Source organism: Pseudoalteromonas sp. NGC95 (genome assembly GCF_015864705.1).
In the GTDB taxonomy this organism is placed as follows: Bacteria; Pseudomonadota; Gammaproteobacteria; order Enterobacterales; family Alteromonadaceae; genus Pseudoalteromonas; species Pseudoalteromonas arctica.
The window spans coordinates 57672-115342 of the sequence record NZ_JADYWR010000005.1 but is presented as its reverse complement, the minus strand read 5'-3'; the positions used below and the strand labels follow the sequence as shown (position 1 = coordinate 115342).

53 protein-coding genes and 5 tRNA genes (2 of these 58 cut by a window edge) are annotated in these 57671 nt (G+C 40.1%); 43 read left to right on the top strand and 15 right to left on the bottom strand.

The window, feature by feature from the left end:
- From I6E70_RS06430 to purF, 7 genes are all read left to right on the top strand, one after another.
- On the top strand, nt 1–2325 hold the 3' portion of the coding sequence (locus I6E70_RS06430; RefSeq protein ID WP_197188317.1) for a FimV/HubP family polar landmark protein. 1881 nt of this gene lie to the left of the window's left edge; the window shows 2325 of its 4206 coding nt (coding positions 1882–4206); the start codon falls outside the window, past its left edge; it ends in the stop codon at nt 2323–2325.
- 148 nt (nt 2326–2473) lie between these two features.
- Nucleotides 2474–3271 carry a tRNA pseudouridine(38-40) synthase TruA gene (gene truA, locus I6E70_RS06425; RefSeq protein ID WP_007584098.1) on the top strand — a complete coding sequence of 266 codons (798 nt, stop codon included), beginning with the start codon at nt 2474–2476 and terminating at the stop codon, nt 3269–3271.
- A 140-nt stretch (nt 3272–3411) separates the two neighbouring features.
- On the top strand, nt 3412–4287 hold the full coding sequence (accD, locus tag I6E70_RS06420; protein WP_007376856.1) for an acetyl-CoA carboxylase, carboxyltransferase subunit beta: 876 nt from the start codon (nt 3412–3414) through the stop codon (nt 4285–4287).
- Between the two features lie 25 nt (nt 4288–4312).
- Entirely contained in the window at nt 4313–5578 is a 1266-nt protein-coding gene (gene folC / locus I6E70_RS06415; protein WP_197188316.1) for a bifunctional tetrahydrofolate synthase/dihydrofolate synthase, read from the top strand.
- Between the two features lie 11 nt (nt 5579–5589).
- Entirely contained in the window at nt 5590–6231 is a 642-nt protein-coding gene (locus I6E70_RS06410; protein ID WP_024590975.1) for an SPOR domain-containing protein, read from the top strand.
- Between the two features lie 195 nt (nt 6232–6426).
- Nucleotides 6427–6921 (top strand): CvpA family protein, encoded by a 495-nt coding sequence (locus I6E70_RS06405; RefSeq protein ID WP_007376853.1) that lies wholly within the window; start codon nt 6427–6429, stop codon nt 6919–6921.
- An 18-nt stretch (nt 6922–6939) separates the two neighbouring features.
- Entirely contained in the window at nt 6940–8466 is a 1527-nt protein-coding gene (gene purF, locus I6E70_RS06400) for an amidophosphoribosyltransferase (RefSeq protein WP_007580920.1), read from the top strand.
- A gap of 116 nt (nt 8467–8582) precedes the next feature.
- Here the strand turns inward: purF and I6E70_RS06395 are convergent, their stop codons facing one another.
- The gene (locus I6E70_RS06395) at nt 8583–9182 is read right to left on the bottom strand and encodes a Yip1 family protein (RefSeq protein WP_007580923.1); all 600 of its coding nucleotides are present in this window, start codon (nt 9180–9182) and stop codon (nt 8583–8585) included.
- Between the two features lie 206 nt (nt 9183–9388).
- Between I6E70_RS06395 and miaE the strand changes: the two genes are divergently transcribed.
- Nucleotides 9389–10150 carry a tRNA isopentenyl-2-thiomethyl-A-37 hydroxylase MiaE gene (miaE, locus tag I6E70_RS06390; protein WP_101217603.1) on the top strand — a complete coding sequence of 254 codons (762 nt, stop codon included), beginning with the start codon at nt 9389–9391 and terminating at the stop codon, nt 10148–10150.
- Here miaE and I6E70_RS06385 read toward each other — a convergent pair.
- From I6E70_RS06385 to I6E70_RS06375, 3 genes are all read right to left on the bottom strand, one after another.
- Nucleotides 10147–10941, bottom strand: coding sequence for a transporter substrate-binding domain-containing protein (locus I6E70_RS06385; protein ID WP_197188315.1), 795 nt, complete (start codon nt 10939–10941; stop codon nt 10147–10149). The genes miaE and I6E70_RS06385 overlap by 4 nt on opposite strands.
- Before the next feature lie 54 nt (nt 10942–10995).
- Nucleotides 10996–11733 carry a UDP-2,3-diacylglucosamine diphosphatase gene (locus I6E70_RS06380; RefSeq protein ID WP_007580929.1) on the bottom strand — a complete coding sequence of 246 codons (738 nt, stop codon included), beginning with the start codon at nt 11731–11733 and terminating at the stop codon, nt 10996–10998.
- A gap of 87 nt (nt 11734–11820) precedes the next feature.
- Complete coding sequence (locus I6E70_RS06375) at nt 11821–12312, bottom strand: peptidylprolyl isomerase (RefSeq protein ID WP_197188314.1); 492 nt, start codon at nt 12310–12312, stop codon at nt 11821–11823.
- A 155-nt stretch (nt 12313–12467) separates the two neighbouring features.
- Here I6E70_RS06375 and cysS point away from each other — a divergent pair, with 155 nt between their 5' ends.
- Complete coding sequence (gene cysS / locus I6E70_RS06370; protein ID WP_024592761.1) at nt 12468–13847, top strand: cysteine--tRNA ligase; 1380 nt, start codon at nt 12468–12470, stop codon at nt 13845–13847.
- Between the two features lie 72 nt (nt 13848–13919).
- On the opposite strand, the gene folD is transcribed toward cysS, so the two are convergent.
- Nucleotides 13920–14774: a bifunctional methylenetetrahydrofolate dehydrogenase/methenyltetrahydrofolate cyclohydrolase FolD gene (gene folD / locus I6E70_RS06365; RefSeq protein WP_002958348.1), complete on the bottom strand. Its 855-nt coding sequence runs from the start codon at nt 14772–14774 to the stop codon at nt 13920–13922.
- 352 nt (nt 14775–15126) lie between these two features.
- On the opposite strand from folD, the gene I6E70_RS06360 reads away from it, so the two are divergent.
- The 11 genes from I6E70_RS06360 (at nt 15127) to I6E70_RS06310 (ending at nt 24684) form a co-directional block, all read left to right on the top strand.
- Nucleotides 15127–15203 (top strand) — tRNA-Pro (locus I6E70_RS06360).
- Nucleotides 15204–15258: 55 nt separating this feature from the next.
- Nucleotides 15259–15335 (top strand) — tRNA-Arg (locus I6E70_RS06355).
- A gap of 83 nt (nt 15336–15418) precedes the next feature.
- A tRNA-His gene (locus I6E70_RS06350) sits at nt 15419–15494 on the top strand.
- Between the two features lie 14 nt (nt 15495–15508).
- Nucleotides 15509–15585 (top strand) — tRNA-Pro (locus tag I6E70_RS06345).
- A 70-nt stretch (nt 15586–15655) separates the two neighbouring features.
- Nucleotides 15656–15732: transfer RNA gene (locus I6E70_RS06340), tRNA-Pro, on the top strand.
- Between the two features lie 378 nt (nt 15733–16110).
- Nucleotides 16111–17415: a trigger factor gene (tig, locus tag I6E70_RS06335; protein WP_007580935.1), complete on the top strand. Its 1305-nt coding sequence runs from the start codon at nt 16111–16113 to the stop codon at nt 17413–17415.
- 164 nt (nt 17416–17579) lie between these two features.
- On the top strand, nt 17580–18197 hold the full coding sequence (gene clpP, locus I6E70_RS06330; protein ID WP_007580937.1) for an ATP-dependent Clp endopeptidase proteolytic subunit ClpP: 618 nt from the start codon (nt 17580–17582) through the stop codon (nt 18195–18197).
- Between the two features lie 135 nt (nt 18198–18332).
- Nucleotides 18333–19616, top strand: coding sequence for an ATP-dependent protease ATP-binding subunit ClpX (gene clpX / locus I6E70_RS06325; RefSeq protein ID WP_002958344.1), 1284 nt, complete (start codon nt 18333–18335; stop codon nt 19614–19616).
- 151 nt (nt 19617–19767) lie between these two features.
- Complete coding sequence (lon, locus tag I6E70_RS06320; RefSeq protein ID WP_024592760.1) at nt 19768–22137, top strand: endopeptidase La; 2370 nt, start codon at nt 19768–19770, stop codon at nt 22135–22137.
- A gap of 183 nt (nt 22138–22320) precedes the next feature.
- On the top strand, nt 22321–22611 hold the full coding sequence (locus I6E70_RS06315; RefSeq protein WP_157823336.1) for an HU family DNA-binding protein: 291 nt from the start codon (nt 22321–22323) through the stop codon (nt 22609–22611).
- Nucleotides 22612–22782: 171 nt separating this feature from the next.
- Nucleotides 22783–24684 (top strand): SurA N-terminal domain-containing protein, encoded by a 1902-nt coding sequence (locus I6E70_RS06310; protein WP_197188313.1) that lies wholly within the window; start codon nt 22783–22785, stop codon nt 24682–24684.
- 108 nt (nt 24685–24792) lie between these two features.
- Here I6E70_RS06310 and I6E70_RS06305 read toward each other — a convergent pair whose 3' ends face one another.
- The 7 genes from I6E70_RS06305 to pspF all read right to left on the bottom strand — a co-directional run bounded on the left by I6E70_RS06305 (nt 24793) and on the right by pspF (nt 31725).
- Entirely contained in the window at nt 24793–25284 is a 492-nt protein-coding gene (locus I6E70_RS06305) for a VOC family protein (protein ID WP_197188312.1), read from the bottom strand.
- Nucleotides 25285–25369: 85 nt separating this feature from the next.
- The gene (locus I6E70_RS06300) at nt 25370–26131 is read right to left on the bottom strand and encodes an ATP-binding cassette domain-containing protein (RefSeq protein WP_010553756.1); all 762 of its coding nucleotides are present in this window, start codon (nt 26129–26131) and stop codon (nt 25370–25372) included.
- Nucleotides 26131–27123 (bottom strand): peptide ABC transporter ATP-binding protein, encoded by a 993-nt coding sequence (locus I6E70_RS06295; protein ID WP_007580952.1) that lies wholly within the window; start codon nt 27121–27123, stop codon nt 26131–26133. Before I6E70_RS06295 ends, I6E70_RS06300 begins: the two co-directional genes overlap by 1 nt.
- Nucleotides 27124–28017 carry an ABC transporter permease subunit gene (locus I6E70_RS06290; RefSeq protein ID WP_007580954.1) on the bottom strand — a complete coding sequence of 298 codons (894 nt, stop codon included), beginning with the start codon at nt 28015–28017 and terminating at the stop codon, nt 27124–27126. It lies immediately after the preceding gene.
- On the bottom strand, nt 28004–29038 hold the full coding sequence (locus I6E70_RS06285) for an ABC transporter permease (RefSeq protein WP_197188311.1): 1035 nt from the start codon (nt 29036–29038) through the stop codon (nt 28004–28006). The genes I6E70_RS06290 and I6E70_RS06285 overlap by 14 nt, the downstream gene beginning before the upstream one ends.
- The gene (locus tag I6E70_RS06280) at nt 29038–30645 is read right to left on the bottom strand and encodes an ABC transporter substrate-binding protein (RefSeq protein ID WP_010553755.1); all 1608 of its coding nucleotides are present in this window, start codon (nt 30643–30645) and stop codon (nt 29038–29040) included. The genes I6E70_RS06285 and I6E70_RS06280 overlap by 1 nt, the downstream gene beginning before the upstream one ends.
- 15 nt (nt 30646–30660) lie before the next feature.
- Nucleotides 30661–31725, bottom strand: a complete 1065-nt coding sequence (gene pspF / locus I6E70_RS06275; protein WP_002958334.1) for a phage shock protein operon transcriptional activator — start codon at nt 31723–31725, stop codon at nt 30661–30663.
- A gap of 186 nt (nt 31726–31911) precedes the next feature.
- Between pspF and pspA the strand changes: the two genes are divergently transcribed.
- The 9 genes from pspA to I6E70_RS06230 all read left to right on the top strand — a co-directional run bounded on the left by pspA (nt 31912) and on the right by I6E70_RS06230 (nt 39859).
- Nucleotides 31912–32571, top strand: a complete 660-nt coding sequence (gene pspA, locus I6E70_RS06270; RefSeq protein ID WP_002958333.1) for a phage shock protein PspA — start codon at nt 31912–31914, stop codon at nt 32569–32571.
- Between the two features lie 67 nt (nt 32572–32638).
- On the top strand, nt 32639–32872 hold the full coding sequence (gene pspB / locus I6E70_RS06265) for an envelope stress response membrane protein PspB (protein WP_002958332.1): 234 nt from the start codon (nt 32639–32641) through the stop codon (nt 32870–32872).
- The gene (pspC, locus tag I6E70_RS06260; RefSeq protein WP_007580963.1) at nt 32869–33270 is read left to right on the top strand and encodes an envelope stress response membrane protein PspC; all 402 of its coding nucleotides are present in this window, start codon (nt 32869–32871) and stop codon (nt 33268–33270) included. Before pspB ends, pspC begins: the two co-directional genes overlap by 4 nt.
- A 63-nt stretch (nt 33271–33333) precedes the next feature.
- Entirely contained in the window at nt 33334–34752 is a 1419-nt protein-coding gene (locus tag I6E70_RS06255; protein WP_197188310.1) for a YcjX family protein, read from the top strand.
- Complete coding sequence (locus I6E70_RS06250; protein ID WP_007580966.1) at nt 34749–35774, top strand: TIGR01620 family protein; 1026 nt, start codon at nt 34749–34751, stop codon at nt 35772–35774. Before I6E70_RS06255 ends, I6E70_RS06250 begins: the two co-directional genes overlap by 4 nt.
- A 149-nt stretch (nt 35775–35923) precedes the next feature.
- Entirely contained in the window at nt 35924–37111 is a 1188-nt protein-coding gene (gene megL, locus I6E70_RS06245) for a methionine gamma-lyase (RefSeq protein ID WP_197188309.1), read from the top strand.
- A gap of 231 nt (nt 37112–37342) precedes the next feature.
- Nucleotides 37343–38140 carry a phenylalanine 4-monooxygenase gene (phhA, locus tag I6E70_RS06240; RefSeq protein WP_024590721.1) on the top strand — a complete coding sequence of 266 codons (798 nt, stop codon included), beginning with the start codon at nt 37343–37345 and terminating at the stop codon, nt 38138–38140.
- 37 nt (nt 38141–38177) lie between these two features.
- A complete protein-coding gene (locus tag I6E70_RS06235; protein ID WP_002958326.1) occupies nt 38178–38522 on the top strand; it encodes a 4a-hydroxytetrahydrobiopterin dehydratase in 345 nt (114 codons plus the stop codon).
- 251 nt (nt 38523–38773) lie between these two features.
- Nucleotides 38774–39859, top strand: a complete 1086-nt coding sequence (locus I6E70_RS06230) for a hypothetical protein (protein ID WP_007580972.1) — start codon at nt 38774–38776, stop codon at nt 39857–39859.
- A gap of 131 nt (nt 39860–39990) precedes the next feature.
- On the opposite strand, the gene dapD is transcribed toward I6E70_RS06230, so the two are convergent.
- The 3 genes from dapD to map form a co-directional block, all read right to left on the bottom strand.
- Nucleotides 39991–40818 carry a 2,3,4,5-tetrahydropyridine-2,6-dicarboxylate N-succinyltransferase gene (gene dapD, locus I6E70_RS06225; protein WP_002958324.1) on the bottom strand — a complete coding sequence of 276 codons (828 nt, stop codon included), beginning with the start codon at nt 40816–40818 and terminating at the stop codon, nt 39991–39993.
- 9 nt (nt 40819–40827) lie between these two features.
- A complete protein-coding gene (glnD, locus tag I6E70_RS06220) occupies nt 40828–43446 on the bottom strand; it encodes a [protein-PII] uridylyltransferase (protein WP_197188308.1) in 2619 nt (872 codons plus the stop codon).
- 66 nt (nt 43447–43512) lie between these two features.
- Nucleotides 43513–44298 carry a type I methionyl aminopeptidase gene (gene map / locus I6E70_RS06215; protein WP_007580976.1) on the bottom strand — a complete coding sequence of 262 codons (786 nt, stop codon included), beginning with the start codon at nt 44296–44298 and terminating at the stop codon, nt 43513–43515.
- A gap of 271 nt (nt 44299–44569) precedes the next feature.
- On the opposite strand from map, the gene rpsB reads away from it, so the two are divergent.
- From rpsB to I6E70_RS06145, 14 genes are all read left to right on the top strand, one after another.
- The gene (rpsB, locus tag I6E70_RS06210) at nt 44570–45298 is read left to right on the top strand and encodes a 30S ribosomal protein S2 (RefSeq protein ID WP_007580978.1); all 729 of its coding nucleotides are present in this window, start codon (nt 44570–44572) and stop codon (nt 45296–45298) included.
- A gap of 103 nt (nt 45299–45401) precedes the next feature.
- Nucleotides 45402–46253, top strand: a complete 852-nt coding sequence (gene tsf, locus I6E70_RS06205; RefSeq protein WP_007580981.1) for a translation elongation factor Ts — start codon at nt 45402–45404, stop codon at nt 46251–46253.
- 157 nt (nt 46254–46410) lie between these two features.
- Nucleotides 46411–47160 (top strand): UMP kinase, encoded by a 750-nt coding sequence (pyrH, locus tag I6E70_RS06200; protein ID WP_007580982.1) that lies wholly within the window; start codon nt 46411–46413, stop codon nt 47158–47160.
- A gap of 49 nt (nt 47161–47209) precedes the next feature.
- Nucleotides 47210–47731 (top strand): ribosome recycling factor, encoded by a 522-nt coding sequence (frr, locus tag I6E70_RS06195; RefSeq protein WP_206008562.1) that lies wholly within the window; start codon nt 47210–47212, stop codon nt 47729–47731.
- 58 nt (nt 47732–47789) lie between these two features.
- The gene (locus I6E70_RS06190) at nt 47790–48569 is read left to right on the top strand and encodes an isoprenyl transferase (protein ID WP_007580985.1); all 780 of its coding nucleotides are present in this window, start codon (nt 47790–47792) and stop codon (nt 48567–48569) included.
- 19 nt (nt 48570–48588) lie between these two features.
- Nucleotides 48589–49455, top strand: a complete 867-nt coding sequence (locus I6E70_RS06185) for a phosphatidate cytidylyltransferase (RefSeq protein WP_007580986.1) — start codon at nt 48589–48591, stop codon at nt 49453–49455.
- Nucleotides 49452–50657 carry a 1-deoxy-D-xylulose-5-phosphate reductoisomerase gene (gene ispC, locus I6E70_RS06180; RefSeq protein ID WP_024590724.1) on the top strand — a complete coding sequence of 402 codons (1206 nt, stop codon included), beginning with the start codon at nt 49452–49454 and terminating at the stop codon, nt 50655–50657. Before I6E70_RS06185 ends, ispC begins: the two co-directional genes overlap by 4 nt.
- Nucleotide 50658: 1 nt before the next feature.
- Nucleotides 50659–52011, top strand: coding sequence for a sigma E protease regulator RseP (rseP, locus tag I6E70_RS06175; RefSeq protein WP_197188307.1), 1353 nt, complete (start codon nt 50659–50661; stop codon nt 52009–52011).
- Between the two features lie 96 nt (nt 52012–52107).
- Entirely contained in the window at nt 52108–54579 is a 2472-nt protein-coding gene (bamA, locus tag I6E70_RS06170; protein WP_121954042.1) for an outer membrane protein assembly factor BamA, read from the top strand.
- 11 nt (nt 54580–54590) lie between these two features.
- The gene (locus I6E70_RS06165) at nt 54591–55109 is read left to right on the top strand and encodes an OmpH family outer membrane protein (RefSeq protein ID WP_007580993.1); all 519 of its coding nucleotides are present in this window, start codon (nt 54591–54593) and stop codon (nt 55107–55109) included.
- A gap of 7 nt (nt 55110–55116) precedes the next feature.
- A complete protein-coding gene (gene lpxD / locus I6E70_RS06160; protein ID WP_007580995.1) occupies nt 55117–56139 on the top strand; it encodes a UDP-3-O-(3-hydroxymyristoyl)glucosamine N-acyltransferase in 1023 nt (340 codons plus the stop codon).
- 26 nt (nt 56140–56165) lie between these two features.
- Nucleotides 56166–56618, top strand: coding sequence for a 3-hydroxyacyl-ACP dehydratase FabZ (gene fabZ, locus I6E70_RS06155; RefSeq protein WP_007580997.1), 453 nt, complete (start codon nt 56166–56168; stop codon nt 56616–56618).
- 2 nt (nt 56619–56620) lie between these two features.
- A complete protein-coding gene (lpxA, locus tag I6E70_RS06150; RefSeq protein WP_007580998.1) occupies nt 56621–57391 on the top strand; it encodes an acyl-ACP--UDP-N-acetylglucosamine O-acyltransferase in 771 nt (256 codons plus the stop codon).
- 145 nt (nt 57392–57536) lie between these two features.
- A protein-coding gene (locus I6E70_RS06145) for a septal ring lytic transglycosylase RlpA family protein (protein WP_007581000.1) crosses the window boundary here: on the top strand, nt 57537–57671 show its beginning. 258 nt of this gene lie beyond the right edge of the window; the window shows 135 of its 393 coding nt (coding positions 1–135); the start codon lies at nt 57537–57539; the stop codon falls past the right edge of the window.

Below are 57671 nucleotides of genomic sequence, written 5' to 3'. Positions count from 1 at the left end.
ATAGATAGCTTAATTGATGAGGCAGCGGTTGATACTGCAAATGATTCATTAGTTGAGGAAAGTGACGACTTTGATTTAGACGACATAGATAGCTTAATTGATGAGGCAGCGGTTGATACTGCAGATAAATCATTAGTTGAGAAAAGTGACGACTTTGATTTAGACGACATAGATAACCTAATTGATGATGAACTAAAAAATTCAGATGTAAGAGATTCAGAAATTGATAATGCATTAGCAGACTCAGTTGAGGATTTAGCAGATGCTCAAGAAGAATTAAATGTTGATGATATTGAGTCGATTGCTTCATCATTAAATGAAGAGCCTGAACTTACAGAAGAGCCAGAGCTTGAAGAAGAGCCAGAGCTTTTAGAAGAACTTGAGCCTTTAGAAGAGCCTGAGCTTGAAGAAGAGCCAGAGCTTGAAGAAGAGCCTGAGCTTTTAGAAGAACTTGAGCCTTTAGAAGAGCCTGAGCTTGAAGAAGAGCCAGAGCTTGAAGAAGAACCAGAACTTGAAGAAGAGCCAGAGCTTGAAGAAGAGCCAGAGCTTGAAGAAGAACCAGAACTTGAAGAAGAGCCTGAGCTTGAAGAAGAGCCAGAGCTTGAAGAAGAGCCAGAGCTTTTAGAAGAACTTGAGCCTTTAGAAGAGCCTGAGCTTGAAGAAGAGCCAGAGCTTGAAGAAGAACCAGAACTTGTAGAAGAGCCAGAGCTTGAAGAAGAGCCAGAGCTTGAAGAAGAGCCAGAGCTTGAAGAAGAGCCAGAGCTTGAAGAAGAGCCAGAGCTTGAAGAAGAGCCAGAACTTATAGATGTAACGGTTGATGATTTTTCAGACACATCAGAGTCGCTTCTTGATCCTGAAGATGCACTAGAAGAATATACAGATGATACTTTAAAGAGCGTTGATGAGCTTTTAAGTGAGCTACAACAGGCCACTGATGACGACTATATAGAAACACCTGATTGGTCTTTAGATGAGCTTGATGATGATCTTGAAGAAATAGAAGTTGATCTTGGTGACGATCCGCTAGCGGGCGACGATGACTCAGATCTTACTGAAATTGAAGAGCAGCTTGATAGCGAGCTTGTAACGCCAAGTGAAGAGTTGGATGAATATCCTGAACTTGAATTAGACGATGATCAATCATTATTAGAGAATGAGCCTTCGTTTGAGCCGCAAGAGCTTAAAGGAGATGCATCGGGTGATGAAAATGCAGTAGCACTTAGTCAAACAGAGAAAGATCTCGCAAATGCGCTTATGGCAGATGGTGATTTAGATAGTTTAGAAGATGATTTTGATGATGAACTATTAATTGATAATGACTTCTCTGAATTAGAAACTGAAACGGAGATTGAAGATGAGTCGCTTGATGATGATTTACTTCAAGAAATTAATAATGAGGTTGATTCTGTTGAACCACCAAGTATTGAAGATGACATCAAACCTCTTAACCTTGATGAAGTTCAAGAAACATTAGAAAGTGAGTTGCCATTTACCCCTGAAGAATTACAAGGGGATGATTTAGATGGTGAGGCACCGGGAGTCGCTTCCAGCCAAGCTGAGCAAGATTTAGCAAACGCACTTATGGCAGATGCTGATTTAGATAGTTTAGAAAATGATTTTGATGATGAGATTTTAATTGAAAATGATTTTTCTGAATTAGATGCTGAATTTGACGAAGATAGTTTAGAGCAAGCGCTAACGCTAACTGATGAGTTATCAGACGAATCGCAAGAGCAAACAAATGCAGAGCGCGAAGCACAGTTAACAAGCTTAGATGAAGTGGGTAGCACTGATATTAGCTCTGACGACGAACTTGATGAAGAGTTTATGTCGAATTTGACGCAAACTGATTTTGATTCATTACTTAGTGAGTTAGCAGAGCCTGAAGAGTTAAGTGTTGATGACAGCAGTGAATTTGATGTTGACTTTGACAGCTTGCTAAAAGAAGACTTAGAGACAGATGATTCATTAACTACAAAAGAGTCACTTGTTGAAGGTAGTGATGTTGAGCAACTTGATAATGACGAATTTGTAGATATTGATTCATTATTAGAAGAAAGTGACGACGCTGAACTTGAACACGAACCTTACACCGACGTTAATATGGATGTCGGTTTGAGTGAGTTTGATGCATTACTTGCAGGTGATAACCCAACGGATGTTGATGCTGAAAGTGGTGGCTACTCAGCTAAACTTGATTTAGCGCGTGCTTATATTGAAATTGATGATTTTGATTCTGCGCTTAAAGTTATTGAGGATGTCATTAACAAAGGTCCTGAAGAAGTTCAAGAGGAAGCACTTAGCTTAAAAGCTAAACTAAAATAATTAAAATGTTTATAAGAACCTGTATCTAGCTTAGCTAAATACGGGTTTTTTTATGTGTATTGGTTTGATTACGACAGGTCTCCTTTTATTGCATCGTTAGATAGCATAAAATGCCTCGTTCATTAGCACAGTAGGTAAAACGGTAATTATGCGAGTAGCACTTGGAGTTGAATACAACGGCGCACGTTATAGTGGTTGGCAGCGTCAATCACATGTAAATAGCGTACAGCAAGAAGTAGAAAAAGCGTTGTCGCGTATTTGTAATCATCCTGTTGAAGTTATATGTGCAGGGCGTACAGATGCTGGTGTGCACGGCACAGGCCAAGTAATACACTTTGAAACGCAAGCCGATCGCGATATGGTCGCATTTACACTAGGTATGAATACTTTAATGCCTAAAGATATTGCTATTCGCTTTGCCCAACCGGTTGCTGATGACTTTCATGCCCGTTTTAGTGCTACAGCTCGTCGTTATCGCTATGTTATTTATAACTCCCCCCTACGAGGTGCGGTATTAAACGAGGGGGTTACGCATTTTCATCATCATCTTGATGAAACAAAGATGCAAGAGGCGTGTCAGTACTTAATAGGTAAACACGATTTCACCTCTTTTAGAGCGATACATTGCCAAGCGAATACACCGACAAGAACAATTCATCATCTGTCGGTACAGCGCCAAGGTACTTACGTTATTATTGATATTAAAGCGAATGCATTTTTACATCACATGGTACGTAATATCACAGGCAGCTTAATGGATGTTGGTTTACATAAACAACAACCTATATGGATAAAAGAGCTACTTGATTGTAAAGAACGCGCAAAGGCCAGTGCTACCGCTAAGGCTGCTGGTTTGTATTTAGTGGATGTTGACTACCCTGAGCAATTTAATATTCCTCAAACACCTTTAGGCCCTTTATTTTTGCCTGATATAGATGTGGTATAAGTACTTTTTGTAAGCACTTTTAACTACTAAGACCAGTTTTTTATACCGCGTTAGTGTAATTCATGTTTTAATTGAAAAAATTTGTCTGCTAATTGCTATTAGCAGGCTCGCGACACAGAACAGTATTAAGAGAGTTGCAAATGAGTTGGCTAGAAAAAATCTTACCTAAAACGACAAAATCATCAGGTCGTAAAGAAATCCCAGAAGGTGTTTGGGCTAAGTGTACATCGTGTGATTCAATTTTATATAAAGCTGAATTAGAAAAGTCATTAAACGTATGTCCTAAGTGTGACCATCACATGCGTGTTAGTGGCCGTAAGCGCCTAGAGCACTTTTTAGATGAAGGTGATCGTCAAGAGCTTGGTACACAACATGAGCCTAAAGACATTCTTAAGTTTAAAGATTCTAAAAAGTACTCTGACCGTATCAGTGCAGCCCAAAAAGCAAGTGGTGAAAAAGATGCACTTGTAGCTATGAAAGGCCGATTAAAAGGTATTCCAGTGGCAGCGGTAGCATTTGAGTTCTCATTTATGGGTGGTTCAATGGCTTCTGTTGTTGGCGCTCGCTTTGTTGATGCTGTTGATCAATGTTTAGAGCATAACATGCCGCTTATTTGTTTTTCTGCATCAGGCGGAGCACGTATGCAAGAAGCGCTTATGTCGCTTATGCAAATGGCTAAAACAAGTGCTGCACTTGCAAAAATGACGGAAAAAGGTCTTCCATTTATTTCAGTAATGACCGACCCGACAATGGGTGGTGTATCTGCATCACTTGCTATGCTGGGTGATATTAACGTTGCTGAACCTAAAGCGTTAATTGGTTTTGCAGGTCCTCGTGTTATTGAGCAGACTGTTCGCGAAACATTACCTGAAGGTTTTCAGCGTAGTGAATTTTTGCTAGAACATGGTGCAATTGACATGATTATTGACCGCCGTGAAATGCGCGATACCCTTGCACGCATTTTAGCTAAATTTATGAACTTGCCTTCTACGGAACAAGAGCATAGAGTAGCGTAAATTTCAGCTTTACTGATTACACGCTATGACAAAAACAATTCCTAGCCAATCATCAAGCCTTGATGATTGGCTTTTTTATTTAGAAAGTGTTCACCCCGCTAACATTGCAATGGGCCTAGAACGAGTTGCTAATGTTGCCAACAATATTGGCCTTTTAAACACTCCAAGTAAAATTATTCTTATTGCCGGTACAAACGGTAAGGGCACCACTGCACGTTGCTTAGAGTCGCTATTGCTAGCGCAAGGTTTTAGCGTGGGTACTTACGCATCTCCTCATTTAATTCGTTATAACGAGCGTGTACGAGTTAATGGCGAAGAACTGGCAGACCAACTTCATATAGATGCTTTTCACCAGCTTGAGCAAGGCCGTAAAGACACTCCTTTGACTTATTTTGAATATGGTACTTTGGGTGCGTTGGCAATTTTTAAACGCTGTAAGGTCGATTATGTATTACTAGAGGTTGGTCTAGGCGGGCGCTTTGATGCTACAAATATAGTAACTCCCTTTGCAAGCGTGATCACCACTATCGATTTAGATCATAAAGAGTACCTAGGTGATACACGAGAGTTAGTGGCTTATGATAAAGCCGGTATTTTTCGTGAAAATACGCCTGCTATTATAGGGGATTTAAATATTCCTCACACAATGACTGATTACGGCAAAGAAATTAATGCCAATATGACGTTGTCGGGCAGTGACTTTATTTTCAAAGAGAATGCTGAGAGCTTTAATTGGCAATATAAAGAACATAATCTTGTAATAGATAAGCCAGCAATACCGTGTCAAAATGCAGCAACTGCGTTAACTGCGCTAAGTGTTTTAAGCTTATTACCTAGTGAGCAAGTCATACGAAATTGCCTCGCTAATTTAGTTGTAGAAGGGCGGTTTCAGCAGTTAAGCGCTGAGCCTTTAGTCTTTACCGATGTAGCACATAACCCTGAGTCGGCGCGTTACTTAGCCAATAAGTTATCAAGCTATAAAGATAAAGGCTTTAAAATTCATGCATTAGCCGCTATGCTTGCTGATAAAGATAAAGTGGGTGTACTCAAAGAAATAAGTCACTTGGTCGATGAGTGGTCATTAGCGAGCTTAAGTGGTCCGCGAGGCGACACTGCAAGTAATTTACAAAATGCGCTGCAGGGTATATCTCATCATAATACTATCAATAGCTATGATAGTGTGGCACAGGCACTGAGTGTAATTTTACCAAAACAACAAAGTGATACTATGTTGATTGTATTTGGTTCATTTTTTACAGTGGCCGGCGCTATTAATTACTTTAAAAAATAGAGAGGATGTCGGTGAACTCAAGTTTTATTAATCGCTTAGTCGGAACAAGTATAGTAGTGATCGCAGCAATTGTGTTTATCCCTAATATACTCGATGGCGAAAAAGTGCATTATAAAGAGGGCTTTAAAGCGATACCTGATCGCCCTGAGTTCAAAACAATCGATCTTCAAGAGTCAATTGATGAAAACATGGCTAATGCTGAGCCACTAAAACAAGATGAAATTGAAGATATTCAAGCTGACGATGAAGCTTTTGAGCAGCAAAACGCTATGGATGAGAGTGACTACGCTGTAGAGAATAAAGTTGTTGAAGCGACTATTGAACCCAAAGCAACACCGATCACTAAGGCACCTGTTCAGGCTAAACCAAAACCTATTGCGCCTCGTAAAAGTGATGAAAACCTAACAAGTATGGCTTACGTGATTCAATTAGGTAGTTTTTCACATGTTGCAAATGTAAAAGCATTACAGGCTAAATTAAAAGTTGAAGGGTTTAAAACGTTTACTAAACCGATTAAAACCCCAAATGGGACGTTAACCAAGGTATTTGTTGGTCCTTCGCTTGATAAAAATGAATTACAAAAGCAGCTTCCCCAGCTGAAAGAGCTTACTAAATTAAATGGTAAAGTTACGCAATACGAAGTAACAAAATAATTAAAAAAAGGCTTGTATCACAAGCCTTTTTTTATTTATTTATATTTGTTTTTATCATTATCTTTATCTCACAATACCCATTCTATAATGTTAATTTTTTGTATTGACTACAACCCAGTAATCTCCCGTTTAAACTTGCATACTAACGATGTTTGGGTATAGAATGCGCCCCAAATTAGCGACTAATTGGTTCTTATGATCTGGGTTGATTACGCCATTATTGGCATCATTGCATTGTCTACCATCATCGGTTTAATACGCGGCTTTGTAAAAGAAGCAATGTCATTAGCGGTATGGGCTGGCGCCTTTATCATCTCTAGCTTATTTTACCAATATTTAGCTTCCTTCCTAACAACCATTTCTGAACCCCTTTTAAGAAATGCTGCGGCCATAGCCATATTATTCTTTGCGACGCTACTGTTAGGCGGTTTACTAAACTATATTTTAGGTGAGCTTGTACATCGTACTGGTTTATCGGGTACCGACCGTGTCTTTGGCATAGTGTTTGGTGCTCTACGAGGCGTGTTGGTCGTGAGCGCGTTACTCTTCTTTCTTGATGCTTTTACTGGTGCACCCAATACGCACTGGTGGGGCAATTCTATTTTGATTCCAGAATTTGGCTTTGTTGTTGAATGGTTCTTTTCGTACCTAGAAAACAACTCGAGCTTTTTAAATTCAGTAAACCGTTAATCGGCGAGGATAAATTACATGTGTGGTATCGTTGGAATAGTCGGAACATCCCCTGTTAATCAGGCGATTTATGATGGCTTAACTGTTTTGCAGCACCGTGGTCAAGATGCCGCGGGTATCATTACCATTGAGAATAATACGTTTAGCTTGCGCAAAGCAAATGGCTTAGTGAAAGATGCCTTTCACACACGTCATATGAAACGACTACAAGGTACAATTGGTCTTGGCCATGTGCGCTATCCTACAGCAGGATCTTCAAGCTCATCTGAAGCACAGCCTTTTTATGTTAACTCACCGTTTGGTATAGCACTTGCCCATAATGGCAACCTTACTAATGCAGAAGCTTTAAAAGAGCAGTTATTCTCAGAAGCACGTCGTCACGTTAATACAACATCAGACTCTGAAATTTTACTTAATATCATGGCACATGAATTAAGCAAATCTGATAAGTTGCATTTAGACCCTGAAGATATTTTTACTGCGGTAACCGAAGTAAACAATAAAGTAAGCGGTGGTTATGCAACTATTGCTATGATTATCGGCCACGGCATTGTTGCTTTTCGCGACCCTAATGGTATTCGCCCACTTGTATTTGGTAAACGCGAAACCGAAAAAGGTACTGAGTACATGTTTGCCTCAGAAAGCGTTGCGTTGAAACCGGACGGTTTTGAGTTTGTACGTGATGTAGCCCCTGGTGAAGCTATATATGTTACAGAAGAAGGTGAATTCCATTCACTTAGTTGTGCTGATAAGGCATCTTACTCGCCGTGTATTTTTGAATTTGTTTATTTTGCTCGACCTGACTCAACAATAGACCGTATGTCTGTGTACGCAACACGCGTAAACATGGGGACTAAACTAGGCGAAAAAATTGCACGTGAATGGGCTGACAAAGATATTGATGTAGTTATCCCAATCCCAGAAACTTCATGTGATGTAGCACTGGAAATCGCACGTGTACTTGATTTACCGTATCGCCAAGGTTTTGTTAAAAACCGTTATATTGGCCGTACATTTATCATGCCTGGCCAAGAGATGCGTAAAAAATCAGTGCGTCAAAAGCTAAACGCAATTGATCGCGAGTTTAAAGGTAAAAACGTATTATTAGTTGATGACTCAATTGTTCGTGGTACAACATCAGCACAAATTGTTGAAATGGCCCGAGAGTCTGGCGCTAAAAACGTTTACTTTGCATCAGCGGCACCTGAAATACGCTTCCCTAATGTGTACGGTATTGATATGCCTTCAGCCGCTGAGCTTATTGCTCACGGACGTGAAGTAGAAGATATTAATGCAAGTATTGGTTCTGACGGTTTAATCTTTCAATCGTTAAAAGATTTAATTGCTGCGGTTAGCCAAGAAAATCCTGAAATTACTAAGTTTGAAACTTCAGTATTTGATGGCCAATATATTACTGGCGATATTGATCAAAACTATTTAAATCGTATTGATAAGCTACGTAACGATTCAGCAAAAAGCACCCGAGAAAGTGCGATGTCTTCAGGTTTAGAAATACACAACCAAGACGAAAACGAAGCTGATTAATGATTAGTTAATAAAAAGTCGTTACACAAAAAAAAGGAGCTAATTAGCTCCTTTTTTGCGAAGGAAAGAAAGGGAACATTTCTATCAAACATGACTCTTTTTTTAGGTGAAATTTATTAAGTAAACATTGGGCTAACAATCCCATTAGTCCAAAGCATAGCTGTTACAGCTAAAATAATAACCAGTAATATTAATCCACACGTTACTACCGAGCTGGCGTAAATAAAGCCGCGCTCTTCTGGGATATGCATAAGTATTGGTACGCCGGTATAGAGTAAATAAACCGAGTAAGCCAGTGCAATAATTCCAATACACACTACAAACCAAAGTACAGGCCAAAAAGCGGCGAGTGCCGACATAAACACTGGTGTTGCAGTATATGCTGCAAGTTCAAGTGTTTGTGTAAATGTAGGTTTAGAGCCAAATGTAACCGCCATCCAATGGGCTAAATACGCCAATGCAAAAACACCCGCTATTAAAGCAAAATACATTGCACCTGCAATTAGCAGTGCACTATCGTGCGTTAAAAATACGGGATTGCCTGCACCTATACTCCATCCTAAATAAACAGATGAGTAGTAGCCCATTATTGAAGGAAATAAAGCAATCAGTAAAATATGCGACAAACTATAGGTTAAACTTTCATGGCGATTATCTATTGTTTGCCATTCTTCAAGTGGGTGAGCATAAATGCCCCAGAGGTGATTTAGTATCATAGTACTTACTCCATAAAAGGAACGTATTATTGTTTTGGTTGGTTTATTTTTATACAGTCTATGTACAGTTATGGTTCACTTATTTTGCAAAGTCAAGTTAACTCGTTATTAACATTTAGACGCAGATAAGGGCTTTGATTTATCCCAAGCAAAATTTCGTGTTAAAATAACGGTCTATCAAATTTATTTAGTAATGAGCAGTCAACGTGCCACATAGCCAACTTTTAGAGCCGATTAATAACTTTTTATTGTGTACCACCCCAGAGCAATGGGTGGAGCAAGCAATTAAAAAAGAAAACTTATCAGTCATTTTAATAGATCACTTAATTTGTGAATTAAAAGCAGCTCAAAGTGCGATGTTTTTAATACGTAAATACGCGGTAGATAAAGAGGGTAGTGATGCATTACTCGAGTGGCTAAAGCCATTTGAAACGCTTATTTACAAACGAGAAGGGAATTGGCGCGATCTGGCTGCTAAAAATAAGCTCACTAAATCAATAATTCCTAAATCGAGTTCTCCATACGGGCAAGGTCTAATCGATAAAATGGTTTTGCTGATAAAAGAAGAGCTGCATCACTTTTATCAAGTGCTCGAAATTATGGACGAGTACGGTGTTGAGTATCGAAGTATTACACCATGTCGTTACGCAAAAGGCATGCTTCGTCATGTTAAAACGTTCGAGCCCGATGCATTAGTCGATAAGCTAATAGTAGGCGCTTATATTGAGGCGCGTTCGTGTGAGCGTTTTGCAAAGCTTGCACCGCATGTTGACAAACGTTTAGGTGATTTTTATATTTCGTTGCTACGTTCAGAAGCGCGTCATTACCAAGATTATTTAACTCTAGCGCAAGAAATTGCTGATTTTGATATTACCGATCGCGTAAACTTTTTTGGTGAAAAAGAAAAAGAGTTAATTTCGACAACCGATACTGATTTTAAATTTCACAGCGGTGTTCCCACTGTTTAAATACCCTCATTTTCTTTTAAAAAATTAATATATTCTGCTATTTTCTGATTGCTGAAATTATGTTTTTTCATAATTTTAGCAATGCGTCCATTTTTAGTTATTATATCAATTCCTCTATTAAATTTTTGTAAGTATTCTTTGGCTCTATAATTTGATTTAGAGACAACTAAATATAGTTTATGAGAAGCAAGATCTGGCGATAAGTACTCAATATTATTATCATCTGAATCTTCGGTTTTAGTGTGTTCAAGCCAATAATTTCCAACCTCTTTAGTACCCGCGACTAAATCAATACGCCCTTGTTGTAGTAAATATAAGCTTGTAGGAAGGCTTTTAGTGGACGTTATTGCCAGCTCCCTATTTCTAGCAAACTCTTGGCTTACAAAGGCATTGTCTTCTATACCAATACTATAAGGTGTTAATGATTGAACTGTACCGTCGAAATTAATAACACTCTCTTTTCGTTTGAAAACTCCTGAGTGAGCAACTGCAAGTGGACGAGAGTAGTAAAAAACTTCATTTCTTTTTAATGAATAAAAAGCACCTAAAATAGCGGTTTTTCTGTTTTTTTCTAATAGCTTTAGGGCGCGGTCCCAGGTCGTAAACTCGGCTTCGCTATTAATACCTTGCGTTTTAAGAGCTGATTCGGCTATTTCATATAGCCAGCCATTACTAGGTAGGTTTTCGCTAAAATAGGGAGGGTAGTTTTCTGTAACAATTTGCCATGTTTGCTTGCTAAATACTTGTGTAGGAATGGCAATTACTACGATGAAAATTAACAGCTTAATCATTCAACCTCTCACTATTATTCATATATATAGATAAATAATAGTCAGAATTTTAAATTATGCGAAAGGTGTGCTAATTAATTCTTGTGATTGAGGGGTAACGACTAAATAAGAGCCTTGGGTATACCAGTCACCTAGCACTGTGCGAGTAAGTGTTTGTTCATTAACTTTATACGTATGAACATTAGGGCGATGAGTATGACCATGAATCATATTCGTAACGTTATGTTTGGCAAAGGTGGCAAGTACAGCCTCATCGACAACGTCTAAAATTTCGATAGGTTTATCAGCTTGGCTTAACTTACTTTTTTCGCGGGCATTACGCGCTATTTTTTTACGATACCAAAGCGGCATTGCAAGCATCAACTTTGGCCACCACCAACCACGGCTCTTTTTACGAAAGTTTTGATATTCAGTGTCTTGAGTGCACATTTCGTCGCCATGTAAAATAACGGTAGGCGTGCCATATAAATCAATGACTGTTTGTTCATCGAGTAATGTCATTGCGGCCATGTCGGCATATTGCTTGCGCATAATGAAATCACGATTGCCATGTATAAAATAAACAGGTGTGCCACCATCATTAACGGCGCTTAAATGTTTTGCTACATCGGCACTCAGTGCAGTAATGTAGTCATCTCCAACCCATACTTCAAAAAAATCACCCAAAATATAAAGTGCATCTACATCTTTATTTAATATATGTGTATTTAAAAAGTCAAAAAATGCAGCGCTAATGTCGGGGCGGTTTTCGCTTAGGTGTAAATCTGCAATAAAGTAAGTTTGGCGAGTCATAGGTCAGTCTATTCTAGTTTTAAAAAAACGGGCATATACTAATAGTATACACCCGCTTATATACTCACATAATATGAGTAAACGTTACTAGTTAACAGTAACGCTTTCTATAATCACATCTTCAAGAGGTACGTCTTGGTGAAAACCAGTACTACCTGTTGCAACTGCTTTAATCTTATTTACTACGTCCATGCCTTCTACTACTTCAGCAAAAACACAATAACCCCAACCTTGCGATGTTTCGCTGCTGTGGTTTAAAAAATCGTTGTTGTTCACGTTAATGAAAAACTGTGCTGTAGCTGAATGAGGATCAGGTGTACGTGCCATAGCTAAAGTGCCTACTTTATTAGACAGGCCATTATTAGCTTCATTCTGAATTGGGTCGTTTACTTCTTTTTGTTCCATACCTGGAACAAAACCACCGCCTTGAACCATAAAACCATCGATTACACGATGAAAGATAGTGCCGTTGAAAAAATCAGCATTTGCATACTTTAAAAAGTTTTTAACTGTGTTTGGAGCTTCTTGCTCAAACATTTTAATGGTGATGTCACCAAAATTAGTGTGTAGAACAACCATGTGTTTTCCTATATCCGGTTTAAATATTGGCGCTATTTTATCGTAGTTGGCTAAGATTAACAAAGTAGATGTTTGGTTTGTTATAAAGCGCTAGAGCAGGGGCTTTTCAAGTGGTAACATAACTGTTCAAGTAAATAGTCAAGGACTCAAAGTAAATGGTAAATATATACAACACACTCACGCGACAAAAAGAGCAATTTAAACCTATGGTCGAAGGAAAAATCGACATGTATGTGTGTGGTATCACCATTTATGATTACTGCCATATTGGACACGCTCGTACTTTTGTAGGTTTTGACGTAATTGTGCGCTACTTACGCCATATTGGTTACGATTTAAAATATGTACGTAACATTACAGATATCGACGATAAAATAATTAAACGTGCGAACGAAAATGGTGAGTCAATAAACGACTTAACTGTGCGCATGACTAAAGCGATGCATGAAGATTTTGATAGCCTAAATATGCTACGCCCAGATATTGAGCCAACAGTTACAAGCCATATGGATGAAATTATCGTTATGGTTAAGCGCTTGATTGAAAAAGGCCATGCCTATGTTGCAGCCGACGGCGATGTTTTGTTTGATGTATCAACGTTTGAGCAATACGGTGCACTTTCTCAGCAAGATTTAACTATGCTGCAATCAGGTTCTCGCGTTGAAGTGGCGCAAGATAAAGACGATCCACTTGATTTTGTGTTATGGAAAAAAGCAAAAGCAGGTGAACCATCATGGTCATCACCTTGGGGTGAAGGGCGTCCGGGTTGGCATATTGAATGTTCGGCAATGAGCTCAAAGCACTTAGGTGAGCATTTTGATATTCACGGTGGGGGGTCTGATTTACAGTTCCCACATCATGAAAACGAAATTGCCCAATCGTGCTGTGCAAACAACGGCAAGTATGTAAATACATGGATACATACTGGCATGGTTCAAGTAAACAAAGAAAAAATGTCTAAGTCGTTAGATAACTTCTTTACAGTGCGTGAAGTTTTAAAAGCATACGATCCTGAATCTGTTCGTTACTTTTTAATTTCAGGTCATTACCGCAGCCAACTTAATTATTCACAAGAAAATTTAGACCAAGCGCGTTCATCACTTGAGCGCATTTATACAGCGCTTCGTGATGTCGAACCGGTAGAGTGCGATTTAGAAGGTAATGAGTTTGTTGCTAAATTTAGAAAAGCAATGAATGACGACTTTAATACACCAGAAGCACTACCTGTGTTGTTCGAACTTGCTAAAGAATTAAACCGCGTAAAAGAAAGTGACGCAGTTCAAGCTGGGCAACTTGCGTTTATATTACGCAGTATTGGTAACGTTTTAGGGGTTGCTCAACAAGCACCAGAAGCTTTTTTACAAGGCGGGCAAGATGACGACGAAGTTGCGACAATTGAAGCATTAATTGTAAAACGTAATGAAGCACGTACGAGTAAAAACTGGGCTGCTGCTGATGAAGCACGTGATGCGCTTAATGCGTTAGGTGTAATACTTGAAGATTCAGCCGGTAAAACAACGTGGCGTAAAGCGTAAGCGTTTAAAGTAATACACGTTAAACAAAAAAAGGGTTGCCAAATGGCAACCCTTTTTTGATTTTTTAACAGCTTAGCTGTGATATTTCTCACACGCTTCAAGTGTGTTTTCAATTAAGCTCGCGACCGTCATCGGGCCAACGCCACCTGGTACAGGTGTAATAAAATGCGCTTTTTGTTCAGCCACACTGTATTGAACATCACCAACTAATTTACCCGTGTCTAAACGGTTAATGCCTACATCGATGACTATAGCGCCTTCTTTTATCCAATCTCCAGGTATAAATTCAGGTTTACCTACAGCCACAACTAATAAGTCAGCGCGGCGAACATGCGTTTCTAAGTCTTGAGTAAACTTATGGCATACTGTGGTAGTACAACCCGCTAATAAAAGCTCTAGCGACATTGGACGACCAACAATATTTGACGCGCCAACGACAACTGCATGCATCCCTTTATAACGTACACCCGTTGAATCAAGTAATGTAATAATACCTTTAGGGGTACATGGACGAAGGGCAGGCATACGCTGTGCTAATCGACCAATGTTATATGGATGAAATCCATCAACATCTTTATGTGGGGTAATGCGTTCTAAAATCTTTTCAGCATCAAGACCTTTTGGCAGTGGTAACTGCACTAAAATTCCATCAACTTCGGCATCATTATTTAGCTCGTCAATTAAATCTAAAAGAGTTTGCTCTTGCGTGTCTGCTGGTAAATCAAATGATTTGGAGATAAAACCTACTTCTTCACAGGCTTTACGTTTTGAACCAACATAAACTTGGCTTGCTGGATCAAGTCCTACAAGTACTACTGCAAGTCCTGGTGCACGTAAACCATTTGCTACACGTTCACTTACGCGTTCTGCTACAGCGCTACGTACTTGTTTTGCGATTGCCTTACCATCAATGATGTTTGCCGTCATGGGTGACCTTTAATTGGGGTTAATTAACTAGATACCGATACTCTAAAAACGAATGCATAATAAAATAGGGGTAAAAATGCTAATAAAGAAAACATACTCTTTATTTAACTCGTTTTATAATGTGCCTACTATTTTCGCAGAAAAGCATAGCAGCGCCAAGTTGCTTTTAATGTATATAACATTTGAGTTATTAAATAGTTTAAATTTCAGCCTACTATTGTAATATTTAACCATTGTGCACTAAAAATGAGCACTTGATTGGTTTTATTAAAAAAACGTTTGACCTAACCCCGTCAAATCACTATTATGCACCCCGTTGTCAACGAGGTCACTCGCTAACAATAATAAGTTTCGGCGATTAGCGCAGTTTGGTAGCGCACTTGGTTTGGGTCCAAGGGGTCGCAGGTTCAAATCCTGCATCGCCGACCATTTTTATAATTTATTATAATCGAATAGCTTATTGGTAAACTATGAAGTTTTCGATGCGCCCATAGCTCAGCTGGATAGAGCAACGCCCTTCTAAGGCGTGGGTCGAAGGTTCGAATCCTTCTGGGTGCACCATTTGAAAACATGTAAATATAGCGGTGATTGTAGCTCAGTTGGTAGAGCCCCGGATTGTGATTCCGGTTGTCGTGGGTNTAGCGGTGATTGTAGCTCAGTTGGTAGAGCCCCGGATTGTGATTCCGGTTGTCGTGGGTTCGAGCCCCATCAGTCACCCCATTTACAACGAATATCGGCGATTAGCGCAGTTTGGTAGCGCACTTGGTTTGGGTCCAAGGGGTCGCAGGTTCAAATCCTGCATCGCCGACCATTTTCTTAAAATGGTCTTAAACTCTCAGTTTAAGTGTTCAGTATGAAAAAAGAAGTTAACTCTTCAATGTCGGCGATTAGCGCAGTTTGGTAGCGCACTTGGTTTGGGTCCAAGGGGTCGCAGGTTCAAATCCTGCATCGCCGACCATTTTCTTATCTAATAAGAATAATAAATAAATTCCTCTAAGTTATAAATCTAAATCTGTTAGCCTATAATTCTATTAAATAATTTCTACTTTAATCCATTCAATGCCTAGTTAGCCTGTTTTTTATTCAGTTAGTCTCTATAGTCCCTTATCTAGTCCAAATAATTGCCCCCTATACTCGACTATCATAAATATTAGGTTATAATGCCGCGTCTATTGTTTAACATAGTGCCCGAAGGGCAAAGCAGCAATGGTGTCTCATGGTAGCGACGGATGCTTTTAAGTGTGAAAAACCGCTTAAACTTTATCAAGACTCATGCAGATCACTTTGTTTGTAAAGGAAGGCGAACAGTCGCCAAAATTGAATATTGAGGTAAATCATGCAAGTTTCTGTTGAGACGACCCAAGGCCTTGAGCGCCGTATAACTATCACCGTTCCTTCAGAGAACGTTGAGACCGAAGTAAAAAAACGCCTACAACAACTGTCAAAAACACAGCGTATAGATGGTTTCCGTGCTGGTAAAGTTCCAGTATCTGTAATTAACAAGCGTTTTGGCCCTGCAGTTCGTCAAGAAGTTGCTGGCGAAGTAATGCAACGTAATTACATTGAAGCAATCGTTTCTGAAAAAATCAATCCAGCTGGCGCGCCTACATTCGCACCTAAATCACTTGAAGCAGGTAAAGATTTAGAATTCTCAGCAACGTTTGAAGTTTACCCTGAAGTTGAAGTTCAAGGTTTAGATAAAATTACTGTTGAGAAACCAGCGGTAACAGTGACTGACGAAGATTTAGCTAACATGCTAGAAACACTTCGTAAGCAACACGCAGCGTGGGCTGATGTTGATGCAGCTGCTGGCGAAAACGACCGTGTAACAGTTGATTTCGTAGGTACTATCGACGGTGAAGTATTTGAAGGCGGCAAAGCTGAAGACTTCCCATTAGAACTTGGCCAAGGTCGTATGATCCCAGGTTTTGAAGATAACATCGTAGGTAAAAAAGCAGGCGAAGAAGTAGTTGCTGATGTAACTTTCCCTGATGATTACCACGCTGAAAACTTAAAAGGTAAAGCGGCTCAATTCACTATCACAGTGAAAAAAGTTGAAGCGCAAGAATTACCAGAATTAAGCGAAGAGTTTGCAACTAAATTCGGTGTTACCGAAGGCGGCGTAGACGCGCTTAAAGAAGAAGTTAAAAAGAACATGACACGTGAGCTAGACCAAGCGGTTAAAGCAAGCGTTAAAGACCAAGCAATCAAAGGTCTTTTAGCTAACAACGAAATCGAAGTGCCTAAAGCACTTGTTGATCAAGAAGTTGATGCTCTACGTCAGCAAGCAGCTCAACGTTTTGGCGGCGACGCTCAAAACATGCCAGAGCTTCCAGCTGAATTGTTCCACGAGCAAGCTGTAACACGTGTTAAAACTGGCCTTTTATTAGGTGAAGTGATTAAAGCTAACGAGATTAAAGTTGATGACGCTAAAGTTGAAGCATTAATCGCAACGGTAGCTTCTGCATACGAAGATCCAACTGAAGTAGTAGAATACTACAAAGGTAATGATCAACTTATGCAGCAAATGCGTAATGTAGCAATGGAAGAGCAAGCTGTTGAAGCTATTTTAGCTAAAGCAGTTGTTACTGATGTTGAAAAAGCATTTGATGACATCATGAATCCACAGCAAGGTGCTTAATAAGTCATTGACTTAAGCTCTCGCTAACGATTAAATGGCTCGTGCTACTCTGTTTATACAGCGTGCCCGGGCCATTTTAGTTTTTGGCTCTAAATTTGCGAAAAACGATAACTATGCTTCCTTATAATAAGGATAAGTATAAGCGCATAAGGAATTAAATAAGTATGAATACTGGTATTACAGATCCCCTAAATGCATTGGTCCCAATGGTTGTTGAACAAACACCGAAAGGCGAGCGCTCGTATGATATTTATTCGAGATTATTAAAAGAGCGTATTATCTTTTTAACAGGTCAAGTTGAAGACAACATGGCAAATCTGATTTTAGCGCAAATGCTATTTTTAGAATCAGAAAATCCTGATAAAGATATCTTTTTATACATCAACTCACCAGGTGGTTCAGTAACTGCGGGTATGGCTATTTACGACACAATGAACTTCATCAAACCAGATGTAAGTACAATATGTGTAGGTCAAGCTGCAAGCATGGGTGCTTTTTTACTTACTGCTGGCGCTAAAGGTAAGCGTTTTTGCCTACCAAACTCACGTGTGATGATTCACCAACCATTAGGTGGTTTCCAAGGTCAAGCATCTGACTTTGAAATACATGCTAAAGAAATTCTGTCTATTAAAGATAAGCTTAACCGCTTAATGGCTGAGCATACAGGCCAACCATTAGATATTATCTCTAAAGACACAGATCGTGATAACTTTATGAGTGCCACGCAAGCTGTAGATTACGGCTTGGTAGACTCTGTGTTTACAAATCGCGACAAAAAGTAAGCGCTTGGCGAGCAGGATTGCCTGTTTGCCACTTTGAGTTACTATGCGAAAACCAATAAATTTTGGTATAGTTAAAGCGTATTGAAATAGCCGCCAACAGTTTTGGTGGCCAACGTAATAAAATGAGGTAGCTGAATGTCTGACACTCCTACAGACGGCGACAAAAGTAATAAATTGTTATACTGCTCTTTTTGTGGCAAAAGCCAACATGAAGTGCGTAAATTAATTGCAGGCCCTTCAGTATACGTTTGTGATGAATGTGTAGAGTTGTGTAACGATATTATCAGGGAAGAGATCAAAGACATTGCTCCTAAGCATGATACGTCTGACAAACTACCTGTACCAAAAGAAATTCGTAAACACTTAGACGATTATGTTATTGGTCAAGATCATGCTAAAAAAGTATTGTCTGTTGCCGTTTATAACCATTATAAACGCCTACGTAACCAATCGACTAAGCAAGACATTGAATTAAGTAAAAGTAATATTTTGCTTATCGGCCCAACAGGTAGTGGTAAAACATTACTTGCAGAAACATTAGCGCGTCTACTTGATGTGCCGTTTACTATGGCCGATGCCACTACATTAACCGAAGCAGGTTATGTAGGTGAAGATGTTGAAAACATCATTCAAAAGCTTTTACAAAAATGCGATTACGATGTTGAAAAAGCGCAACGTGGCATTGTTTACATTGATGAAATTGACAAAATTTCTCGTAAATCAGATAACCCGTCAATTACACGTGATGTATCGGGTGAGGGCGTTCAACAGGCGCTACTTAAACTGATTGAAGGCACCGTTGCTTCTGTTCCACCGCAAGGTGGTCGTAAACATCCACAACAAGAGTTTTTACAAGTAGATACGTCTAAAATCTTGTTTATTTGTGGTGGTGCATTTTCAGGCCTAGATAAAGTAATTGAGCAACGTAGCCATAAAAATACCGGTATCGGTTTTGGCGTTAGCGTAAAAGAATCTGCGGCGAGTCGTTCTTTAAGTGAAACGTTTAAAGACGTAGAACCAGAAGATTTAGTTAAATACGGCTTAATTCCTGAGTTTATAGGTCGTTTGCCAGTAGTTGCTACGTTAACAGAACTTGACGAAGCTGCTCTTGTGCAAATATTGAGTGAACCTAAAAACGCGATTACTAAACAGTTCTCAGTATTGTTTGGTATGGAAGACGTTGAACTTGAGTTTCGCGATGATGCCTTAGCTGCAATTGCCCACAAAGCAATGGAGCGTAAAACAGGTGCACGTGGTCTTCGTTCAATCGTTGAAGGTGTGTTACTTGATACTATGTACGAACTTCCTTCAATGGATGACGTAAGCAAAGTGGTTATTGATGAAACCGTTATTAAAGGTGAGTCAGACCCAATCTTGATTTATGAAAATAATAAACAAGATAAAGCTGCATCAGAATAGTTTTTAAGCTATTTGAATGAAAAAAGGAGCCTTAGGCTCCTTTTTTTATAATTAATTTAATCGAGTATGGGAAAATTGTTGAACTTTAATTAGGTTATCCCCATATACTTGAGTAATCTTTAAAATAAATGAAGTGCGAAGAGAAACTATAATGACGCTTGAGAGAACCGACCGAGTCGAAATCCCAGTCCTTGCACTGCGCGATGTTGTGGTATACCCGCACATGGTGATCCCGCTTTTTGTTGGCCGTGAAAAATCAATAAAATGCCTAGAAGCGGCAATGGACAAAGACAAACAAATTTTCTTGGTTGCACAAAAAGATGCAACTGTAGATGAACCAGAGCAAGATGATATTTATCGTATCGGTACTATTGCCACTGTACTTCAGTTATTAAAATTACCAGACGGTACAGTTAAAGTTTTAGTTGAAGGTACACAGCGCGCACAAATTGAAGAATTTGTAGATAACGATGACTTTTTTGTTGCTAATGCTCAATTTATTGAATCTGATTCAGTAGATGAGAAAGAACAAGATATTTTTATTCGTAGCGCAATTAGCCAGTTTGAAGGCTATGTAAAGCTAAACAAAAAAATTCCACCTGAAGTACTAACTTCAGTTTCAGGTATTGATGAGCCAGCACGCCTTGCCGATACAATGGCAGCCCATATGCCGCTTAAAGTACCTGAAAAGCAAAAAGTGCTAGAAATTTCAAGCGTTACAGAACGTCTTGAATATTTAATGGCATTAATGGAAGGCGAAATAGACTTACTGCAAGTTGAGAAGAAAATTCGTACCCGCGTTAAAAAGCAGATGGAAAAGTCTCAGCGCGAGTATTACCTCAATGAGCAAATGAAAGCTATTCAAAAAGAGCTGGGTGAGCTTGACGATGTACCTGACGAATTTGAAGCACTTAAAAAACGCATCGAAGAATCGGGTATGCCAGCAGAGGCACAAGACAAAGCGACGACAGAGCTTAATAAGCTTAAGATGATGTCGCCAATGTCTGCAGAAGCGACTGTAGTGCGTTCATACATTGACACATTAATTAATGTGCCATGGAAAAAACGCTCTAAAGTGAAAAAAGACTTAGCGGGCGCGCAAAAAATTCTTGATAGCGATCACCACGGCTTAGATAAAGTAAAAGAACGCATTATTGAGTATCTCGCAGTACAACAGCGTACTAATAAGCTTAAAGGGCCAATTTTATGTTTAGTTGGGCCACCAGGTGTTGGTAAAACATCACTTGGGCAATCTATTGCGCGTTCAACTGGTCGTAAGTATGTTCGTATGGCGCTTGGCGGCGTACGTGATGAAGCTGAGATCCGTGGTCATCGTCGTACATACATTGGTTCAATGCCAGGTAAGCTAATTCAAAACATGACAAAAGTGGGCGTTAAAAATCCATTATTTTTGTTAGATGAAATCGATAAAATGTCATCAGACATGCGTGGCGACCCAGCATCAGCACTATTAGAAGTGCTTGATCCTGAGCAAAATAGCCACTTTGCCGATCATTACCTTGAAGTAGATTACGATTTATCTGATGTCATGTTTGTCGCAACATCAAACAGCTTTAACATTCCGGGCCCATTACTGGACCGTATGGAAGTTATTCGCTTATCGGGTTACACCGAAGATGAAAAGCTAAACATTGCAAAAGAGCACTTAATTACTAAACAAGTAAAACGTAACGGCTTAAAAGAGTCTGAAATAGTTATCGAAGATAGTGCAATTATTGGCATTATTCGTTACTACACACGTGAAGCGGGTGTACGTAACCTAGAGCGCGAAATTTCAAAACTATGCCGTAAAGCAGTTAAAAATATCTTACTTGAAAAAGACACTAAAACAGTGACTATCAATCAAGATAACCTAGAAGACTTTTTAGGTGTGCAACGCTTTGATTATGGTAAAGCTGAAGATGGCGACCGTATTGGTCAAGTTACAGGTTTAGCATGGACAGAAGTTGGCGGTGATTTGCTAACAATCGAATGTGCGGCTGTACCAGGTAAAGGTAAACTTACTTATACCGGTTCACTGGGCGATGTGATGCAAGAGTCGATTCAAGCGGCAATGACGGTAGTACGTAATCGCGCAGATACATTTCGTATTAATAGCGATTTTTACGAAAAACGTGATATTCACGTTCACGTACCTGAGGGCGCAACACCAAAAGATGGTCCTAGTGCGGGCGCAGCAATGGTAACAGGTCTTGTATCTAGCTTAACGGGTAACCCTGTACGAGCAGATGTTGCAATGACCGGTGAAATTACGCTACGTGGTGAAGTACTTCCTATTGGTGGCTTAAAAGAGAAATTATTGGCGGCGCATCGTGGTGGAATTAAAACAGTAATCATTCCAAAAATTAACGAACGTGACTTAAAAGAGATTCCAGAGAACGTGCTGGCAGGTCTTGATATTCACCCAGTTACTTGGATTGACGAGGTGTTAAAGCTTGCTTTAGTGCATCCTGTTGAGAGTTTTTCGGTCGAAACACCTAAAAACCAAGAAAAAAGCTAAAAAAAGTGCTTTTTAGGGCTTTTCAAATCTAAACGGTATGATAAGTTAAGCACTGGTTTTCAAGCCTAGCCCTTATGGGGCGTAGGCTTAAGAAAAATATAATCATGTGAGCATTAAAAGTTTGCTCTACAATTTTCAAAAAAGTGATGTTAGTTTAAAAAACCATCGCTCTTGATAATAACAATGAAAGAGGATGATATTGTGAATAAATCTCAATTAATCGATCAAATCGCAGCTGATGCTGACATTTCTAAAGCGGCTGCAGGTCGTGCACTAGATTCATTCATCGAATCTGTATCTGGCGCGCTAAAAGAAGGCGACTCAGTTGCACTTGTTGGTTTTGGTACTTTCTCAGTACGTGACCGTGCTGCACGTTCAGGCCGTAACCCGCAAACTGGTGAAACAATCCAAATTGCTGCTGCAACTATTCCAGCTTTTAAAGCCGGTAAAGCGCTTAAAGACGCAGTAAACTAATCACTGTTTTAAACACATTAGTTATGGCGAGTGTAAAGTTACTGATTCACCACAACAGATGAATTAAGTAACTTTACCGCCAGTTACTTCAAGTGAAAAAGCGTATCTGGTAAGATACGCTTTTTTTACATGTGACAAGGTAAAATACCTTGATCAAAAAGAGATAAACAAATGCTTGAGAAAATCAGAGAAGGTTCGCAAGGACCTGTAGCCAAAATAATTTTAGGCGCGGTGATTTTATCTTTTGCCTTAGCAGGGATCGGTAGTTACTTAGGTCAAACCACAGAACAACCCGTTGCTGAAGTAAATGGAATTAAAATTAGTCAAACCGATTTTAACCGTGCTTACCAAAATGAACGTAGCCGTTTAGAGCAACAATTTGGTGAATATTTTACACAAATTGCCGCTGATCCAAATTACATGGCGCAAATTCGCCAAGGTGTAGTTGACCGCTTAGTACAACAAGAATTGCAATCACAGCTAGCGGCTGATTTAGGCCTTCGCGTAAGCGACGAAAGTGTACGTAAAACAATTTTAGAACTACCGTACTTTCAAATTGGTGAAAAGTTTAATAACGATCGTTACTTACAAGTAATTCGTCAAATGAACTTTCAACCAGATGCTTTTCGTGAATACTTACGTAAAGATATGACACGCAGTCAGGTAGTATCTGCTGTTGCAGGTACAGACTTTGCCTTAGAGAGCGAGCTTAAAAGCGCAATTGCTCTGCAGCAGCAAACTCGTAGTATTGACTACTTAGTCATTAATAAAGAAGCGCTTGCCGCGGACGTAGAAGTATCAGAGCAAGAAGTGTCTGATTACTATGAGCTAAACGCATCACAATTTTTATCTCCAGAGCTTATTTCAGTAAGTTATATTGAGCTTAAAGCAGCAGATATTAATGTTGAATCGGTAACCGAGGATGACGTTAAAGCGTATTACGAGCAAAACAAAGCGCAGTACGTTGAGCCAGAAAAGCGTCGCGTATCACATATCTTAATTGATAACAGTGAAGACGATGATGCAGCAAAAGAAAAAGCCAATGCACTTCATGCACAACTAGAGCAAGGTGCAGACTTTGCTGAGTTAGCAGAGTCATCATCTGACGATATCGTTAGTGGCGAAATGGGCGGTGACCTTGAATGGATTGAACGTGACGTAATGGACCCTGCATTTGAAGACGCGACTTTCGCACTGCAAAACAAAGGTGACATTTCTGAGGTTGTTGCTTCTGAGTTTGGTTATCACATAATTAAACTTACAGACATTCAACCACAACAAGTTAAAGCGTATGACGATGTTAAAGCTGACTTACGTGCTGAATTAGAACAAGCTGAAAAAGTAGATGCGTTTTACGAAAAGCAAACAGAAATGGGCGCACTTGCATTTGAAATTTCAGACCGCTTAGACGACGCTGCAGAAGTTGCTGAAGTGGAAGTTAAATCTACACCTCTTTTAGCACTTAATGCTCTACCAGAGCCTTTAAACAGCCCTGCAGTTGTAACAGCACTAACATCAGTTGATTTACTTGAAGATAAAGTAAACTCTGAAGTGATTGAGCTTGGTGAGGAGCATGCAATTATTGTTCGTATTAACGAGCATAAACCTGCTGCTACTAAAGCGCTGGATGAAGTAAGCGAGCAAATTAAAGCGCGTTTAGTTAATGAAAAATCGTCTGAGCTTGCTAAAGAAAAAGCGCGTAGCTTATTTGCAGAAGTACAAGCAGGTAAGAGCTTAAACGATGTAGCAAACGAGCAAAGCTTGACGGTTCGTCAAGAAGCGCAATTAACACGTCAAAGCTACACTGTTTCACCTGCTATTGTGACTCAAGCATTTAAAATGGCTCACCCAGCAGATTCTGCGGTAGTTGAGCTTGTTAATTTAAATAATGGTGATGCAGCAATTGTTGCGCTTAAGTCGGTAACAGATGCACAAGTTGCAGCTAATATTGACCCTCAAGCAAAACAAAGCATTACTATGGCGCAAGCTAATAAAAACTACATGGTATTTATTGAAGCGCTTAAAGCCAATGCTGAACTTAACTTACCAACGGCTACACAAACTGTTGAATAATTAATTTTAGCTCATAAAGAAAGGCGCTTTTAAAGCGCCTTTTTTATTGTCTTAAATAAAGTTGGTATATTACCAATTCGCTTAATTAAGTATTATTGCAGGTTGGTATTAATTACCTCTGGCAATAAACTCAATTCGATTGCCGCTAGGCTCTCTTATCATCATATGTTGGGTTGGGCCGTTACCTAAGTTTTCTGGTGCAAACTCTATAATAATATTATTTTGCATTTTTAAGTGTGTATGTAGCTCGCTTAACTTTTTGATACTTTCTACACTGAGTGCTAAATGGTGTAAGCCCACATTTTCTGCTCGATTAAACTCCACACGTTTTTCATCATTTTTTACGCGCCATAATGTAATGGTTATTTTATTGTTTGATAAAAAATAAGCGGGGTAGGTTGGATCACTTCCTAGCTTTTTAAAACCAAGTACATCAGTAAAAAATGCTTTGGATGCATTTAAGTTTGATACGGTTAAACCTAAATGATCAACGCCACCAACCCAACTTTCAGAGGTAGAGTTTTCGTCAGCTATTGAGGTTGTTGATAGCAGTAGTAACGCTAATGATGAGATGCCTGTGAGTAATGTTTTTTTTAGCATAGATCCTCTTTATGGTTTTAGTTGTTAAATTGCGCATTTAACAAAGACCTTCATAAAGGAGATTACATTACACGCTAGGCTGCGTTTAGCAACTAAGTAATCGCTGCGTTACTTTTGATTGGGGGTTTTGAAAAACATCTTCAGTAGGGCCGTATTCAACTACTTCGCCTTTATCGAGTACAACCACATAATCACTGATGTGGCGCACTAGACTTAAATGATGGGTGATCATCACATACGTAAGGCCTGTGTCGCGCTGCAGCTTAAGTAATAAATTCACTATTTGCGCGCGTATAGAAGGGTCTAAAGACGAAACGGCTTCATCAAGCACAATCACCTTAGGATCTAAAATTAATGCACGAGCAAACGCAACACGCTGTAGTTGCCCCACACTAAACATATGCGGGTAGTAGTGTTTATGATCGATTAACAAACCCACCTTTGAAAGCGTTGCATCAATCTTTTCAGTGCGTTCACTAGCATCAAGTTCAGTATTATATTGCAGGCAATCATCAAGCATTTCGCCAATGGTTAACCCCGGGTTGAGCGATGCAGCTGAATCTTGAAAAATCATACGAATATGGCGACATTGATTATCGCGTACGCCATTATCTTCGATAATATTATTCTCGAGCAAAATTTGCCCGCTATCAGCAGTATCAGCTCCAGAAAGTAGTTTTGCTAATGTACTTTTACCTGCACCTGTTTCACCAATTATGGCAATACTTTCGCCTTTACCGACACAAAACGAAATATTTTTAAGTACTTCAAACTTTTTACGTGAAAAAAGCCCAGCTCGCACATTGAATGTTTTTGATAGTGCTTGTACTTTTAGTAGCGGCTGCATTATTTCATATCCTTAATTAACGGAAAATGGCACGCATAACTATGACCATGATGCTTAGTAAGGGTAGGTGTTACCACGCAGGCTTTTTGTGCTTGCGGACAACGTGGCCCGAGGCGGCAGCCAATAGGCAAGTGTTGCAGGGTAGGGATAGTCCCTTTAAGTGCATAAAAAGGTTCTTTATGCGCTAAACCTTGTTCGTAGTCTGGCAAGCTTTTTAGTAATGCTTGCGTGTATGGATGGCGAGGCTGTTTAAATATTTCATGGGTTGGGCCTGCTTCAACCATTTGCCCGCAATATAAAACATGAATGCCATGCGACCAATGTGCAATCTCTTCAAGTTCATGAGAGATCATCAAAATAGACATGTTTTTAAGTTGGTTTAAGCTTTTTAGTAATCTAAATACTTGTGCGCGAGTTGTGCTCTCAAGCGCTGTAGTTGGCTCATCAGCGATTAATAACTTAGGCGTGCGGGCAATGGCCATTGCAATCATTACTTTTTGACATACGCCTTCTGAGAGCTCATGAGGGTAACTACTTAGTACTGCTTCGTGGTTTTTAATGCCCACTTTATGAATAAGCGCTTTTACTCTGTCTTTTCTCTCGCGGTTGCGCTTTAAAAAGAAACCTTTAGTTGCGATCTCTGGGAGTGTTTCGGCAATTTGGTCAAATATTTTAGCGGTTGGGTCAAGGCAGCGACTTGGATCTTGATAGATCATCGCTATATCTTGGCTTACTATTTTACGGCGTTTCTCTGGGCTTAAACGCATTAAGTCTACGCCGCGCCAATGAATACGGTCGGCAGTAATGTCCCAGCGTTCGTTCAATACACCAATAATCGCTTTTGCTATTAGGCTTTTACCAGAGCCAGACTCGCCTACAAGCGCATGTACTTCGCCCTCTTTTAAGCTAAAGCTCACTCTGTCTACGGCTCTAATTACAGTTTCAGAGGTACGTAGTTCAATTGTTAAGTTACGAACATCGAGTAATTGCATTTAATCAGCCTTACGTGCTTTTAGCACTTGTCGCAGGCCATCGCCTACTAAATTAGTAGATAACACGGCTAAAAATAACAGTATACCAGGTAGCGCTACAGTCCACGGTGCTAAATAAATGAGGCCTAGGTTTTCGGCTAATATTGCGCCCCATTCGGTCGTCGGTGGCTGAGCCCCTAATTTTAAAAATCCCAGTGCTGAAATATCTAATATAGCGGTAGAAAGCGCCATCGTGAATATAACCACAATATGCTCATAAATATTAGGAAAAATACCACGCGATATAATATGCCAATTAGACGCACCATCGAGTCTAAACGCAGTAATGTAATCTTTACTTAATTCATCAACAATCAGGTTACGCACTGAGTGAATAAACTGCGGCAGTAATGCTAAAATAATTGCCCATACGGTATTCATTAAACCCGGGCCGAGTATGGCGATTATTATTATTGCCAGTAACAAAGAAGGAATAGAAAGCGTTATATCAAGTAAGTGATTTAAAAAGCTTGAACGCAGCCCTTTACTAATCCCTGCAAAAGTACCCACTAACACACCAAAAATAGTCGTGATTAGGGCGGCTACAACAGAGAGGCCAAACGTATACGTAGCACCATTCATTAAGCGTGAGAGTACATCACGGCCTAAATCATCGGTACCTAAAAGAAAGCGTACATCGCCCATTTCTCGCCACGATGGCGGAATAAGCAGTGCATCAGTGTGTTGTTGGTTTACACCATACGGGGCTAAAAAAGGAGCGGTGGCGGCTAATAGTGCAAACGCCATAAATATCCATAAACCAACCAAAGCAGGGTGGTTATTTTTAAACTTTCGCCAAAATCGCGCCAGTGGCGATTTATTCGACTCTTCAGAAAATAAATTAAACTTTGCCATGGGCCTGATTCCGCGAGAGTGGATCGAATAAAGTGTAAGTAAGCTCAGCTGTAATAGAAGCTAAAATAACAAATAAAGACACTGCCATTAACCCGCCTTGAATTGCAGGAAAGTCACGCTGATAAATACTATCGATTAACCATCGGCCAATACCCGGCCACGAAAAAATAACTTCGGTAATCATCGCAAGCGTTATTAGCGTACTAAATTGCAAACCAATTTGCTTAATTACCGGCAGTAATGCATTACGCAGTGCATGGTGCATGATAAGTTGGCGGCGGTTAAGGCCTTTTGCCCTAGCTGTTTTAATAAAGTTTTGATCCATTACTTTAAGCATAGACTCGCGAGTAAAGCGCACTAATACAGTGGTTGGATACATAGCCAGTACAATAGTTGGAAGTGTTAAATGGCGCAGCGCATCAACAAAGGCCATTCCTTTATATGGAAAGCCAGCCAGTGCAATATCAATTAAAATAAACCCAGTACTGGCGGGTATTTCGTAAAGGAGCCCCATTCTGCCCGACATAGGAAACCAGCCAAGCTTTAATGAAAAAACCATTATTAATAACAATGCGAGCCAAAATACAGGCATTGAATAACCCACCATAGTGGTAGAGTTTATAAGCTTGTCGGGCCAACGTTTATGATACCCAGAGCCTAAAATGCCAGTCGGTACACCAATAACAACCGATACAATTAATGCGTATACGCTTAGCTCTAAAGTAGCTGGTAGCAAATCAACAATATGGCTAAACACACTATTACCAGAGGCAAACGAAAGCCCCCAATCACCCTGAAATATTCGCCCTAAAAAGGCAATGTATTGCATAAAGTAATTGCTGTTATATAAATATTTTTCTTCAAGCTCACTATGCTGTGCAAAGTTACTACTTGGTATGCCGCTTAAATTACTTAGCGGATCACCGGGAAATAAATACGCCAGTGAAAACGTAAATACGCTGAGCATCAGTATCATAAAAAAGAACAAACCAAGGCGACGTAAAATATAATCTAAGATCATTATTTCTTCCTCGCATTGGCAAGCGAAATAGCGCCAAATGGGCCAAGTGTTATGCCTTCCACGTCGGCGCTACTCGCTTGAAAGCGCAGGCCATGCGCAATCGGTAATAACGGCAGCTCTTGAATAATTAAGCTTTGTGCGTCTTCGTAGTATTTTTTACGTTTGTTTAAATCAGTGGTGTCTAGTGCTTGAGTAAGCAATAAGTCAAATTGGGGATTACACCAGTTTGCAGGGTTTTTACCACTAAAAGTAGCGGTACAACTCAGCAGTGGGCTAAAAAAGTTATCAGGATCGGGTGTATCTGCGGCCCAACCAAGTAATACACTGTCGTGCCTATGCTCGCCAATACGTTGAATAAACGTGTTCCACTCATATTCTACAATGCTTACATTAACGCCCACTTTGCGTAAATCACTTTGCATAAGCTCAGCCATTTTCCGCGCGTTAGGGTTATAAATACGACTCACAGGCATAGCCCATATCGTCATATCAAAGCCATCAGGTAAGCCTGCTTCAATTAGTAACTTTTTAGCAAGTTCTGGATCAAACGTAGGTATATCTTCTTGTGGCTCAAACGCCCAAGAGGTTGGCGGCAAAATAGATTGTGCGCGAGTACCGTTACCGTAATAAACCGCCTGCATTATTTTATCTACATCTATTGCATGTGCGAGTGCTTGGCGTACGCGTAAGTCGTCAAACGGGGCACGTTCTGTATTAAACGCCCAATAACCTATGTTTAAGTTCGTTTCTTTTTCAACGTTTATATCATCACGTTGCGCTAAAATACTTAATTGCGCACTACTTGGATGAGCCGTTACATCGCACTCTTTAGTCAGCATTTTTGCTATACGCGTAGTGCCGTTAGGGGTTATGTCGTAAACCAATTGTTCAAGTGCAACGTCGTGCTTCCAATAAAGTGGATTACGGTAAAAGCGTACAAGGTGATCTCGGCGGTATTCTTTATAAATATACGGGCCAGTGCCAATAGGGTACTGATCAAATAAGTTTTCTTCGTTTTTTTTCTTAAGTTCCATGGCGTATTCTTCTGAAAGCACCACGGCAAAGTCGGTGGCCATATTAGCTAAAAAGCTACTTTCAGGATTAAACAATTCAAAACGGACTTGGTAGTCAGACACGCGCACAATTTTACGAATAAGTTGATCAATCCCCACACTTTGAAAATACGGGTAATTGGCATCGCCCACAAAGTGATATGGATTGTATACATCGAATAATCGGCTAAAGGTGAATATAACGTCGTCGGCGTTAAAATCCCGCGATGGGGTAAAATAAGAAGTTGTATGAAACTTTACATCTTTACGCAAGGTAAAGGTAACTGATTTACCATCTTTACTAATTTTCCAATCGGTTGCTAACTCACTTTGAAATTCTGCCGTAACAGGGTCAATGCTAATTAAACGGTCGTATAATTGGTTAGCAATTATATCAATAGTTGAACCGGTGGTCGTGACTTGCGGATTAAACGACACAGGGTTAGCTTCAGCGCAATAAACTAAGCCTTGGTTTTTTTCTTCTATGATTTCTTCTTTGCTATCAAGGCAACCAACTAAAGTGGTGGCAAGCAAAACAAGTAATAATTTATGCACCCGCATAACCTCTGACTATTGTTGATCCAACAAGTTGTATTTTTTAAGATAACCACGTAATTGATGATACGTTAAACCAAGTACTTCTGCAGTTTTCTTTTGATTAAATTGGCTATGTTCGAGCGCTTTATTAATCATGTTTATTTCAAAGTCGTTTGAGCGCTCTTTTAAGCTGCACGGAAATTGAATATCGACGGCTATATTACTGCTTGCCTGAGCAATCGGCGGCGCAACAACAATAGGCTCGGCATTAACAGTTTGAGCCGCTATAGGTGCTTTAATGCGCGCTTTTGGTCTAAATGGGCTATCGAATGGGTCTAAAATAATCTGGTGAACGGGGATATGTTCACTACCGTGGCGATACAAACTGCGTTCAACCACATTTTTAAGTTCACGAATATTACCAGGCCAATCATAACTAAGCAGTGTTTCTGTTGCGCTTCGGGTAAAACCGCTAAACAGTTCCCACTCTAAATCGCGCGCCATATTCATCGCAAACTGCTCAGCAAGAAGCATAATATCGTCTTGGCGTTCGCGCAGTGGTGGCAGGGTAATTACATCAAAGGCAAGGCGATCGAGTAAATCACTTCTAAATTCACCTTGCTCAGCTAAATAAGGAAGATCTTCGTTTGTAGCACACACTAAGCGTGTATCTACTTTTACAGTTTGTTTGCCGCCAACACGTTCAAACTCACCGTATTCTATAACGCGCAGCAGTTTTTCTTGTACCATAGCTGAGGTATTAGCTAATTCATCTAAAAACAGTGTGCCGCTGTTAGCGCGTTCAAAACGACCTTCGTGGCGTTTGCTTGCCCCCGTAAAAGCACCGCTTTCGTGGCCAAACAATTCACTTTCGAGTAAGTTTTCGTTAAGTGCTGCACAGTTAAGTTTTACGTAGTTTTGATCCCAACGCTTTGATAAAAAGTGTAAGCGTGCTGCTATTAGCTCTTTACCTGTGCCGCGTTCACCAATAATAAGTACCGGTTTATCTAAATTAGCCAGTTGCGATACCTGATCTAATACAGACAGAAAGCTATCTGATTGGCCGAGTAAATTATCCTGTTGGCGATATTGGCTCATATTTCCTAACTCTTGGTCATTTTTACTAACAGTTAGTGTATTTCATAAGTAGGGATAACTAAAGAAATTTGTATATTTAGTTTAACGTAATGAAAATAAAGTGTATTTTAACTTTTAAAAAGTTGGCAAGCATATTGATACTAGTTATAGCAGACTAACTAAGTTTTAATTACAGAGGTAAATGTTATGGGAATTTTTTCACGTTTTGCAGATATTGTTAATTCTAATATCAACGCCATTTTAGATAAAGCAGAAGACCCAGAAAAAATGGTTCGTCTGATTATTCAAGAAATGGAAGACACGCTTGTTGAAGTACGTTCTACATCAGCTAAAACATTGGCTGAGAAAAAAGAAATTGTACGCCGCTTAGATACGCTTAAAGCACAAGTAAGCGATTGGCAAGATAAAGCCGAACTGGCTTTAAGTAAAGACCGAGACGATTTAGCGCGTTCAGCCCTACTTGAAAAGCAAAAGTCGGCAGATGCCGTTGCTTCAGTCGCTAGTGAACTTGAACATGTAGAGTCTCATATTGAGAAACTACAGCAAGAAGTAACGACACTACAAGAAAAGCTAGCAGATGCGAAATCTCGTCAAAAGGCAATTATACTTCGCCAACGTTCGGCTGAGTCGCGCCTTGAAGTGAAAAAGACACTTGATAGCTCCAAAGTAGAAGACGCACTTAATCGCTTTGAACGTTACGAAACTAAAATTGATGGACTAGAATCTCAAATTGAGTCTTACGATTTAGGTAAAAAGACGTTAGCGGACGAAATTGCTAATCTACAAAAAAATGAAAAGATAGATGATGAGCTAGCCGAACTTAAAAAGAAGTTAGCTGATAAATAATTTATAAAGGGGCACTTAAAGTGCCCCACTGCTTAAAAACATCAAAACGGATTGTCAGGAGAGGATTATGTTTGATTCAGACGTAATAATTGTACCATTTGTTATATTTATGATTTTTGTTGCCCCGCTGTGGTTAATTTTACATTACCGTAGCAAAAAACAAGTAAGCCAAGGTTTAAGTGAACACGAACATCGCCAGTTACTTGAGCTTGCACATAAAGCCGAAAAAATGGCAGACAGGGTTGAAACACTTGAAGCATTACTTGATCAAGAGTCACCACAATGGAGACGCAAAGTATGAGTGCCAAACGCGAATTATTAAGAGACCCACAACGCGGTAAAATAGCCGGAGTATGTGCGGGATTAAGTGACTACTTTAATATGGAGTTATGGTTAGTTCGCATTATATTTGTTAGTGCGGTACTGCTAACGGGTGGCCCATTATTTGTGGTAGCGTATATTGCAGCCTGGTTCATTTTAGATAAAAAAGAGCCCGCAACAGTGCAAACTAAAAGCTCAACTAAAACTGACGATCCGCTAGAAGTAAAATTTAAAGTATGGCAAAAGGGCGAGCCACCGCGCCGCGCATTGCAAGATTTAAAAGAGCGTTTAACGCGTGTAGATACTCGCCTTCAAGATATGGAGCGCCATGTAACTTCAAGCGAGTTTACGGTGAGCCGTGAAATTAACAAACTTTAAAGGATTTAATAGCACCTAATTTGCAGCGTGATAAATTACGGCAAATTAGGTGCAAGACACTTTATGAGCCAATCATTTGCAAAAAAGACCTTTAAAAGTATTAAAGGCAAAGCACAAAAAGCGCTTCATCGCAGTTTAGACCAACACGTAAAACTTGCCGTAACGGGCCTAAGTGGTAGTGGTAAAACAGCCTTTATTACCGCGCTTGTTAAACACTTAACAACCCAAGCAGACGATAAAAACTTACCTTTTTTTGATGTAATGCGCGAGCACCGCCATGTGGCCACTAAAGTTGTGCCGCAAGAAGCGTTAAAAGTCCCTACGTTTAATTATACGCGCGCGCTAAATTCATTATTACCCAGCGATGGGATGCCTACATGGCCTGCATCAACCGAGCGGATTAATACGCTGCGCTTGGCAATAAAGTATCAAAGTAATGCAGGGCTGCGCGGCCACTTTTCGCCGCAATCAACGCTTTATTTAGATATTATTGACTACCCGGGTGAATGGCTCCTTGATTTACCTATGCTTGAGCAAAGCTATGCTCAATGGTGCGAGCAACAATACCCGTTATTAACTCAGCCTTCGCGCGTAAACACATCAAGTGATTTTTTAATGGCCGTTGAGCAACTTGACTTAAACGCTCCCGTTGATGAAAACGCACTTGCTCATATTGCTCAGCTTTATCAAAGCATGTTAGTCGGGCTTAAAAAAGACACCAAACTTGCCATGTTACAACCCGGGCGTATGCTAATGCCTGGCGACTTACAAGGTGCGCCATTGTTATTTTTTTTTCCGGTATCGGGTAAAGTAAATAGTGACGATGTTGTTGCGGGTTCTAATTTAGCGCATTTAATTAAGCGCTTTAACGCTTATATAAAAGAAGTTGTAAAACCATTTTATAATGAGCATTTTAGACACTTCGATCGCCAAATCGTACTTGTAGATGTACTTAGTGCGCTAAACGAAGGGCACGAAACACTCCAAGAGCAAAGCAGTGTAATAAACCAATTACTCGCACACTTTAACTATGGCGAGTCGGGCTTTTTTAAACGTTTATTTAAGCCCAACATAGACAAAATATTATTTGCAGCTAATAAGTCAGATCATATAAGTGCTAAGCACCATAAAGATTTAGCACTGCTACTTGATTCGCTCGTGCATGAGCAAAGCAATCATTTAAAGTTTGATGGTGTAAAAATAGAAACCATGGCTATGTCGTCAATTACAGCAACGCAGCCGCGCCAAATTGCCGACAAAGGCCAAACGCTTGACTGTATTTACGGTAAACCATTACACGAGCCTGATTGGCTTACGTATTTACCGCCGCAACCTCCCTCGCGGATGCTTAATAAAAATGAGTGGCCAGCACAGGGATTTGAGTTTTTATCGTTCTCTCCAATGCCGAGCCCCGATAAACAACTAAAACATATTCGATTAGATCATGTCATGCAGTACCTGCTAGGAGACAAATTAACATGAGTGAGTCAAACCAACCATTTCAAGCAGGGCGTCGCATAGATACGCAAAGCATTGAGCAAAACGAACCCGTTTTAGCACCTGCAAAAATTATTCAGCACGGACAAAGTGATTACGAAGAACTTGAAGATGAAGCACTAGAGCCAGAAATAGATCTAGAACCTGTGTACAAAAAGTCAAAGTGGCAAACGCTCAAAGGTGTTTTTGCTATTAGTTTTATAGTGCTGGTGCTTTTAGAGTTTGCATACTCGTTATTATTTGCTTTCGAGCAGTCAATTATTTTAGGCAGTGTTTATTTAACAGCAGTTGTAAGTGGCGTGCTGCTAATCGGGCGCTTATTGTGGCGAGAGTACCGAATGCTGCGCAGTTTAAAGCGTAACCAATTGCACCGAGTTGAAGCCGACAGGCTTTTAAACAGCGAGCAAGTAGGCGGTGCATTACCTTGGCTTGAAAAGCTTAATAAACACCAGGAGCTTGATAACTTTGAAACCTTTAAAAACCAAGTAGCGACGCATCACAGCGACAAAGAAATAATGACGCTGTACGCCAATAGTTTATTAATAACCCAAGACACCAAAGCTAAAAAGCTTATAAATCGTTTTGCGACTGAATCTGCACTGCTAGTTGCCCTAAGCCCACTTGCGCTGGTGGATATGATGGCTGTGCTTTGGCGCGGTACTAAGTTAATAGAACAAATTGGTAAAATTTATGGCATTGGTTTCGGCTACGCGAGCCGTATAAAGTTATACCGTATGCTGATAAAACAAGTAATGTTTGTAGGCAGTGCTGAGCTTGTATCTGACCTTGCTGCAACTGCACTAAGTGCTGAGCTTTTAGGTAAGCTTTCGGGGCGGGCAGCGCAAGGTGTCAGCGCCGGTATTTTTACAGCGCGTATTGGTTACAAAGCAATGGAGCTTAGTCGCCCATTACCACGGCTTGAAAACAAACGCAGCTTACTAAAAGGCACTGTGCAAAGCATCGCAGGTAAAATTATGAGCCGTAAAAAGGCGGAACCAACACACTAGATTAGCAGTGGCAATATTTGTGTACAAACATGAGCTGCACGGTTTTTACACAAATAGCCATCTGAGCATCCGGCATGCTTGCTGTTTGTAAGCGCATACGTTTTGATTGTTGAATCGCAAAAACATAATAATCAAAAAATGAGCCTACAATGAGCAAGCATCATATAAACACCCAGTGTATTCACGGACCACAAAAAGCAAACGACCCGCACGGCGCACTTACTTCTCCTTTGTATCAAACCTCTACCTTTCATTTTGAAAATGCCGCACAAGGTGCTGCGCGTTTTGCAGGCGACGAACCTGGCTATATTTATACGCGCTTAGGAAACCCTACAACCACAGAGCTTGAGCAAAAAGTTGCTCAACTAGAGAGCTGTGAAGCAGCTGCTGCAACCGCAACAGGTATGGGGGCCGTATCTGCCTCAGTACTGAGCTTTTTATCGCAAGGAGATCACCTTGTTGCTTCAAGTGCTTTGTATGGTTGTACCTTTGCGTTTTTCTCGCATATGTTGCCGCGCTGGGGAATCGAAGTCACTTTTGTTGATATGACCAACGAGGACGAACTACGCGCTGCCATCAAACCTAATTCAAAAATGATATTTGTAGAAACGCCAATTAATCCCACTATGGCGGTTATTGATTTGGCACTGATTGGCGCAGTTGCTAAAGAGCACAATTTAATTAGTGTGGTCGACAACACCTTTTTAACGCCGCTACTGCAATCACCCAAAAAATACGGCATTGATATAATAATGCACAGTGCAACCAAGTACTTAAATGGTCACGGAGACGTAGTAGCGGGTATTGTATGTGGATCGCTTGAGCACATAACACACATTAAAATGACCGTACTAAAAGATATTGGTGCAACCATAAGCCCGCACGACGCATGGCTAATTAATCGAGGTCTAAAAACACTCGCTATTAGAATAGAGCGCCATTGTCAAAGTGCACAAACAATAGCCGAATATCTAGAAGCGCACCCACAAGTAAGCACCGTATATTACCCGGGGCTTAAATCGCACCCAGGTTATAAGTTTATTGGTAATCAAATGAAAGCCGCTGGTGGTGTTATTGCGTTTGAAATAAAAGGCACGCTACAAGATGGCACACAATTTATTGATAGTATGAAACTTTGTACACTTGCAGTAAGCCTCGGCGACGCTGAAACACTGATTCAGCATCCTGCATCTATGACTCACTCGCCTTATACGCCAGAGGAGCGAGCTGCCGCTGGAATAAGTGATGGGCTGATCAGACTCTCGGTTGGGCTTGAAGATGTTAACGACATTATTAGTGATTTAGACCAAGCTTTTACTAAAATTGGCTGGGTGTAATTAATTGTATACACATAAAAACAAGCTACAGGCCTTTATTTAAAGGTCTGTATTTTTAGTGTGCCACAGGTGTAATTTTAAATTTACGATTGGGGTGATCGCGCCAAATACTGATGTTAGCCTATCTATTAAACTTTTCTTCACTTTTGCATAGTATGGGGTCATTCGATATTCAATAGGTTTGAGTATCACACTGACACCGATTTAGGGCTCACACCCAAGAAGGTACTTATGGCTAAAGCAAGTAAATACACATCCAAAACACCAGACGAAAATGGTGTTATACACTGGAGTGATGAAGAAAATAAAATTTGGTCTGAGCTTGTAGCGCGCCAACTTGCATGCATTGAAGGCAAAGCCTGCAACGAGTACATGCAAGGGTTAAAAAAGATTAACCTGCCGCACGATCGTATTCCGCAGTTAAGCGAACTAAACGATGTGTTACTAGCCACTACCGGTTGGCAAGTTGCACCAGTACCTGCGCTTATCGACTTTGATGAGTTTTTTAGATTACTGGCAAACAAGCAGTTTCCGGTAGCTACATTTATTCGTAGCCGTGAAGAGTTTGATTACCTACAAGAGCCAGATATTTTTCATGAAATATTTGGCCATTGCGCCATGCTAACTAACCCTGACTTTGCTGAGTTTACGCACAAGTACGGGCAATTAGGTTACGCAGCGCAGAAAAAGGACCGTGTATACCTTGCGCGTATATACTGGTTTACGGTTGAATTTGGTTTAATGCAAACCGAAGACGGCTTGCGTATTTACGGCGGTGGTATTTTATCAAGCCCAGGTGAAACTCAGTACGTATACTCAAACACGCCAGAAATTAGCCCAATGAATGTGCTTGATGTACTGCGTACGCCGTACCGTATTGATATTATGCAACCACAGTACTACACCATAAATTCGATTCATGATCTGTTTGATATATCGCAAATGGATATTATGACTTTGGTTGAGCGAGCTAAAGAGCTTGGTTTGCACGACCCAAAATTTCCACCAAAAGAAAAATTAGCCAGTTAAATATTAATGCTAAAAAAGCTAAAAGTAAGGATTTAGAATGTCTTCATTAAGTGCACAAAAATGCGAAGCCTGTCATGTAGATGCGCCAAAAGTATCTGACGAAGAGTTAGCGCAATTAATTACTAAAATCCCAGACTGGGTACCAGAAGTACGTGACGGCATTATGCAGCTTGAGCGTGTTTATAAATTTAAAAACTTTAAGCAAGCTATCGCGTTTACCAATAAAGTAGGCGACATGGCAGAAGACGAGGGCCATCACCCAGGTTTATTAACCGAGTGGGGCAAAGTAACGGTTACATGGTGGAGCCATTCAATTAAAGGCCTACACAAAAACGATTTTATTTGCGCAGCTAAAACAGACGACGTATTTAACGCGCTGTAAACCACACTAATTGAGCAAACCAACAAAAGCACTTATTTTATAAGTGCTTTTTTGGTTTTGGAGTGGTTATTAGCGTAGGTTGGGTAGAGTGAAACGAAACCCAACGAATCTTTAATGAACTTATTTACCTCGGTGCTTTTTTACCACCAATACTTTCTTTCGACCTAGATTAAAAAATTCCTTTTTTATTTATACGTTTATATTTTTAGTGATATTTTAGAGTTAATAACGAGCTTCAGAGTGAAAATTTAATGATAAAGGTGATCAAGGATGACAAGATTTCTGACTTTAGAGATCTAGTAAATTCCAATTCAAGTTTTGTTTATAAGTCTTATAATAACAAAAATGATAAAAATCAATGGAATATAATTTGTTCTTGTATGGATTGGATCACTGTATCGATTAGGTATTTACAATATCCTCCAGGATTAGAGGAAAATATTGATATGCGTGTTATGCAGATGTTTTCTTTAATTTCTGCGATAGATCTTGTTTCAGAATCAATAACCCAACTACACCGAGTGTTTATAAACCCAAAGACTTTACCTTTCTCTGGTGAAAAAGAATGTTTTACAAATCGTTTATTTGACGAGGATGATAACAGTTATTTCAAATCGATAAGAGCCTCATTTGGCGCGCATCCAGTAAACTTAAATCATACAGATTGTAAAAGATTTGCTAGTTGGCCTTACGATAACCACATGGAGAATGGTGAACTTACTGTTAATTTATATAGTAATAAAGTGGGTGAGAGTGATTTAGTTATGGTTCTTAACTCTAACGAGCTGTTTTGCTTTCTTCTTAGGAGGTATGACTATCTAGATGTTTTATCTCAAGCAATAACAAAATTATTTAACGATTTTAAGCTGAATTTAACTAGGCAACCTATAGAGGCTAAATCATCCAATTTAGAACAGTTATATATTTTAAAAAACGAGTCTGAGATAAGGTTAAACAATGATTATTATAATGATGTTATTGATAATTTAATTATGGTTTACGAAGCAGAACCTTTAGAGACAAATCTAGAAATTAAAGCTACCAATTATAGAAAGTCACTAGAGCCATTAATTGATGAAATAAAAATAAACCTTCAATTAATGAATATTATAGATTTAGATAATGATGGGCTTCTTGAACCCAAGTCAGATCTCAGTCGAAAGCTAAGTTATGAGTTAGGGAAGTTTTACAGTTGGCTGCATGAGAATCGCTATGATCCATTAGCTAATTATTACTTAAAAAGATTTAATAAAGAAACAGACTACATGTATGACTTTAAGATAGAAGATCCAGTTAATACGTTATTTATTAAGACAAAAGTAATGCTACTTGATTGAGAGTTTATTACCATAAACAAAAAAGCCCTAAGCCAAAGGGCTTAGAGCTTTCTATATACAATTAAAGTTTAGCTAAAACACTTAACTTCAAAGTATCGTTGGGTTTCGTTTCACTCAACCCAACCTACGTGTCACTCATCAATTGAGCGTAGTAGGGCGTTGATGCCTACTTTTTCACGTGTTTGCTTATCTACTTTTTTCACGATAATTGCAGCGTAAAGGCTGTGAGTACCATCTTTTGACGGTAGTGCGCCTGGTACAACTACGGCACCTGCTGGTACGCGGCCGTAGTGAATTTCACCAGTTTCTCGGTCATAAATACGGGTGCTTTGGCTGATGTAAACACCCATTGAAATAACAGCGCCTTCTTCAACTATTACACCTTCCACAATTTCAGAACGTGCGCCAATAAAGCAGTTGTCTTCAATGATGGTTGGGTTAGCTTGTAGAGGCTCTAAAACACCGCCTATGCCTACGCCACCTGATAAATGTACGTTCTTACCAATTTGTGCACACGAGCCTACAGTTGCCCATGTATCAACCATGGTGCCGTCGTCAACATATGCGCCAATGTTTACGTACGATGGCATAAGTACTACGTTTTTACCTACAAAGCTGCCTTTACGTGCTACAGCGTTAGGCACTACGCGCATACCACCTTGTTGAAATTGCTCTGGCGTGTAGTCGCTAAATTTAAGTGGTACTTTGTCATAAAACTGGTTTACACCGTCGTTCATTGGTTGGTTGTCGCGAATACGAAACGACAGTAATACTGCTTTTTTAAGCCACTGGTGTACAACCCATTCACCAGATATTTTTTCAGCAACGCGTGCTGCGCCGCTATCAAGTAAATCAAGTGCGTCAATAATGGCTTGCTTTACGTCGCTTGATACTGTGCTTGGGCTAATGCTATCGCGGTTGTCCCATGCGTTTTCGATCATCGTTTTTAAATCTGACATGTGTGTCCTCTATTCTGTTTCGGCGTTGAATTTTTTACGTAATGCCTGATGAATTTTTGCTTGCTCTTCATCAGTCAGCGCTTGGTATTCGTTATTAGATACGACAAAGAAATCCTCGGCACGTTCACCTACCGTTGTAATACGGGCAGCGTGAATGTGTAGTAAATGCGCTTGGAAAACTTCGGCTATTTTGGTTAGTAAACCTTGTATATCGACGGCTTGAATTTCTATTAAGCTACGGTCTTTGCGTGCATGTGGGCGCAACACAATTTTAGGTTTAATATTAAAATCTTTAAAGCGTTGAGAGCGGCTCTTTTTAAAGCGAATCTTTTTACGCGGATCGCTTAGTGCTTGCTCAAGCCCACGTTTAATTGATTGCGCTCGACCACTTGCAATAGGGTCGCCACTTACTTCAAGTATTACAAAGCTAAACAAGACGTAACCGTCTTTTGTGGTCAGTACTTGCGCATGTTGTATTTGCGCTTTTTTAGAGCCAATCACACTTACTAATCGGGCAAACAGTGGGCCAGAGTAGGGGCTGTATACAAATACTTGTGTGCCACCATGCATAGCTTTGTTAGATACAACAACACTTGGCTGGCTTAAGTCTGTGCTAGTTAATAAATGCTCACTTTGCCATGATATTTGTTGTTCGCTAAAGGCGGTAAAGTAGTTGGCTTTAAAGCGGCTCCAAATTAAATCAATTTTTTCCTCTTGATAACCCAGATTTATTAAGCGTTGTTTAGCTTGGTGCTTTTTGTCGCGAATTTGGTCGCGTTGGTCCATTGGGTTTTCGAGCCCTAGGCGCAAAGCGCGCTGCGTGTGTAAGTATAGCTCACGCAGTAGGGTGTTTTTCCAATCGTTCCATAAGTTGTCGTTGGTTGCACGTATGTCGGCAACGGTTAAACAATATAAGTAGTCGAGTTGGCGCTCTGTTTTAACGCGTGTAGCGAAGTCTTTTATTACAGCAGGATCGTTAATGTCTTTACGCTGTGCGGTAACCGACATAAGTAAATGGTTACTTACAAGCCATGCAACGAGCTTTGCATCCACCGATGAAAAACCATGTAATTTAGCAAATGCTATTGCGTCAACAGCGCCAAGTTCTGAGTGGTCGCCACCTCGGCCTTTAGCAATGTCGTGAAATATACCGGCTAAATAAAGTAGCTCTGGTTTGTCCATTCGAGTGACTATTTCACTACAAATAGGAAACTCGCTAATGCCTGTTTTATCAAAATATTCGTAAATGTTTTTGATTAATTTGTGAGTGTGCTCATCTACGGTGTACGCGTGAAACAAATCAAACTGCATTTGCCCAAATATATTACGCCACTGCGGTAAGTAGGCGGCAAGCATGCCGTGCTTGTGCATGAGCGTAAATGCGCGGCCCATGCCGTTAGGATGTTTAACTAAGCGTAAAAAGGCTTCGCGACAGGCTGCGTAATCTTGCAAATCGCCCAATAAACGACGGCGCACTTGGCGAATAGTACGAATAGTACTTGGGTAAATATGCGTTATTGCTGGGTTATTGGCTATGTGCTCAAACAATACAAAGAGTTGGTCGCGTCTAAAAAATACCGACGGATCTTTTACGCGTATTTGATGACCTACTTGCTCAAAGTTTCTGTCGAGTTCTATTGCTGCCACAGCACTACTTTCGGGCATTATACTTTGTTCAAAGTATGAAAGTAGCATTTGGTTAAGTTCGCGCACGCGGCTCATTATTCTAAATAAGCGTTTCATCATACGCTCAACAGAGGCTTTACCGTCGCTACCAAAACCTAAAATTTCGGCGGCTTGCGGTTGATGATCAAACAATAAGCGGTTTTCAGCTCGACCTGCAGCTAAATGCAGTGCAAAGCGAATGTTCCATAGGTTTTCTAGGCACTCAGAAAGCTCTTGAAACTCTTCGTGAGTTAAGTATCCGTGGCTTATTAACTCTTGCAGGGTTTCGGTTCTAAAATGCTTTTTTGCCACCCAAATAATGGTTTGTAAGTCGCGCAGACCACCGGGGTTTTCTTTAATGTTTGGCTCAAGATTATACGCGGTGCCGTGGCACTTTCTGTGGCGTAAGTTTTGTTCTTGAACTTTGGCAGTAAAAAATTCACCTGAGCGCCATACTGGCGTTTCAAGAATATGCATTTTGAGTTTTTCAAACTCAATGTGGTTACCAAAAATAAGGCGGCTTTCGAGCAAGCTGGTGGCAAAAGTAACGTCTTCACGTTTTTGCTCAATGGCTTGTTCTATCGTACGCACGCTGTGACCAATCTCTAAGTTGAGATCCCATAGCATGGTGACAAACTGGCCTATTTTTTCGCATATTTCTTCGCTTGGCGGTTTAGTTACAAGCAATAAAAAGTCGATGTCGGAGTAGGGATGTAGCTCACCACGTCCGTATCCGCCTACCGCTATTAATGCTAAATCAGGTTCGCGCGCTAAGTCGTAAACATGAAAAAGCTTAATGAGTAGGCGGTCAATAAACTCAGCCCGGGCATTAATTAAATTCCCAACCGGTTGTTTAGAAAATTCGTTATGTAACCATTTATAAAAATAGCTAGAACAATCGCGATAATCACTAAGTTGCTCTGCATCGCTAAGCAACTTTTTTACTTTGTTGGGTAATGCCACGTGGGCTGGCTCCTTGTTGAACCTTTCACACGGATAAGAATTTTCTTATCAAGTGTTTCGGTTTTATTAGTGTTCTATGATCCGCTCGATAGTATCATCTGATCGTAGCGTTAAAATTTCAACACCATTTTCAGTCACTAATAAAGTATGTTCCCACTGTGCAGACAAACTACGGTCGCGTGTTACTACTGTCCAATCATCTTTAAGAAGTTTGCATTGGCGTTTACCCGCATTAACCATAGGTTCAATAGTTAAACACATACCTGCTTTTAAGGCTTCGCCAGTACCGGCTTTACCGTAATGCATTATTTGTGGTTCTTCATGAAATCCTGCGCCGATACCGTGGCCGCAATATTCACGTACAATTGAGTAGTTAAAGCTCTCTGCATATTTTTGAATTGCTGAGCCAATATCACCCAAGCGCACACCTGGTTTTACCATTTTAATAGCAAGGTATAAGCTTTCTTGTGTTACTTCTGCAAGACGCTTAGCTTGAATGTTTGGTGTACCAACGTGGAACATTTTAGATGTGTCGCCGTGGTAACCATCTTTGATGACAGTTACGTCGATATTTACACTGTCGCCTTCTTTTAATGCTTTGTCATTTGGAATTCCGTGACAAATAACATGATTAACTGACGTACAAACTGATTTTGGAAAGCCATGATAATTTAACGGAGCAGGGATTGCTTGTTGCACATTAACAATATAATCATGACAAAGTGTATTTAGCTCATCGGTGGTAACACCTGGCACTACATGAGGGCCGATCATTTCAAGTACATCGGCCGCTAAGCGCCCAGCTACGCGCATTTTCTCTATTTCTTCAGGGGTCTTGATAATAGCGCTCATTGAGGCTCCAAAGTTGAGTTTTTAACATTTATCGTCGAACAAATTTTGCACGCGATGTTGAGTATTTAATTTTAATATGGTATAAAGCGCGCCGTCTTTTTACAAATAAATTCTTAAATGATTTTTTGTATTTAAGGCAAACACAATTTTATTTTAACACACACACGTATCGTCACATACACTTGGGTGCATTTGAAGTTTAATTACTTCGGTGTTGGTGCTATGGGATATGTGGAGGCCTAACCCTAAACAACTATAGAGGATCTATAAAATGGCAAACGTTTCAATGCGCGATATGCTTCAAGCTGGTGTTCACTTTGGTCACCAAGCACGTTACTGGAACCCTAAGATGAAGCCTTTCATCTTCGGCACACGTAACCGTGTACATATCATCAACCTTGAGCAAACTGTACCAATGTTCAACGACGCACTTAAGTTTTTATCAAGTGCTGCAGCAAACAAAGGTAAAGTTCTTTTCGTTGGTACTAAGCGCGCAGCAAGCGACGCAGTTAAATCAGCTGCTTTAGAAAGCGACCAGTTCTTCGTAAATCACCGTTGGTTAGGTGGTATGTTGACTAACTGGAAAACTGTACGTCAATCAATCAAGCGTCTTAAAGACCTTGAAGCACAAAGCCAAGACGGAACTTTCGAGAAATTAACTAAGAAAGAAACGTTAACGCTTAACCGCGAAATGGAAAAGCTTGAAAAGAGCCTTGGTGGTATCAAAAACATGGGCGGTCTTCCAGACGCGCTTTTCGTTATCGATGCTGACCACGAGCACATTGCTATCCGTGAAGCAAACAACCTAGGTATTCCAGTTGTTGCAATCGTAGATACTAACTCTAACCCAGACGGTGTTGATTACATCGTACCTGGTAACGATGATGCTATCCGTGCTGTAAGCCTTTACACTAGCGCTGTTGCAGCTGCTATTACTGAAGGTCGCGAGAATAACATCGTTGCTCAAGCTGAGAAAGACGATTTCGTTGAAGCTGAGTAATTAGCTGTCATCAAGTCTTCATCTTTTTAAGGTGAAGACTTGCTATTCTTGTCGAGCGGGTAACCCGCTTATCTAACCTGATTTCAGATTTGAGGATTTACTAATGGCTGTAACTACTGCCCTAGTTAAAGAATTACGCGAGCGCACAGGCGCTGGCATGATGGATTGTAAAAAAGCGTTAACTGAGACTGATGGCGACATCGAGTTAGCGATTGAAAACATGCGTAAAAGTGGCGCTGCTAAAGCTGCTAAAAAAGCAGGTAACATTGCTGCTGAAGGTACTATCATCATCAAGCAAAACGCGGGTGTTGCAGTACTAGTAGAAGTTAACTGTCAAACAGATTTCGTTGCAAAAGACGTAAGCTTCTTAGCATTTGCTAACAAAGTTGCTGACGCTGCAATTGCTGACACTATCTCTATCGAAGACTTACAAGCTAAGTTTGAAGAAGACCGTGTTGAGCTAGTGACTAAAATTGGCGAAAACATCAATGTACGTCGTTTACAGTACGTAACTGGTGAAAACCTAGTTGAGTACCGTCATGGCGATCGTATCGGTGTTGTTGTTGCGGGTGTTGCTGACGAAGAAACACTTAAGCACGTTGCAATGCACGTTGCTGCATCTAGCCCTGAATACTTAACACCTTCAGATGTACCAGCCGATGTTGTTGCTAAAGAAAAGCAAGTACAAATCGAAATCGCGATGAATGAAGGCAAGCCTGCTGAAATCGCTGAGAAGATGGTTGTTGGCCGCATGAAAAAATTCACTGGTGAGGTTTCTCTTACTGGTCAAGCTTTCATCATGGAGCCTAAGAAAACTGTTGGCGATATTCTTAAAGAGAAAAACGCAACAGTTACTAGCTTCGTACGTGTAGAAGTTGGTGAAGGTATCGAGAAGAAAGAAGAAGATTTTGCTGCTGAAGTTGCTGCTCAAATTGCTGCTGCTAAAGCTAAGTAAGATTACTATTTGTGAAGGATAATGAAATTAGATGCAATTAAAGTACTATTTGGTTTTGCTTCGCAGCTAGAAATTCTTTAAAATAACCGCGCTTTTATGTTTAACATAAGCGCGGTTATTTTTTATCCATAATTCAATAAAAGTTGGCCCCAATACTATGACTATCAATCGCAAACCTATTTTTAGACGTGTTCTTCTCAAATTAAGTGGTGAAGCTTTAATGGGAGACGAAGGCTTCGGCATCGATCCTAAAGTTTTAGACCGTATGGCACAAGAAATTAAAGAGCTAGTAGAGCTCGACGTAGAAGTGGGTTTAGTTATTGGTGGAGGTAACTTTTTACGCGGTGGATCACTTGCAGAAGCAGGTATGAATCGCGTAGTAGGCGATCACATGGGTATGCTTGCAACGGTTATGAACGGCCTTGCAATGCGTGATGCGCTACACCGTGCATTTGTAAATTGTCGTCTTATGTCGGCTATTCCGCTTAATGGTGTATGTGACGCTTATAACTGGGCTGAAGCAATTAGTTTATTGAAAACTGGTCGCGTAGTCATTTTTGCAGCGGGTACTGGTAACCCATTTTTTACTACCGATTCTGCAGCATGTTTACGCGGTATCGAAATTGAAGCGGATACAGTAATTAAAGCGACTAAGGTTGATGGCGTATACAGTGATGACCCTGTTAAAAACCCAGATGCGACGCTTTATACCCACTTAAGCTACAATGAAATCATTGAAAAAGAATTAAAAGTTATGGATTTAGCGGCATTTACTCTAGCCCGCGATCACAATATGCCATTGAGCGTATTTAACATGAATAAATCAGGCGCGCTAAAACGCGTAATTATGGGTGAAGAAGAAGGTACACTTATTTCTTCACAAGCCTCAGATGAAATAATCAAATAATTAGGATTAAACCGTGATTAACGATATTCAAAAAGACGCGCAAGCGCGCATGCAAAAAAGTGTAACTGCACTAGGTAGCCAATTATCTAAAATTCGTACTGGCCGTGCACATCCTGCAATCCTAGATGGCATTATGGTGTCGTACTACGGTGCTCCAACGCCTTTAAACCAAGTTGCTAACGTAACAATTGAAGATTCTCGTACACTTGCTATTGGTGTATTTGATAAGTCTTTAGCGCAAGCTGTTGAAAAAGCAATTATGGCGTCTGACTTAGGTTTAAACCCTATGTCGGCAGGTACTGTTATTCGCGTACCACTTCCTCCACTTACAGAAGAGCGTCGTAAAGACCTAATCAAAATTGTACGTGGCGAAGTTGAAGGCGGTCGTGTTGCTATTCGTAACATTCGTCGTGATGCTAATGGCGATGTAAAGGGTTTATTAAAAGATAAAGACATATCTGAAGATGAAGCGCGTCAATCAGATGATGCGATTCAAAAGCTTACTGATAAGTTTATTAAAGAAATGGATACTTTATTAGCTGCCAAAGAAACAGAATTGATGGAAATCTAAGCAACTAAAATTATTAGTTTTGAAACGCCGTCTAGGGTATACTAGGCGGCGTTTTTTTATGGAATACTCGATATTTATGGTTCTAGATGCTGACACAATTTCACAGCAATGTTTACCCAAACATGTTGCTATCATCATGGATGGGAACGGACGTTGGGCGCAAGCTAGAAATAGACCTCGTGTGTATGGGCATAAAAAAGGCGTAGACGCAGTTCGTCAATCTGTTCAGTTTTGTACTAAATTAGGGATACAATCGTTAACCTTATTTGCTTTTAGTAGTGAAAACTGGCGCCGCCCTGAAGACGAAGTAAACACTTTAATGGAGCTTTTCTTATTTGTTTTAACAAAGGAAGTTAAAAAGCTTCATAAAAACAATGTAAAACTGACCATTATTGGAGACTTATCACGATTTTCTGAAGGATTACGTAGCAAGGTAGACGCTGCGCATAAGCTGACTGAAAATAACACCGGGTTGCGTTTAAATGTTGCAGCTAATTACGGTGGTCGTTGGGATGTTGCCAATGCGGCAAAACAACTTGCTTTGCAAGTTGCGCAGGGCACACTAAACGCAGAAGATATTACAGAAGAGCGCTTAGCACAGCATATGAGCATGGCAGATCAGGCTGAACCTGATTTACTTATTCGCACTGGTGGCGATGTTCGTATTAGTAATTTTTTACTATGGCAAGTTGCTTATGCAGAACTTTACTTTACCGAGACACTTTGGCCAGATTTTAATGAAGCAGCATTTGCTGAGGCCATTGCGTGTTACGTTGCCAGAGAGCGACGTTTTGGTTGTACGGGCGAACAAATAAAACAATTACTCGCTCAAACCTAAATAGAATAAGGGTCACATTTTGTTAAAACAACGAATTTTAACCTCTCTAGTGCTAGCTCCATTAGCATTGGCTTTGGTTTTTTATACACCGCTTACGTTATTTAGTTACTTTGCTGGTGCAATTGTATTATTAGGCGCATGGGAATGGTCTGCATTTATGGGCCTTTGCGACAAGCTTAAACGTGCTGCCTTTGTTGTGTTTATTGGCGCTTTACTTGCCTTGCTTAATTTACATTGGCCTATTGAATCATTATGGGAAAATGGCAAGCTAGTCGGTGATGCAAATTACGTATTTACGCTTTCGTTTGCTTGGTGGATTGTTGCTAGCTATTTAATTTGGCGCTACCCAGAAATGGCTAAAGCGTGGAATGAAGGCCTAGTTATGCGCGGCATTGCGGGGCTACTCACGCTTGTACCGCTATGGCTTGCACTAAATACACTACGTAGCGCGCAATATGCTGAATCAACTCATTTTGGTTCGGTGCTTATTTTAGTGGTACTTGGTATTGTATGGAGCGCAGATGTGGGTGCTTACTTTACGGGTAAAAGTTTTGGTAAACATAAGTTAATGCCTAAAGTAAGCCCTAATAAAACAATTGAAGGGTTAGCAGGCGGTGTAGTCGCTTCTATTATTTTTGTATTAGCATTTTGTCACTTTACCGATGTTGATTTAGTTGTATGGCCTGTGTACGCGATAATGACAGCATTTATTGCGTTGTTTTCTGCGGTAGGTGATTTACTGGAAAGCATGTTTAAACGTGAAGCTGGTTTAAAAGATAGCGGTCGATGTTTACCAGGGCACGGCGGTATTTTAGATAGAATTGACAGCTTAACGGCTGCTGCTCCAATGTTTGTTATGTGCTATGCGTGGACTCTTAGTTTATGAGCCAAAAGCAATTGCTGGTTATTTTAGGCGCAACAGGCTCAATTGGTTTAAGTACACTTGATGTTGTGTCGCGCAATAAAGAGTTATTTGATGTTTTTGTTTTGGCTGCAGGACAAAATGCAAAGAAAATGGCAGAGTTGTGTATTGAACATGAACCGCTTTATGCGATTATGGCTAACCAGCAGGCCGCAGAGCAGTTATCTGCGTATTTAGCTAATACTCAGTGCCAAACTCTTGTTATGCACGGTGAGCAAGCAATGAGTGACTTATGTGCTCATCCTGATGTTGACATTGTAATGTCGGCAATTGTAGGTGCAGCTGGTTTACTACCCACATTAAGTGCTGTTGAAGCGGGTAAAAAAGTACTACTAGCTAATAAAGAATCTTTAGTTATGTCAGGTCAGTTGTTTATTGATAAAGTTAAACAACATAAAGCCACTTTGCTGCCAATAGATAGTGAGCATAATGCAATTTTTCAATGCCTACCTTCTTCGTTACAAAATGCCAAAGGCGATCAAAAACTACAGCAACATGGCGTAAGTAAAATTTTGCTTACCGGCTCTGGTGGCCCGTTTTTAACGCGTGATATAAATACGTTAAAAGATGTAACCGTAAGTGAAGCCGTTGCACACCCTAACTGGTCGATGGGTCAAAAAATATCAGTAGATTCCGCAACTATGATGAACAAAGGCTTAGAGTTTATTGAAGCTAAGTGGTTATTCAATTGTGATGCGAGTGATATTGATGTAGTTATTCATCCGCAAAGTATTATTCATTCAATGGTGCAGTACCACGATGGTTCTATTTTAGCGCAAATGGGTAACCCCGATATGCGCACGCCAATTGCCCATGCACTTGCGTATCCTGAGCGAATTAATGCGGGTGTTAAACCGTTAAACTTCTCTGACATTTGTGATTTTTCGTTTACTAAACCTGATTTTTCTCGTTATCCAAATTTACAATTAGCAATTGATGCGTGTAGTGCAGGGCAGGGCGCGACAACAACGGTTAACGCAGCAAATGAAATAGCTGTGGGCGCATTCTTAAACGGTAAAATTGGTTTTACCGATATATACAAAATAAATGCACAGACGCTAGAAGCTGCAACTTACACCAATGTGCAAAGCCTAGATGAAATTTTAGAGTGTGATAAATTAGCGCGTATTAGCGCTTCAGAATTTATAACAAAAGTGGCGCATTAATATGTTTGATTTTTTTTGGAATCTTGGCTCATTTATTTTAGCGCTTGGTATTTTAGTGGCCATACATGAATATGGCCATTTTTGGGTTGCACGAAAAATGGGCGTCAAAGTGCTGCGCTTTTCAATTGGTTTTGGTAAGCCACTGTTAAAATGGCATGACAAATATAATACCGAATACGTGATTGCCGCTATTCCATTAGGTGGTTATGTAAAAATGCTTGATGAGCGAGTTGATGACGTACCAGCAAATCAACGCCACTTGTCGTTTAACTCTAAATCTGTACAAGCACGTATTGCTATTGTTGCTGCGGGACCAATGGCTAACTTTTTGTTTGCCATTTTTGCTCTTGCGGTGATGTACATGGTAGGTGTGCAATCGGTTAAGCCAGTTGTTGGCAGCATAACCGAAGGCAGTCGCGCAGAGCAGGCGGGCATTATGCCTTCTCAACATATTATAAAAATTGGTAATGATGACATAACGACATGGCAAGATGCCACGTTTGCGCTTATGTCTAACTTAGGCGAAGAAAGCGTTGAAGTTATTGTTCGTGATAAAAACCTTCAACCACGCGTTAAAACGCTTAATTTAGAGGGGTGGAAGCTTGACCAGCGAGACGTACCACCATTAAGTTCGTTAGGTATTGTGCCATTTAGACCTCAAGCAACTTTAACAATTGCCGCCGTAACTAAAGACTCAGCCGCAGAACACGCTAATTTACAAGTTAACGACACAATTTTGTCTGTAAACGGTGAAACAATAAGCAATTGGCAGCAATTAGTTAATCTTATTACGCAATCAGCTAACAAATCTTTACAATTTAGTGTAAAAAGACAAGATACTATACAAGCCATTACAGTTACCCCTAAAGGGCGCATTGATAATAACGGTATTGAGCAAGGCTTTTTAGGTGTTGCTCCTGTTGTACAGCAATGGCCTGATGGCTATGTAGAGACAAGGCATTACGGCCCGCTCGATAGTATTGTGCGAGGCACAAAAGAAACGTGGCGCTTAATTACACTCAGTTTTGACATGATTGGTAATTTAATTACAGGCCAGGTTTCGGTTAAAAATTTAAGTGGTCCTGTGGGCATTGCAGTAGGCGCTGGAACTAGCGTAAGCTATGGGTTAGTGGCCTTTTTAAGCTTTTTAGCCTTAATAAGCGTTAACTTGGGTGTATTTAATTTATTACCCTTACCAGTGCTTGATGGCGGACACTTAATGTATTACATAATTGAACTTTTTCGTAAAAAGCCGGTCTCTGAAAAGACACAAGAGTTTGGTTTTAAAGTGGGTGCCTTGTTGCTCATTTTTCTAACATGTTTCGCTTTGTTCAATGATGTATCGCGTTTGTAGTTACAGCGTGGCAAATTACTAATTAGAACACGATTGTAAAGCACCACTAGTAAGGTGTTATGCGGTAATACAGTTGTAAAGGATAAAGATAATAAAATGGCTATAAAAAAACATTTGGCAATAACAAGTTTATTGGGTGCAAGTTTTGCAGCCCTAGGCCAAAACTCCTTTATTGTTGAAGACCTGAAAGTTGAAGGTTTGCAGCGCGTAGCACTTGGTGCAGCGCTAACACATATTCCTATTAACGTAGGCGATAATGTTGATGACTATACGATTTCAAAAACAATAAAGTCACTTTATCGTTCTGGGCACTTTGATAACATAAAAGCACTTCGTGATGGCAACAACGTTATTTTTAAAGTAACGGAACGCCCTACCATCAGCTTTATTGAGTTTGAAGGCAATAAAGACATTAAAGACGAGCAGCTTAATGAGTCTCTTGATCAGCAAGATATTCGCCAAGGTGAACCACTTGATAAAACCGTTATCGATAGTATCGAAAAAGGCTTAGTTGAGTTTTTCCACAGCATTGGTAAATACAACGCTAAAGTAGATATCAGTATTACTAAGCTGCCACGTAACCGCGTTAAACTTAAGTTAGAGTTTGATGAAGGTGATGCTGCTTCTATCCGCCAAATTAACTTAGTGGGTAATGAACTTTTTTCTAATGAAGAGCTTCTTAAACTTGCTGAATCGCAGCAAGATTTACCTTGGTGGCAGTTTATGGGTAGCGACCGTTACCAAAAGCAAACCATTGAAGGCGATTTAGAAAAAATTCGTAGTTATTATTTAGACCGTGGTTACCTACGTTTTAATATCGACTCAACGCAAGTTTCAGTGAGCCCTGAACGTGAATCAGTTTACGTTACAGCTAACTTAACTGAAGGCGTAAAATATAAAGTTAAAGGTTTTGACTTTATTGGTGACTTGCTTGGCCGTGAAGACTTAATTAAAAGTGTTATCCCGCTTAGAGCGGGTGAGCTTTATAACGGTTCTGTAGTTACTTCATCTGAAGAGTTTATTAAAAGCTACTTAGCACGTTTTGGTTACGCTAATGCTGAAGTGCGTACAATTCCAGAAATTGACGACGAAAAGCAAGAAGTACAATTAACACTATCGGTTAATCCAGGTAAGCGTGTATACGTTCGTCGTATTATTGTTGGTGGTAACCAAAATACGGCAGATGAAGTACTTCGTCGTGAAATGACACAACTTGAAGGCGCATGGTTATCTAATCAAAACCTTGAGCGTTCAAAACTGCAAATTCAACGTCTACCTTACATGGAAACTGTTGATTTTAACGTAGTGCCTGTACCCGGTGTGGATGACCAAGTAGATGTAGACTTTACTGTAAAAGAGCAATCTGCAGGTAGCTTTAATGCTGGTCTTGCTTATGGTTCTTACTTAGGTCTGCAGTTTAATATTGGTGTAACAGAATCTAACTTTTTAGGCACAGGTAACCAAATTGGTTTAAACCTTAATACGTCTACAGGTTCTGAAAGCTTAAGCTTATCGTACACAGACCCATACTTTACGCCAGATGGTGTATCGCAAGGCAGTAGCATCTTTTACAGAAACTACGATGCAAGTAAATTCAGTCTTGTTGAATATAAATCGAAAAGTTATGGTTTAGGCACAAATATTGGTTTTCCAATTGATGCTGTAAATCGTGTTAACTTTGGCGCCCGTTGGATTAAAGAAGAGCTTTCGGATATTGCAGAGTACGAGCAAACGCGTGTACTTCGTGAAACATTCTTAGATCCAGATAACCCAGATGCAGGCTTTGACTTTACTAAGTATGAGCTGAGTGTTGGCTGGTCGCGTATCACCGTTAACCGTGGTTTATTCCCAACAGCGGGTTCGCGTCAAACTCTAAACTTAACAGCAACAACGCCTAACTCAGATCTTCAGTACTTTAAACTGAATTACGATTCGCGTTTTTACTGGCCTATATCAAATGACCACCGTTGGGTATTCTCGACGCGTGCAGCACTTGGTTATGGTAACGGTTATGGTTCTACAAACGGGTATGAGCAAACACTTCCATTCCAAGAGTACTTCCGTATAACTGAAATGGAACTACGTGGCTTTGACCGTAATACAATATTACCACGTGCTGTGTCGCGTATACCTTCGTCTATTCCGGGTACGCCAGGTGCAGACGGCACTACAACGGGTAATATTGGTGGTGCATCAGAATTTGATATTCTAGTGCCACAAGGTCGTATTGGTGGTAATGCTAAAGCAGTGGCAGGTATGGAGCTAATTGTTCCTACACCATTCTTAGATGAAGAAAATACCAGCTCTGTACGTACTAGCTTCTTTGTTGATGCTGCAAACGTATGGGATACTGAGTTTAACGTAGACCGCTATCAAAACTTAGGCGTTGATGAACGTGCTAAATTAGATGACTATTCAGACCCAATGCGTTTTAGGGTTTCAACCGGTCTTTCATTACAATGGATCTCTCCAATGGGTCCAATGCTGATCAGTTTTGCGTATCCATTGCAAAAAGAAGAAGATGACGATACGAAAACCATCAGCTTTAACATTAGTAACACTTTCTAAAGGAGTTTTTTGTGAAAAAATTATTTAAATCAACAGCTGTAGCAGTTTTAGCAACGTTAATGATGGGTACTTCTGTGAATGCATTTGCACACAAAGTAGGTATTGTTGATATGCAGGAAATCTACAAGCAAATTCCTCAAATGGCTAAAATTGAACAGTCTTTACAAACTGAGTTTGCTGAACGTCGTCAAGAGCTTGAAAAGTTACAAGGCGATATTCGTTTTGAAGCTGAAAAATTTAAACGTGAAAGTACAACTATGAGCCAAGCTCAAAAAGATACTCTGCGTGAAAAAATTCAGGGCATGCAAAAAAATCTTGCTGAACAAGGTCGCCCTTTAGAGCAAGAAATTAAAGCGCGTCAAAACCAAGAGCTTGCTAAAGTTCAAGGTGTAATCATCAAAACAATTGAAGAGATTGCTAAAGACGGCGACTTCGACGAAGTTAAAGTAAAAGACACTACTATTTACTTTAACCCTAAAGAAGTGACTGATCTTTCATCTAAAGTTGTAGCCGCTGTTAGTAAGAAATAATCACTCTATGCAAAATTATACGCTTTCGCAAATTGCGGAACTTCTAGGCGCCGAACTTCAGGGTGATGGCGCTTTAGAAATAAAAAAAATAGCGACACTTGCAAATGCCCATTCTGGGCATATTGCATTTTTAGCGAACTCAAAATATCGATCGCAACTTGAAACTACTCAAGCTAGTGCTGTAATAGTAAGCCAAGCCGATGCAGAGTACTTTAGTGGCAGCAAAATTATTGTTGCTAATCCGTATGTAAGTTACGCAAAATTAGCGCAATTTATGGATACAACACCACGCTCAGCCTCGACGGGTATTCATCCAAGTGCAACTGTTCATTCAACAGCGATTGTTAGTGATAGCGCCGCTATTGGTGCTAACGCAGTCATTGAAGCTCATGCAGTGATAGGTGACAACGCGCAAATTGGTCCGAACAGTTTTATCGGGGAACGTGTTAAAATAGGTTCTGGCACTAAGCTTTGGCCTAGTGTGACTATTTATCACGATGTTGAAATTGGTTCAGATTGTTTGTTTCAAGCAAATAGTGTTGTAGGTAGTGATGGGTTTGGCTATGCAAATGAGCGCGGGCAGTGGGTTAAGATACCTCAGCTTGGTTCAGTGATCATAGGCAACAAAGTTGAAATTGGTGCAAGTACGACAATTGATCGTGGTGCACTGGACAATACCATCATTCATAGCAATGTTATTATCGATAATCAGTGCCAAATAGCGCACAACGTTGAAGTTAATTCAGGCACCGCAATAGCGGGCTGCACTGTACTTGCAGGAAGCGTTACCATTGGCAAGAACTGTCAAATTGGTGGCATGGTTGCAATTAATGGTCACATGTCTGTATGTGATGGTGTTATAATTACCGGCATGAGTATGGTGACAAAATCAATCACCGAACCAGGTATTTACTCATCTGGTATGCCCCATACAACAAACAAAGAATGGCGTAAATCAATAGCTCACTTGCGTAACCTTTCAGACATGAAATCTCGTCTTAAAGCGCTTGAAGCATTGGCTAAGTCATAACGTTGAACACTAATAAGGATGCTATTTTGGCAAACGAATTAAATAGCCTTGATATTCAAGAAATTTTAAGTTTATTACCGCACCGTTACCCGATGCTATTAATTGATCGTGTTATTGATTTTACACCTGGCAAGTCTTTACATGCTATTAAAAATGTTTCTATAAATGAACCAATTTTTACTGGGCACTTTCCAAATCAGCCAATTTTTCCTGGTGTGCTAATATTAGAATCAATGGCGCAAGCAACGGGTTTATTAGGTTTTAAAACAGTAGAAAACCGTAGCGAAAACGAATTGTATTTGTTTGCTGCTGTTGATAACGCACGTTTTAAACAACCTGTAATTCCTGGTGATACAATGCATCTTCATGTTGAGTTTTTAAAAGAACGTCGCAACATTTGGAAGTTTGCTGCAGAAGCTAGAGTCGACGGCAAAATAGTGTGTAGTGCCGAAATTATGTGTGCGAGAAGAGAGTTTTAATAGTGATCCATTCTACAGCAATAATCGAACCTGGCGCTAAACTAGGCAACAATGTCTCAGTTGGTCCGTATAGTTATATTGGCAATGATGTTGTTATCGGTGATAACTGTATTATTGAGTCTCACGTTGTTGTTAAAGGGCCGTCAACTATTGGCTCTGGCAATCATATTTTTCAGTTTGCGTCTGTGGGTGAAGCCTGCCAAGACAAAAAATACAACAACGAGCCAACCACTTTAATAATGGGTGATAACAACGTTATCCGTGAATGTGCCACTATTCACCGTGGTACGATTCAAGACCAAGGTGTTACTAAAATTGGTAGTAATAATTTGTTTATGGCTTATACACACGTTGCACATGATGCGGTAATTGGCGATAACGTAATTTTTGCTAACAACGCAAGTGTGGCCGGCCATGTACATGTAGGCGATTGGGTTATCCTTGGTGGTAATTCGGGTGTTCATCAGTTTTGTAAAATTGGTGCACATGCCTTTATTGGTATGTATTCAGGTGTTAACAAAGATGTACCACCATTTGTTACTACCATTGGTATGCCAGCAGGTCCTGCAGCTATCAATAAAGAAGGCATGAAGCGTCGTGGTTTCGAAAGTGATGAAATTATGGCTGTACGCCGTGCATACAAAGCATTTTATCGTAAAAGCTTAGGTGCTGAAGAAGCTATTGAGTCGCTTAGTGAAGATGCCGCAAAGTATCCTGCTGTGAAATTGATGGTCGACTTTGTTAAAAACTCAGAGCGCGGCATCGTAAGATAATTCGCGGGTTTGCTTTAAGCATTAAAAAACCACCCTAGATGATAAATCGAAGGTGGTTTTTTATTGCTCTGCTTTAAGCTAATTCAGTTAATACTCAGGGTAATTGAGTTAGTATGCGGGTAATTTATATAATAAAAGCCGTCCTATGCGTTTACCTAAGTTAGTTGTCACTCTTTTTATTACTTCAGTTTTAGCCGCTTGTAGTAGCCAGCCTATTGTTAAATCATCTGCTGGAGAAATCACTCAAGTTGGGAAAGCATCTTTTTATGCTGATAAATAC

Coding starts and splice junctions, on each gene's coding strand:
- truA (WP_007584098.1), top strand. CDS start 2,474: ATGCGAGTAGCACTTGGAGTTGAATACAACGGCGCACGTTATAGTGGT.
- accD (WP_007376856.1), top strand. CDS start 3,412: ATGAGTTGGCTAGAAAAAATCTTACCTAAAACGACAAAATCATCAGGT.
- folC (WP_197188316.1), top strand. CDS start 4,313: ATGACAAAAACAATTCCTAGCCAATCATCAAGCCTTGATGATTGGCTT.
- I6E70_RS06405 (WP_007376853.1), top strand. CDS start 6,427: ATGATCTGGGTTGATTACGCCATTATTGGCATCATTGCATTGTCTACC.
- purF (WP_007580920.1), top strand. CDS start 6,940: ATGTGTGGTATCGTTGGAATAGTCGGAACATCCCCTGTTAATCAGGCG.
- I6E70_RS06395 (WP_007580923.1), bottom strand. CDS start 9,182: ATGATACTAAATCACCTCTGGGGCATTTATGCTCACCCACTTGAAGAA.
- I6E70_RS06385 (WP_197188315.1), bottom strand. CDS start 10,941: ATGATTAAGCTGTTAATTTTCATCGTAGTAATTGCCATTCCTACACAA.
- I6E70_RS06380 (WP_007580929.1), bottom strand. CDS start 11,733: ATGACTCGCCAAACTTACTTTATTGCAGATTTACACCTAAGCGAAAAC.
- I6E70_RS06375 (WP_197188314.1), bottom strand. CDS start 12,312: ATGGTTGTTCTACACACTAATTTTGGTGACATCACCATTAAAATGTTT.
- cysS (WP_024592761.1), top strand. CDS start 12,468: ATGGTAAATATATACAACACACTCACGCGACAAAAAGAGCAATTTAAA.
- folD (WP_002958348.1), bottom strand. CDS start 14,774: ATGACGGCAAACATCATTGATGGTAAGGCAATCGCAAAACAAGTACGT.
- tig (WP_007580935.1), top strand. CDS start 16,111: ATGCAAGTTTCTGTTGAGACGACCCAAGGCCTTGAGCGCCGTATAACT.
- clpP (WP_007580937.1), top strand. CDS start 17,580: ATGAATACTGGTATTACAGATCCCCTAAATGCATTGGTCCCAATGGTT.
- clpX (WP_002958344.1), top strand. CDS start 18,333: ATGTCTGACACTCCTACAGACGGCGACAAAAGTAATAAATTGTTATAC.
- lon (WP_024592760.1), top strand. CDS start 19,768: ATGACGCTTGAGAGAACCGACCGAGTCGAAATCCCAGTCCTTGCACTG.
- I6E70_RS06315 (WP_157823336.1), top strand. CDS start 22,321: ATGAAAGAGGATGATATTGTGAATAAATCTCAATTAATCGATCAAATC.
- I6E70_RS06310 (WP_197188313.1), top strand. CDS start 22,783: ATGCTTGAGAAAATCAGAGAAGGTTCGCAAGGACCTGTAGCCAAAATA.
- I6E70_RS06305 (WP_197188312.1), bottom strand. CDS start 25,284: ATGCTAAAAAAAACATTACTCACAGGCATCTCATCATTAGCGTTACTA.
- I6E70_RS06300 (WP_010553756.1), bottom strand. CDS start 26,131: ATGCAGCCGCTACTAAAAGTACAAGCACTATCAAAAACATTCAATGTG.
- I6E70_RS06295 (WP_007580952.1), bottom strand. CDS start 27,123: ATGCAATTACTCGATGTTCGTAACTTAACAATTGAACTACGTACCTCT.
- I6E70_RS06290 (WP_007580954.1), bottom strand. CDS start 28,017: ATGGCAAAGTTTAATTTATTTTCTGAAGAGTCGAATAAATCGCCACTG.
- I6E70_RS06285 (WP_197188311.1), bottom strand. CDS start 29,038: ATGATCTTAGATTATATTTTACGTCGCCTTGGTTTGTTCTTTTTTATG.
- pspF (WP_002958334.1), bottom strand. CDS start 31,725: ATGAGCCAATATCGCCAACAGGATAATTTACTCGGCCAATCAGATAGC.
- pspA (WP_002958333.1), top strand. CDS start 31,912: ATGGGAATTTTTTCACGTTTTGCAGATATTGTTAATTCTAATATCAAC.
- pspB (WP_002958332.1), top strand. CDS start 32,639: ATGTTTGATTCAGACGTAATAATTGTACCATTTGTTATATTTATGATT.
- pspC (WP_007580963.1), top strand. CDS start 32,869: ATGAGTGCCAAACGCGAATTATTAAGAGACCCACAACGCGGTAAAATA.
- I6E70_RS06255 (WP_197188310.1), top strand. CDS start 33,334: ATGAGCCAATCATTTGCAAAAAAGACCTTTAAAAGTATTAAAGGCAAA.
- I6E70_RS06250 (WP_007580966.1), top strand. CDS start 34,749: ATGAGTGAGTCAAACCAACCATTTCAAGCAGGGCGTCGCATAGATACG.
- megL (WP_197188309.1), top strand. CDS start 35,924: ATGAGCAAGCATCATATAAACACCCAGTGTATTCACGGACCACAAAAA.
- phhA (WP_024590721.1), top strand. CDS start 37,343: ATGGCTAAAGCAAGTAAATACACATCCAAAACACCAGACGAAAATGGT.
- I6E70_RS06235 (WP_002958326.1), top strand. CDS start 38,178: ATGTCTTCATTAAGTGCACAAAAATGCGAAGCCTGTCATGTAGATGCG.
- I6E70_RS06230 (WP_007580972.1), top strand. CDS start 38,774: ATGATAAAGGTGATCAAGGATGACAAGATTTCTGACTTTAGAGATCTA.
- dapD (WP_002958324.1), bottom strand. CDS start 40,818: ATGTCAGATTTAAAAACGATGATCGAAAACGCATGGGACAACCGCGAT.
- map (WP_007580976.1), bottom strand. CDS start 44,298: ATGAGCGCTATTATCAAGACCCCTGAAGAAATAGAGAAAATGCGCGTA.
- rpsB (WP_007580978.1), top strand. CDS start 44,570: ATGGCAAACGTTTCAATGCGCGATATGCTTCAAGCTGGTGTTCACTTT.
- tsf (WP_007580981.1), top strand. CDS start 45,402: ATGGCTGTAACTACTGCCCTAGTTAAAGAATTACGCGAGCGCACAGGC.
- pyrH (WP_007580982.1), top strand. CDS start 46,411: ATGACTATCAATCGCAAACCTATTTTTAGACGTGTTCTTCTCAAATTA.
- frr (WP_206008562.1), top strand. CDS start 47,210: ATGCAAAAAAGTGTAACTGCACTAGGTAGCCAATTATCTAAAATTCGT.
- I6E70_RS06190 (WP_007580985.1), top strand. CDS start 47,790: ATGGAATACTCGATATTTATGGTTCTAGATGCTGACACAATTTCACAG.
- ispC (WP_024590724.1), top strand. CDS start 49,452: ATGAGCCAAAAGCAATTGCTGGTTATTTTAGGCGCAACAGGCTCAATT.
- rseP (WP_197188307.1), top strand. CDS start 50,659: ATGTTTGATTTTTTTTGGAATCTTGGCTCATTTATTTTAGCGCTTGGT.
- bamA (WP_121954042.1), top strand. CDS start 52,108: ATGGCTATAAAAAAACATTTGGCAATAACAAGTTTATTGGGTGCAAGT.
- lpxD (WP_007580995.1), top strand. CDS start 55,117: ATGCAAAATTATACGCTTTCGCAAATTGCGGAACTTCTAGGCGCCGAA.